Origin of the sequence: Humidesulfovibrio sp. (assembly GCF_030689645.1) — a bacterium.
GTDB lineage: Bacteria > Desulfobacterota > Desulfovibrionia > Desulfovibrionales > Desulfovibrionaceae > Humidesulfovibrio.
In genome coordinates, this window is sequence record NZ_JAUYFU010000034.1 from 1 (window position 1) to 51,545 (window position 51,545).

At 64.2% G+C, this 51,545-nt stretch carries 50 protein-coding genes and 1 pseudogene; 23 read left to right on the plus strand and 28 right to left on the minus strand.

Features of this window, described 5'->3' with window-relative positions:
• Nucleotides 1-173: 173 nt before the first annotated feature.
• Nucleotides 174-683, plus strand: a complete 510-nt coding sequence (locus Q8O35_RS05270) for an RHS repeat-associated core domain-containing protein (protein WP_305571381.1) — start codon at nucleotides 174-176, stop codon at nucleotides 681-683.
• A 509-nt stretch (nucleotides 684-1,192) separates the two neighbouring features.
• On the opposite strand, the gene Q8O35_RS05275 is transcribed toward Q8O35_RS05270, so the two are convergent.
• From Q8O35_RS05275 to Q8O35_RS05285, 3 genes are read right to left on the minus strand one after another with little or no spacing between them, the layout of a single operon-like run.
• Nucleotides 1,193-2,419 (minus strand): ABC transporter permease, encoded by a 1,227-nt coding sequence (locus Q8O35_RS05275; RefSeq protein WP_305571383.1) that lies wholly within the window; start codon nucleotides 2,417-2,419, stop codon nucleotides 1,193-1,195.
• 1 nt (nucleotide 2,420) lies between these two features.
• Nucleotides 2,421-3,149 (minus strand): ABC transporter ATP-binding protein, encoded by a 729-nt coding sequence (locus Q8O35_RS05280; protein WP_305571385.1) that lies wholly within the window; start codon nucleotides 3,147-3,149, stop codon nucleotides 2,421-2,423.
• Nucleotides 3,150-3,152: 3 nt separating this feature from the next.
• Nucleotides 3,153-4,379 carry an efflux RND transporter periplasmic adaptor subunit gene (locus Q8O35_RS05285; protein WP_305571387.1) on the minus strand — a complete coding sequence of 409 codons (1,227 nt, stop codon included), beginning with the start codon at nucleotides 4,377-4,379 and terminating at the stop codon, nucleotides 3,153-3,155.
• Between the two features lie 267 nt (nucleotides 4,380-4,646).
• Here Q8O35_RS05285 and Q8O35_RS05290 point away from each other — a divergent pair, with 267 nt between their 5' ends.
• From Q8O35_RS05290 to Q8O35_RS05325, 8 genes are all read left to right on the plus strand, one after another.
• Nucleotides 4,647-5,627, plus strand: a complete 981-nt coding sequence (locus Q8O35_RS05290) for a chromate resistance protein ChrB domain-containing protein (protein WP_305571389.1) — start codon at nucleotides 4,647-4,649, stop codon at nucleotides 5,625-5,627.
• Nucleotide 5,628: 1 nt separating this feature from the next.
• On the plus strand, nucleotides 5,629-6,189 hold the full coding sequence (locus Q8O35_RS05295) for a DUF2148 domain-containing protein (protein ID WP_305571391.1): 561 nt from the start codon (nucleotides 5,629-5,631) through the stop codon (nucleotides 6,187-6,189).
• A gap of 21 nt (nucleotides 6,190-6,210) precedes the next feature.
• A complete protein-coding gene (locus tag Q8O35_RS05300; protein ID WP_305571393.1) occupies nucleotides 6,211-7,440 on the plus strand; it encodes an MFS transporter in 1,230 nt (409 codons plus the stop codon).
• A 10-nt stretch (nucleotides 7,441-7,450) separates the two neighbouring features.
• Nucleotides 7,451-8,284, plus strand: a complete 834-nt coding sequence (locus tag Q8O35_RS05305) for an HDIG domain-containing metalloprotein (protein WP_305571395.1) — start codon at nucleotides 7,451-7,453, stop codon at nucleotides 8,282-8,284.
• Between the two features lie 41 nt (nucleotides 8,285-8,325).
• A complete protein-coding gene (chrA, locus tag Q8O35_RS05310; protein ID WP_305571397.1) occupies nucleotides 8,326-9,609 on the plus strand; it encodes a chromate efflux transporter in 1,284 nt (427 codons plus the stop codon).
• Between the two features lie 107 nt (nucleotides 9,610-9,716).
• The gene (locus Q8O35_RS05315) at nucleotides 9,717-10,253 is read left to right on the plus strand and encodes a rhodanese-like domain-containing protein (RefSeq protein ID WP_305571399.1); all 537 of its coding nucleotides are present in this window, start codon (nucleotides 9,717-9,719) and stop codon (nucleotides 10,251-10,253) included.
• Entirely contained in the window at nucleotides 10,229-10,699 is a 471-nt protein-coding gene (locus Q8O35_RS05320) for a MauE/DoxX family redox-associated membrane protein (RefSeq protein WP_305571401.1), read from the plus strand. Before Q8O35_RS05315 ends, Q8O35_RS05320 begins: the two co-directional genes overlap by 25 nt.
• Nucleotides 10,700-10,982: 283 nt before the next feature.
• Nucleotides 10,983-12,746: a methyl-accepting chemotaxis protein gene (locus Q8O35_RS05325; RefSeq protein WP_305571403.1), complete on the plus strand. Its 1,764-nt coding sequence runs from the start codon at nucleotides 10,983-10,985 to the stop codon at nucleotides 12,744-12,746.
• Between the two features lie 93 nt (nucleotides 12,747-12,839).
• Here the strand turns inward: Q8O35_RS05325 and Q8O35_RS05330 are convergent, their stop codons facing one another.
• The 7 genes from Q8O35_RS05330 to Q8O35_RS05360 all read right to left on the minus strand — a co-directional run bounded on the left by Q8O35_RS05330 (nucleotide 12,840) and on the right by Q8O35_RS05360 (nucleotide 18,687).
• On the minus strand, nucleotides 12,840-13,853 hold the full coding sequence (locus Q8O35_RS05330; protein ID WP_305571405.1) for a TerC family protein: 1,014 nt from the start codon (nucleotides 13,851-13,853) through the stop codon (nucleotides 12,840-12,842).
• A gap of 165 nt (nucleotides 13,854-14,018) precedes the next feature.
• A complete protein-coding gene (locus Q8O35_RS05335; RefSeq protein WP_305571407.1) occupies nucleotides 14,019-14,555 on the minus strand; it encodes an HPP family protein in 537 nt (178 codons plus the stop codon).
• Nucleotides 14,556-14,559: 4 nt separating this feature from the next.
• Nucleotides 14,560-15,156, minus strand: a complete 597-nt coding sequence (locus Q8O35_RS05340; RefSeq protein WP_305571409.1) for a CBS domain-containing protein — start codon at nucleotides 15,154-15,156, stop codon at nucleotides 14,560-14,562.
• Nucleotides 15,157-15,250: 94 nt separating this feature from the next.
• Complete coding sequence (locus Q8O35_RS05345; RefSeq protein ID WP_305571411.1) at nucleotides 15,251-16,324, minus strand: carboxysome shell carbonic anhydrase domain-containg protein; 1,074 nt, start codon at nucleotides 16,322-16,324, stop codon at nucleotides 15,251-15,253.
• Nucleotides 16,325-16,461: 137 nt separating this feature from the next.
• Complete coding sequence (locus tag Q8O35_RS05350) at nucleotides 16,462-17,694, minus strand: sodium:calcium antiporter (RefSeq protein ID WP_305571413.1); 1,233 nt, start codon at nucleotides 17,692-17,694, stop codon at nucleotides 16,462-16,464.
• Between the two features lie 12 nt (nucleotides 17,695-17,706).
• Nucleotides 17,707-17,964 carry a hypothetical protein gene (locus Q8O35_RS05355; protein WP_305571415.1) on the minus strand — a complete coding sequence of 86 codons (258 nt, stop codon included), beginning with the start codon at nucleotides 17,962-17,964 and terminating at the stop codon, nucleotides 17,707-17,709.
• Nucleotides 17,965-17,991: 27 nt separating this feature from the next.
• On the minus strand, nucleotides 17,992-18,687 hold the full coding sequence (locus tag Q8O35_RS05360) for a YkgJ family cysteine cluster protein (RefSeq protein WP_305571417.1): 696 nt from the start codon (nucleotides 18,685-18,687) through the stop codon (nucleotides 17,992-17,994).
• Between the two features lie 385 nt (nucleotides 18,688-19,072).
• On the opposite strand from Q8O35_RS05360, the gene dsrA reads away from it, so the two are divergent.
• The 4 genes from dsrA (at nucleotide 19,073) to Q8O35_RS05380 (ending at nucleotide 23,368) form a co-directional block, all read left to right on the plus strand.
• Nucleotides 19,073-20,386, plus strand: coding sequence for a dissimilatory-type sulfite reductase subunit alpha (gene dsrA / locus Q8O35_RS05365; RefSeq protein WP_305571419.1), 1,314 nt, complete (start codon nucleotides 19,073-19,075; stop codon nucleotides 20,384-20,386).
• Between the two features lie 20 nt (nucleotides 20,387-20,406).
• Nucleotides 20,407-21,552, plus strand: coding sequence for a dissimilatory-type sulfite reductase subunit beta (gene dsrB, locus Q8O35_RS05370; RefSeq protein ID WP_305571421.1), 1,146 nt, complete (start codon nucleotides 20,407-20,409; stop codon nucleotides 21,550-21,552).
• A gap of 66 nt (nucleotides 21,553-21,618) precedes the next feature.
• Nucleotides 21,619-21,861, plus strand: coding sequence for a dissimilatory sulfite reductase D family protein (locus tag Q8O35_RS05375; RefSeq protein WP_305571423.1), 243 nt, complete (start codon nucleotides 21,619-21,621; stop codon nucleotides 21,859-21,861).
• 103 nt (nucleotides 21,862-21,964) lie between these two features.
• Nucleotides 21,965-23,368, plus strand: a complete 1,404-nt coding sequence (locus Q8O35_RS05380) for a cobyrinate a,c-diamide synthase (RefSeq protein ID WP_305571478.1) — start codon at nucleotides 21,965-21,967, stop codon at nucleotides 23,366-23,368.
• Here Q8O35_RS05380 and Q8O35_RS05385 read toward each other — a convergent pair.
• Both Q8O35_RS05385 and Q8O35_RS05390 read right to left on the minus strand, forming a co-directional pair.
• The gene (locus Q8O35_RS05385; RefSeq protein WP_305571425.1) at nucleotides 23,365-25,329 is read right to left on the minus strand and encodes a CHASE2 domain-containing protein; all 1,965 of its coding nucleotides are present in this window, start codon (nucleotides 25,327-25,329) and stop codon (nucleotides 23,365-23,367) included. The genes Q8O35_RS05380 and Q8O35_RS05385 overlap by 4 nt on opposite strands.
• A 21-nt stretch (nucleotides 25,330-25,350) precedes the next feature.
• Complete coding sequence (locus tag Q8O35_RS05390; protein WP_305571427.1) at nucleotides 25,351-26,250, minus strand: hypothetical protein; 900 nt, start codon at nucleotides 26,248-26,250, stop codon at nucleotides 25,351-25,353.
• A gap of 197 nt (nucleotides 26,251-26,447) precedes the next feature.
• Here Q8O35_RS05390 and Q8O35_RS05395 point away from each other — a divergent pair, with 197 nt between their 5' ends.
• Nucleotides 26,448-27,053, plus strand: coding sequence for a peptidylprolyl isomerase (locus tag Q8O35_RS05395; protein ID WP_371133098.1), 606 nt, complete (start codon nucleotides 26,448-26,450; stop codon nucleotides 27,051-27,053).
• An 86-nt stretch (nucleotides 27,054-27,139) separates the two neighbouring features.
• Here Q8O35_RS05395 and Q8O35_RS05400 read toward each other — a convergent pair whose 3' ends face one another.
• On the minus strand, nucleotides 27,140-27,316 hold the full coding sequence (locus Q8O35_RS05400) for a hypothetical protein (protein ID WP_305571430.1): 177 nt from the start codon (nucleotides 27,314-27,316) through the stop codon (nucleotides 27,140-27,142).
• 266 nt (nucleotides 27,317-27,582) lie between these two features.
• On the opposite strand from Q8O35_RS05400, the gene Q8O35_RS05405 reads away from it, so the two are divergent.
• Nucleotides 27,583-29,241 carry an alkaline phosphatase gene (locus Q8O35_RS05405; protein ID WP_305571432.1) on the plus strand — a complete coding sequence of 553 codons (1,659 nt, stop codon included), beginning with the start codon at nucleotides 27,583-27,585 and terminating at the stop codon, nucleotides 29,239-29,241.
• Nucleotides 29,242-29,312: 71 nt separating this feature from the next.
• On the opposite strand, the gene Q8O35_RS05410 is transcribed toward Q8O35_RS05405, so the two are convergent.
• Complete coding sequence (locus Q8O35_RS05410) at nucleotides 29,313-31,040, minus strand: long-chain fatty acid--CoA ligase (RefSeq protein WP_305571434.1); 1,728 nt, start codon at nucleotides 31,038-31,040, stop codon at nucleotides 29,313-29,315.
• A gap of 422 nt (nucleotides 31,041-31,462) precedes the next feature.
• Between Q8O35_RS05410 and Q8O35_RS05415 the strand changes: the two genes are divergently transcribed.
• The 5 genes from Q8O35_RS05415 to ilvN all read left to right on the plus strand — a co-directional run bounded on the left by Q8O35_RS05415 (nucleotide 31,463) and on the right by ilvN (nucleotide 36,622).
• Complete coding sequence (locus Q8O35_RS05415; RefSeq protein ID WP_305571436.1) at nucleotides 31,463-32,083, plus strand: winged helix-turn-helix transcriptional regulator; 621 nt, start codon at nucleotides 31,463-31,465, stop codon at nucleotides 32,081-32,083.
• A 2-nt stretch (nucleotides 32,084-32,085) separates the two neighbouring features.
• A complete protein-coding gene (locus Q8O35_RS05420) occupies nucleotides 32,086-33,180 on the plus strand; it encodes an N-acetylneuraminate synthase family protein (RefSeq protein ID WP_305571438.1) in 1,095 nt (364 codons plus the stop codon).
• A 48-nt stretch (nucleotides 33,181-33,228) separates the two neighbouring features.
• The gene (locus Q8O35_RS05425) at nucleotides 33,229-34,182 is read left to right on the plus strand and encodes a chemotaxis protein (protein WP_305571440.1); all 954 of its coding nucleotides are present in this window, start codon (nucleotides 33,229-33,231) and stop codon (nucleotides 34,180-34,182) included.
• Between the two features lie 348 nt (nucleotides 34,183-34,530).
• Nucleotides 34,531-36,300, plus strand: a complete 1,770-nt coding sequence (gene ilvB / locus Q8O35_RS05430) for an acetolactate synthase large subunit (RefSeq protein ID WP_305571442.1) — start codon at nucleotides 34,531-34,533, stop codon at nucleotides 36,298-36,300.
• Nucleotides 36,293-36,622, plus strand: a complete 330-nt coding sequence (ilvN, locus tag Q8O35_RS05435; protein ID WP_305571444.1) for an acetolactate synthase small subunit — start codon at nucleotides 36,293-36,295, stop codon at nucleotides 36,620-36,622. Before ilvB ends, ilvN begins: the two co-directional genes overlap by 8 nt.
• A gap of 111 nt (nucleotides 36,623-36,733) precedes the next feature.
• Here the strand turns inward: ilvN and Q8O35_RS05440 are convergent, their stop codons facing one another.
• The 12 genes from Q8O35_RS05440 to Q8O35_RS05495 all read right to left on the minus strand — a co-directional run bounded on the left by Q8O35_RS05440 (nucleotide 36,734) and on the right by Q8O35_RS05495 (nucleotide 46,175).
• The gene (locus Q8O35_RS05440) at nucleotides 36,734-37,174 is read right to left on the minus strand and encodes a hypothetical protein (RefSeq protein ID WP_305571446.1); all 441 of its coding nucleotides are present in this window, start codon (nucleotides 37,172-37,174) and stop codon (nucleotides 36,734-36,736) included.
• Nucleotides 37,175-37,197: 23 nt separating this feature from the next.
• On the minus strand, nucleotides 37,198-37,860 hold the full coding sequence (locus Q8O35_RS05445) for a riboflavin synthase (RefSeq protein ID WP_305571448.1): 663 nt from the start codon (nucleotides 37,858-37,860) through the stop codon (nucleotides 37,198-37,200).
• 12 nt (nucleotides 37,861-37,872) lie between these two features.
• Nucleotides 37,873-39,042 carry a bifunctional diaminohydroxyphosphoribosylaminopyrimidine deaminase/5-amino-6-(5-phosphoribosylamino)uracil reductase RibD gene (gene ribD / locus Q8O35_RS05450; RefSeq protein ID WP_305571450.1) on the minus strand — a complete coding sequence of 390 codons (1,170 nt, stop codon included), beginning with the start codon at nucleotides 39,040-39,042 and terminating at the stop codon, nucleotides 37,873-37,875.
• On the minus strand, nucleotides 39,008-39,472 hold the full coding sequence (locus Q8O35_RS05455) for a cytidine/deoxycytidylate deaminase family protein (RefSeq protein WP_305571452.1): 465 nt from the start codon (nucleotides 39,470-39,472) through the stop codon (nucleotides 39,008-39,010). Before Q8O35_RS05455 ends, ribD begins: the two co-directional genes overlap by 35 nt.
• Nucleotides 39,473-39,550: 78 nt before the next feature.
• Entirely contained in the window at nucleotides 39,551-40,789 is a 1,239-nt protein-coding gene (glyA, locus tag Q8O35_RS05460; protein ID WP_305571454.1) for a serine hydroxymethyltransferase, read from the minus strand.
• Nucleotides 40,790-40,844: 55 nt separating this feature from the next.
• Nucleotides 40,845-42,083, minus strand: coding sequence for a beta-ketoacyl-ACP synthase II (gene fabF, locus Q8O35_RS05465; protein ID WP_305571456.1), 1,239 nt, complete (start codon nucleotides 42,081-42,083; stop codon nucleotides 40,845-40,847).
• A gap of 118 nt (nucleotides 42,084-42,201) precedes the next feature.
• On the minus strand, nucleotides 42,202-42,432 hold the full coding sequence (gene acpP / locus Q8O35_RS05470) for an acyl carrier protein (protein WP_305571458.1): 231 nt from the start codon (nucleotides 42,430-42,432) through the stop codon (nucleotides 42,202-42,204).
• Nucleotides 42,433-42,468: 36 nt separating this feature from the next.
• Nucleotides 42,469-43,212 carry a 3-oxoacyl-[acyl-carrier-protein] reductase gene (gene fabG, locus Q8O35_RS05475; RefSeq protein WP_305571460.1) on the minus strand — a complete coding sequence of 248 codons (744 nt, stop codon included), beginning with the start codon at nucleotides 43,210-43,212 and terminating at the stop codon, nucleotides 42,469-42,471.
• Nucleotides 43,213-43,304: 92 nt separating this feature from the next.
• Nucleotides 43,305-44,297, minus strand: coding sequence for a beta-ketoacyl-ACP synthase III (locus Q8O35_RS05480; RefSeq protein WP_305571462.1), 993 nt, complete (start codon nucleotides 44,295-44,297; stop codon nucleotides 43,305-43,307).
• An 87-nt stretch (nucleotides 44,298-44,384) separates the two neighbouring features.
• Nucleotides 44,385-45,422, minus strand: a complete 1,038-nt coding sequence (gene plsX, locus Q8O35_RS05485; RefSeq protein ID WP_305571464.1) for a phosphate acyltransferase PlsX — start codon at nucleotides 45,420-45,422, stop codon at nucleotides 44,385-44,387.
• Complete coding sequence (gene rpmF, locus Q8O35_RS05490; RefSeq protein WP_305571466.1) at nucleotides 45,415-45,594, minus strand: 50S ribosomal protein L32; 180 nt, start codon at nucleotides 45,592-45,594, stop codon at nucleotides 45,415-45,417. Before rpmF ends, plsX begins: the two co-directional genes overlap by 8 nt.
• Nucleotides 45,595-45,653: 59 nt before the next feature.
• Nucleotides 45,654-46,175, minus strand: a complete 522-nt coding sequence (locus tag Q8O35_RS05495) for a DUF177 domain-containing protein (protein ID WP_305571468.1) — start codon at nucleotides 46,173-46,175, stop codon at nucleotides 45,654-45,656.
• A 180-nt stretch (nucleotides 46,176-46,355) separates the two neighbouring features.
• On the opposite strand from Q8O35_RS05495, the gene rpmB reads away from it, so the two are divergent.
• From rpmB to pabB, 3 genes are all read left to right on the plus strand, one after another.
• Complete coding sequence (rpmB, locus tag Q8O35_RS05500; protein ID WP_305571470.1) at nucleotides 46,356-46,580, plus strand: 50S ribosomal protein L28; 225 nt, start codon at nucleotides 46,356-46,358, stop codon at nucleotides 46,578-46,580.
• A gap of 261 nt (nucleotides 46,581-46,841) precedes the next feature.
• Entirely contained in the window at nucleotides 46,842-47,966 is a 1,125-nt protein-coding gene (locus tag Q8O35_RS05505) for a C-GCAxxG-C-C family (seleno)protein (RefSeq protein ID WP_305571472.1), read from the plus strand.
• A 45-nt stretch (nucleotides 47,967-48,011) separates the two neighbouring features.
• Nucleotides 48,012-49,790, plus strand: a complete 1,779-nt coding sequence (pabB, locus tag Q8O35_RS05510; protein WP_305571474.1) for an aminodeoxychorismate synthase component I — start codon at nucleotides 48,012-48,014, stop codon at nucleotides 49,788-49,790.
• A gap of 6 nt (nucleotides 49,791-49,796) precedes the next feature.
• On the opposite strand, the gene Q8O35_RS05515 is transcribed toward pabB, so the two are convergent.
• Together Q8O35_RS05515 and Q8O35_RS05520 are read right to left on the minus strand one after the other, a co-directional pair.
• The gene (locus tag Q8O35_RS05515; RefSeq protein ID WP_305571476.1) at nucleotides 49,797-51,248 is read right to left on the minus strand and encodes a sensor domain-containing diguanylate cyclase; all 1,452 of its coding nucleotides are present in this window, start codon (nucleotides 51,246-51,248) and stop codon (nucleotides 49,797-49,799) included.
• Between the two features lie 65 nt (nucleotides 51,249-51,313).
• A pseudogene (locus tag Q8O35_RS05520) lies at nucleotides 51,314-51,545 on the minus strand (glutamine--fructose-6-phosphate aminotransferase); the annotation flags it as partial.

The window sequence follows — 51,545 nt, forward strand, 5'->3', positions numbered from 1 at the left end:
TTCCGGCTCCGGCGTGAAGCGCCGGAGCCGGAACCCCTCGCCACAGGGAGTCCAGAGGGCCGTGCGCCCTCTGGCGGGGGCCTGGGGGCAGCGCCCCCAGCGCTTTCGCGGCGAGCGGCTCTACAGCTACGCCGCTGGCCCTTGCAAACCCCGACGGCGGTGTTGTACAGGCAATGCAATACGACAGCTTCGGCAACCTGTTAGCGGTGGCCGGAGATGTGGTGCGCCTGCCGCTCGGCTTCGCGGGCGGGCTCTTTGACGCCGACACCGGCCTGACGCGCTTCGTCTGGCGCGACTACGACGCCGACACTGGCCGCTTCACGGCCCTTGATCCGCTGGGCGCGAAGGGTGGCGATAGCGACTGGTATGGCTATTGCGTCGATGATCCGGTGAATCGGGCGGACGCGTGGGGGTTGGAAAGTACATCGGAAGGGCAACGCGACGGCAGCTATGAGGACTGCATGAGCAGCACGAGGTGGTGGAATAGACAGTGCAAGCAGGCAGCAGAGCTTGCAGGTAATATTGTTGGCGAGAAATGGCCGTTGCGGGGCTGGGGTGTCGGCGAGGCGGGGGACTGGTTCTGCAAACAGGTATACGGTGGCAATAAAGAACGTTGTGAGGATGAGTATGGTGGCCAGCGAAAGGCTCCGGACACTGATTCACCGCCTTCTGCCTCGGACTGACGAGCGCGGAGAGCTACTCCGATGCGTGAAGGCCTGGGCCTGCTTGGGCGTGCTCTATGGGATCGGTGGAGTGGCATATATGCTGATGACAATCCGCTTATTGCCCGAGGCGGCTATTGGCTTGGCGTTTATCATCGTCGTGTATGCCGCTGCCAAAGGTCTTTCATCGGTGGCGTGGTGTGGTTCATTGCCTCAGCCTATAGGGCAGTCAGGGCGCGATTGGGGCGAGAGGACTAGCTTGACATCGGCCATGGTGGCGCGGTTTTCGAAACACTAATGGCCGCTTCACTAATCTTGATCCGCTTGGCGCAAAGGGCGGCGACAGCGACTGGTATGGGTATTGTGTCGATGACCCGGTGAATAGGGCGGACGCGTGGGGCTGGAGAGAAAGAAAACGGGGCGAGGAGTGTGCAACTCTTCGCCCCGTCATCGTTACTTGGAGTGTTCAGGGGGTGACACATTCTCCCTTTGACCGGGGGTCGGGGGCAGCGCCCCCGGATTTTGTGTTCCTATTCGTAGCGCAGGGCGTCGATTGGGTTCAGACCGGCTGCCTTGCGCGCGGGATAGAACCCGAAGAAGATGCCGATGCCGCTGGAGAACGCCACGGCCAGCAGGATGGCCTCGCCGGAAATGAGCGTTGGCCAGCCGAAGAACCCGGAAATGGCGAAGGCCCCGCCCACTCCCAGCGTGATGCCGATGAACCCGCCGAGCATGGTCAAGAGCACTGCCTCGGCCAGGAATTGCAGCAAAATGTCGCGCTCCTTGGCGCCGATGGCCATGCGGATGCCGATCTCCCGCGTGCGTTCCGTCACGCTCACCAGCATGATGTTCATGATGCCGATGCCGCCCACGATGAGCGAGATGGAGGCCACTGCGCCCAGCAGAAGGGACATTGTTTTGGCCGATTGCTGCGACACGGCCAGGATTTCCGAAAGGTTGCGCACGGTGTAGTCGCGCTCCTTGGTGGCGCTCATGTGGTGGCGCTGGTCCAGAAGCGAGGTGATCTCGCTCTCGGCCTGGGCCAGCTGCTCCTGGCTTGCGGCCTGCACAAGAACCGGTCCCACCATGCCGGGGAAGGCGTTGCCCAGGATCTTGCGCTGCGCCGTGGTGATGGGCACGTAGACCACGTCGTCCTGGTCCGTGCCCTGCGCGCTGCGTCCTTTACGCTCCAGCAGGCCGATGATCAGGAAGGGCACGCCCTTGATGCGCACCTGCTTGCCGATGGGGTCGTCGTCGCCAAAGAGGTTCTCGGCCACGGTCTTGCCCATGATGCAGACCTTCTGAGCCGTATCCACGTCGCTTGAGGTCATCTCGCGCCCGGCGGCTAGCCTCCAGTCGCGGATGCTCAAAAGCGCGGGCGTGGTGCCTGTCACCAGGCTGGACCAGTTCATGTTTCCGGCCACCATCTGGGCCGTGCCGCGCAGTTCCGGGGCTGCCAGGGCCACGGCGGGGCATTCCGACTGGATGGCCTTCACGTCTTCGAAGGTGAGGGTGGGGGCCGAGCCGCCGCCTGCGCGGATGCCGCCGCTTGTGGTGCTGCCCGGCAGGATGAGGATGAGGTTCGAGCCCATGGTGGCGATCTGGTCGGCTATCTGCTTGGTTGCGCCGGATCCCACGGCCACCATGACGATGACCGCGCCGATGCCGATCATGATGCCCAGCATGGTGAGGAATGAGCGCATGAGGTTCACGCGCAGGGCGCGCGCCGCGATCTTGACGGGCAGCAGGATGTCCACGCTAGGCTCCCGGTTTTGCGGCTGTTTGCGCCGGGCCTGTGTCGTCGATGATGACGCCGTCCTTGAAGGTGACGCGTCGGCCCGCGTGGGCGGCGATGTCCGGCTCGTGGGTGACCATGATGATGGTCTTGCCCTGCTCGTTCAGGCGCTTGAAAATGTCCATGATTTCCTCGCTCATGCGCGAGTCGAGGTTGCCCGTGGGCTCGTCGGCCAGGATGAGGGCCGGATCGCCCGCTAGGGCGCGGGCAATAGCCACGCGCTGCTGCTGGCCACCGGAAAGCTGGTTCGAAAGGTGCCCGGCGCGTTCGGCCAGCCCCACCATGTGCAAGGCCTCCAGGGCGCGTGCGCGCCGCGTGGCAGCATTCATGCCGCCGTAGACCAGCGGCAGCTCCACATTCTCCGCTGCGGTGGTGCGGGAAAGAAGATTGAAACCCTGGAACACGAAGCCCAGCTTCTTGTTGCGGATCTCGGCCAGCTCATTCTTGGACATGTTTTCCACAGACACCCCGTCCAGCGCGTACCGGCCGGAGCTGGGGCGGTCCAGGCAGCCCAGGATGTGCATGCAGGTGGACTTGCCCGAGCCGCTGGAGCCCATGATGGCCACGAACTCGCCCTGGTTGACGGTGAGCGACACGCCGCGCAGGGCATGCACAGTCTCCTCGCCCATCTGGTAGACCTTGGTGATGCCCTCGATGCGGACGACTTCCTTCATGGCGCTGCCCATCTTCATGGCTTAACGAGGAGGCCCCATGCCTGGGCTGCCGGAAGCGCCCATGGGGTTGGCCGCGGCCTTGGACTTGGCGCTGGTCAGAACCTCTAGCACGAGGTCCGCGCCTTCGGCCAGGTCGCCGCTGAGGACTTCCGTTTCCCTGTCGTTGCCGATGCCCACGGTGATGACCACGGGCTCTGGCATGCCGTTTTTCAGCGCGTACACGCGCTTCTGGCCGGGGCCCAGCTTGGCCGAGTCCGGCTTCTGGCCATTGGCAGGCTTGGGGCGGTAGCGCAGGGCTGCGGTGGGGATCTTGAGCGCGCCCGCATGGGTGGCCGCGATGAAGGTTACGTTGGCCGTCATGCCGGGCTTGAGCTTCAGGTCGGAGTTGTCCACGCCGACGACCACGGTGTAGGTCACCACGTTGGAAACGGTTGTGGCCGCGTTGCGCACCTGCGTCACCACGCCGGAAAAACGCGTCTCGGGGTAGGCGTCCACGCTGAAGGTGGCGTTGCCGCCCTCGTTGATTTTGCCGATGTCCGACTCGTCCACTGTGGCGTATATCTGCATCTTGGTCAGATCCTGGGCGATGGTGAACAGGGTGGGAGTGGACATGCTCGCGGTGACGGTCTGGCCCACCTCGACCACGCGGGAGATGACGATGCCGTCCACGGGGGAAATAATGGTGGTGTAGTCGAGGTTGGTCTTGGCCAGGTCAAAGGCGCCCTTGGACTGGGCCACGCTGCCCTCGGCTGCGCTTACCGCCGCGCGGGCCGAGGCCGCCGCCGTGGCGTAGGTGTCGTAGTCGCTCACGGCCACCGAGCCGTCCTTCACCAGGTTCTTGTATCGGTTCATGGTGCGTTCCGCGTCCACCAATGCCACCTTGGCCTTGTCCAGGTTTGCCTGGGCGTTCAGGTGGTTGCCGCGGCTCTGTTCCACCAGCGCGCGGTAGCTGGACGGGTCTATCTGGGCAATCACCTGGCCCTTTTTGACCTGGGAGTTGTAGTCGGCGAAGAGCGCCTTGATGATGCCGGAAACCGGCGTGCCAACGGTAACCGTGACCACGGGGTTGATGGTGCCGGAGGAGGTTACCGTGGCGGTTATTTCGCCACGCTCCGCCTTGCCCGTGCGATAGGTGGTTTCGACCTTGGACCCGCGCAGGAAATACCAGCCCCCGCCAACGGCAAGAAGCAGCACGGCGGCTGCAAAAGCCAAGCGCACTTTTCCAGTGAATACGGTCTTGAGGTTCAAGCGCTTCTCCTGCCTGGCCGCTCCGCCCACCGGGTATTCCCGGGCCGTAGCGCAGGGGCTGTGAATATTTTATCCCCAAGGATATGGAAGTGCTTCTGCACTTTGTTCCTGTCAAACAGTTGTTTGCCATATTCGTGCCAGGAGAAATTGCGGCCATACTCGCCATTTGGTTATAAAAATATTTGGCGAAGTGCATCACTCTGCACGTTTGTGAAGGCATGCGTAAGACTCTTGACACGTGTTGCATCTGCTACTATTTTATGTTTCATGAATAACACGTGGCTTGTTTTCTCCGCATCGTTGACGGCTCGCCAGCAGGCTTTGCGGGTCAAGGTCTGGCGCAGGCTCTCCGGCCTTGGGGCCATGCAGCTTAAGAACTCCTTATGGCTGCTGCCGGAGCGCGAAGAGTGCCGTGAGCAGTTCTTCTGGCTGGTGCAGGAGGTAGAGGCCGAGGGCGGCGAGGCTGTGGTGCTGGAATGCTCCGGCCTGGGCAATGTGACGGATGCCGAGGCCCAGAGCCTGTTCCGACGCGCCCGCGATGCCGACTACGCCGCCCTGGAGCAGGAGGCTTCGGACATTTCGGCTTCTCTTGCGGCTGGGCCGGAGGATGAAATCTTGCGGCGCGAAACGCGCGCCTTCCTGCGCAAGGCCCAGCGCAGGCTCGCGTCCATTCGCGCGGTTGATTTCTTTCCCTCTGGCCGCGCGGAGGTGGCCTCCCAGGCCCTGAATTTCCTGTCCTCCATGCTGGAGGGCCAGACCGAGGCGCAGCCCGCCGTGTGCAGTCTGCCGGATTTCGCCTGCCGCACCTGGGTCACGCGGGAGCGCCCCTATGTTGACCGCCTGGCCTCGTTCTGGCTGGTGCGCCGTCGCATCGACGCGGGAGCGCGGATACGTTTCCTGTCCCCGGACGAGGCCGTGCCGCGCGGAGCTGACTTTGTAAGCTTCGACATGCCGGGCGCTGACTTCACCCACCGGGGCGAGCTTGTGACCTTCGAGGTGCTGGCAAATGACTTTGGCATCCGCGATGCCGCCGTGCGGCGTCTTATGGCCGTGGTCAAGGCCATCGACCTTGCGGGCGACGCCGAGGAGGCCGGGGAGGACCGGGTGTCTGGCATGCCTGCGGAGGCCAGGGCCGTGAAGGACGTTCTCGATGGACTGGTCACAATTTCCACCAACGACGCGGAACTGCTCGAACGGGCCACGCTGCTCTTCGACGCGCTGGCCGCGACATACGACACAGGAGCATGACATGAAGGACGTAAGCATTCACGTGGCCGGACTCATGGCAGCGGCAGCGCGCACCGCGCCCAAGGCGGGCGGCAAGGACTTTCTGGAAATCGTTGTCGTCACCGAGCCCGAAGACCTGCGGGCCATTGCCGAACGCATGCGCAGCCACGCGCCGGACAGCACCAATGAGGCCTTCTGGCGGCGCGATGCGGACAACATTGAGATCGCCCACGCGGTGGTGCTTGTGGGCTTGGCCAAGACCGTGGCCGCCGGGTACGACTGCGGTGCCTGCGGCTTCGCCACCTGCAAGGAGTTCCTGGCCGGGCGCAAGCATGATGAAAAGCACCTGGGCTACACCGGCCCGCACTGCGCCATGCGCATGATGGACATCGGCGTGGCGCTTTCCTCCGCCGCCAAGGCCGCCAGCTTGCTTTCCGTCGATTGCCGCGTGCAGCAGCGCGTGGGCGCGGCGGCCCGGGCCCTGGGGTTCATCAACGCCGAGGTGGCCATGGGCATTCCCCTTGGCGTGTATGGCAAGAGCCCGTTCTTTGACCGCAAGGCCGCACCGGCGCCAGGGCACTAGTCCGGTTTTCAGGAGGACATCATGCAGGCTTTGCCAGCTCTGGCCGGCTTGAACGCCGTGGGTTTTTTGGCCCGGTTCTCCTACGCCCTGGCGCGCAACCCGGTGTTGCCGCTCTTCGCCCTGTTTCTGGGCGCAGGGCCGGAGGCCGTGGGGCTGGCCGTGGGCATCTCCACCGTCACCGGCATCTTTTTCAAGATGCCCGCAGGAGCCCTCTCCGACGTTATTGGTCGCAAGCGCACCATGCTGGCCGGGCTTTTCGTGTTCGGCCTGATGCCCTTTGCTTACCTGTTCATCGAAAACTACCAGGCGCTTGTCGTCGTGCGGTTTATCCATGGCCTAGCCACGGCCATCTACGGGCCGGTGGCTATGGCCGTGGTGGCTGAAATGGCTGGCGAGCGCCGGGGCGAGATGCTGTCCTGGTTCTCATCCGTGATGATAGTGGGCACGCTTTTGGGCGCGCCTTTGGGCGGGTGGATGCTGCATCATGCAGCCGGAGCGCCCGCGCCGGGCATTACCGACTTCCGGCTGGTGTTTCTTGTGAGCGCTGCGGCGGGCATGTCCGCGCTGTTGCTGGGCCTGTGGCTCCTGCGCGGGCCGGAGGCTCACGCGAACACCGGCCTGAGCCTCTCGGAGCGGCTGGCGAAGTTTCGCCAGGGCATTGGCGAGGTGGTGGCCGACCGCCGGGTGCTGTTGACCTCGGCCATGGAGGGCGTGCAGAACATGGGCATGGGCGCGCTGGAGGCCTTTTTGCCCATCTATGCCGTGACCCGCGCAGGCCTTAACGAGCTTGAGGCGGGCCTGCTTTGGGCCGTGCAGATAGTGGTCACAATGTTTTCCAAGCCGCTCCTGGGGCGGTTGGGAGATGTGCAGGGCCGCAAGGCGCCCATCGCCTGGGGACTCTTCTGCTGTGCCCTGGGTCTGGCTGCCGTGCCTTGGCTGACGACCTTCTGGACCTTGAGCATCGCCGCCCTGGTCTTTGGACTGGGGGAGGCGCTGGTGACCTCGTCCTCCGCCGCCCTGGTGGCGGATCTGTGCCGCAAGCGCAACTTCGGCGCGGCCATGGGCACCTTTGGCACCATCTTCGACGTGGGCCACGCAAGCGGTCCCATCCTGGGCGGGTTGCTGGTGGCGGCGTTCGACTTCCGGCTGGCCTTCGCCATGCTTGCAGTGGTATTGCTGGCCGCAATCCCGGTGTTTCTGGCCGGGGTGAATCTGGACAACAACACTGATAACAACGCGGCCTCCGCGTAGGGAGACGACCATGAGCACGACCCTGACACCCGACGAACTGCGGCGTGAGCTGGCCTCGGCCACGCCTCCCCTGGTAATCGACGTGCGCCGCGCTGATGACAGGAAACTGCGCCCCCAGGGCATTCCCGGCGCGGACTGGCGCGATCCGCTGCTCTTGGAGGACTGGGCCGGGGGCATACCCGCCAGCGCCGAGGTTGCGGTCTACTGCGTGCGCGGAGGCTCGGTGAGCAAAAACGTGCAGGACCAGCTGGCCCGGCGCGGGGTCAAGGCCCGGTATGTGGAGGGCGGCCTGGCGGCCTGGAGCGAGGGTGAGGCTTTGCGCGCAGATCCTGATGCCGCGCTTCTCTTGTCTCAGGGCGTGCCTGAAAAGGGGCTGGCCCATGCGGTGCTTGTGGCGCAGATTGCCCTTGCCGTGGCGCGGGACCAGTCGCCCCAGCCGGACCTGGACCTTGTGCGGCGCGGGGCGCTGTTGCACGACCTGGGCAAGGTGCGCGACATGGGCAACCTGCACGGCGTGGCCGGAGCGGAGCTAGGCCGCGAGCTGGGCCTGCCGGAGGAGGTGCTGGACTGCATCGAGAAGCACGTTCGCCACGGCGTGCCCCTTGAGCAGGCGGAAGGCTACGGCCTGCCCCGGCGCGACTTCTCCTTCACGCGCGTGGAGGAGCGCATCGTGTCCTACGCGGACAAGCTGGCCGACATCCTGGCTGCGGGGCTGGCAGCGGGCATGGCCGAGGCGCGCGAGCGATTCCCGGAGATCCTTGCGGCCAACGCCTCCCTGGCCAAGGACGAGGCCACGCTGGCGCGCTACTCCGACAGTTGGAAGCTGCTGGAGCAGCCGCGTTGAAGGTTGCGACGAGGTTCGCTTAAAGTGTCGCAAGGAGTCCCATGAGCATAACACCATCGTTTCATGAATTTTTCCGCTACTGGCTGCGCCTGGGCTTCATCAACTTCGGCGGCCCGGCTGGGCAGATCGCCATGATGCACAAGGATCTGGTGGCCGCGCGCGGCTGGGTGGAGGAGCGGCTGTTCCAGCGCGCTTTGGGCTTCTGCATGCTTTTGCCCGGACCGGAGGCGCACCAGCTGGCCGTGTATCTGGGCTGGCGCATGCACGGCTACCGTGGCGGTGCCGTGGCCGGGCTGTTTTTTCTCTTGCCTTCGGTGCTGCTGATGCTCTTTCTGTCTTGGCTGGCTGCGGCCCATGGCAGCGTGCCGCTGGTGGCCGGGATGTTTCGGGGCATCGCCGGGGCCGTGGTGGCCATCGTGGCCCAGGCCCTGTGGCGCATCGCCAAGAAGTCCCTCAAGCACCCGGTGTTCTATGGCTTCGCTGCAGCCAGCTTCCTGATGGGCTACGTCCTGAACCTCAAATTTCCGGGAATCGTGGTGGCGGCGGGTCTCATGGGCCTGTGGCTGGGCACGGTGCGGCCGGAGCTCTTTTGCCCAGGCGCCGTGTGCGAGGCCGAGGAAGAGGCTCCCCAGCGTCCGGCAGGGTCTCCCTGGCGGCACGTGGGCCGGGTGGCCCTGGTCTTCGCCGGCCTCTGGCTGGCCGTGGCCATGCCGGTGTACCTGCTCTCCGAACCCGGCTCGATTGTGCCGAAACTTCTGGCGTTTTATTCTCGCGCCAGCTTTGTGACCTTTGGCGGAGCCTATGCGGTGCTGTCCTATGTGTCGGACATGGCCTTGCGCCTGTCCTGGGTGACCCAGGACCAGTTGGTGCTGGGCCTGGGCCTGGCCGAGACCACGCCCGGGCCGCTGATCATGGTGACCCAGTTCGTGGGCTTCCTCACGGCCTGGAACCACCCTGGGACCCTGAGCCCGCTCCTGGCCGGGGTCCTGGGCGGTCTTGTCACCACCTATGGCATGTTCTTGCCGAGCTTTTTCCTTGTCTTCTGCGGCGCTCCCTACATCGAGGCGCTCACGGCCAACCCCAGGCTGCGCTCGGCCTTGACGGGCATCACCGCCGCTGTGGTGGGGGTCATTCTGAAGCTTGGCGTGGTCTTCGCCACGGCGGCCTTTTGGCCTTCCGGCCCCGCAGGGGGCGGCGGCTTCGACGCCTTCGCCCTGACCGTGGCCCTGGTCTCGGGCCTGGCCCTGTGGCGCTTCAACACCGGCGTGCATATTCTGGTGCTGGCGAGCGCTGCTGCGGGCGCTGCCTGGACATTTTTGGGGTAGAAGACTCGTTCAAATTGCAATCCCGCCGTCCTTGGAATAGGGTGCGCCCTGTTCGGGAATGGCCCCTGCGTTGCACGGGGGGGTGGATCAACCAGCGGAGAGACCCCATGCGCCTCATACCTAAAATCATCGGCCAGTCCCTGGGCATTCTCGCCCTTTCCGCAGCTCTGGCTGTGGGCGTCAACGCCCTGCGGCCAGACGGCCTGCCTTACGTCCAGGCCGCCCAGCAGAGTGCGGTCGCCCTCGACAAGACCGGCGGCGAGATCGCCATCAAGGACGCTGCGCTGTTGTTCATTTCCGGCCGCGCCGTGTTTCTCGACGCACGCTCGCAGTTCGAGTTCGAGCAGGGTCACATCCAGGGCGCCATCTCCCTCCCCCCGCGTGAATTCGCCGCGCAGTTTCAGGACATCAAGGCCCGGCTGATGGGCAAAGAAGCTGTCATCACCTATTGCGACGGCGAGCGCTGCCCCTTGAGCCACGCCCTGGCCCAGCACCTGCGGGGCGCTGGCGTGAAGAACGTCTACGTGCTCAAGAACGGCTGGAGCCTCTGGCTGGCCGAGAAGCTGCCTGTTTCCAAGGGTGCTGCAATGTCCAGCCAGCCAAAGGGACAGGAGGGTATATGCAGGGACTGCGACAACAAGTAGGCCCCGCGTCAAACGTCCCCTGGGAGGCCTTGGCCTGGCTGCTGCGCATGGCCGTGGCCTGCGTGCTCATCTACGCCAGCGCCGACAAGATCATCCGCCCCCATGACTTCGCCATCATCGTGAAGGACTACCGCCTGCTGCCGGATGCGCTGGTGAACCTAACGGCCATCTGGCTGCCGTGGTTCGAGCTGGTCCTTGGCGTGTGCCTGTTCACGGGCTTTTGGCGCCAGGGCGCGCTGTTTCTGGCTACAAGCCTCCTCGCTCTGTTCTGGGTGGCGCTCATCGTGAATTATTTCCGCGGCATCAATGTCGGCTGCGGGTGCTTCACCTCCACCCCTGGCGAGGCTGCGCCAATGCTCTGGTACATTGGCCGCGACGCATTGCTGCTGGCCCTGCCTCTGGCCGCCTGGGAAGCGGGCCGCCGGGCGGAGCATCCCGAAGTCTAAGCCGTTTTTTCGCTGCATGCACAAAGCCCCCGGTCGTCGCCATACGTCCGGGGGCTTTGCTGTTTCTGTGAATACGCATGCCTTTGCGCGTTGGCACCTGTATCCGGAAGTTTGCGTTTCCGGATGCACACTATTTTGCAGCATCCTTGAATTAAAGATGATTGCAGCGATGGGCATATGGAACGGATTGTGCTTTCCCCTCCAGTTCTTCGAAACACCATGGAACCGGCTGCGGCACAGCCGCAGCGTACACCATTTCTATAACGCACTTCTGGGAGGGGGCATGCATTCACTATCCTTGCGCGGAAAATTCATTCTTACGCTTTCTGTGGGCGGCTTGGCTCTGGCCTTGCTCTTCACCATGTCCATGCTGGGCATCAAGGACTTTGAGAGCGACTACAAGCGCATGCGCTCTGTCGATACGGTGGGCCGCCTTGCCGCGCTGGAAATAGCCAAGGATATAAATTATTTCAGCAGGCTCACCCGCAACATCATGCTTGGAAGCGACATCGACAAGGACCTGAAGCAGATTGAGCAGACCGTGGCGCGCATTGAGAAGAACTTCCAAGTGCTCGCGCAGCTTGATTTTTCCCAAGCCGAAAAGGAGCTCATCCAGAAGGCCCGCGACGCCTCCATCCCTTTCACCCGCGATGGCGTTGAGATCGTGGCCGGGCTCAAGTCCATGCACCAGGATGAGCGCCACAACGCCTATAAGGACTATGAGCGCAGGGCCACCCCCTTTGCCATGGCCTTCCGCGAGCACTATGGCAATTTCGAAAAGAGCATGAACGCCCGCTTCGACACCGGCATGGCCCGCATGCAGGACCGCCTGGCGGAGCACGAGCGGCTCATGTGGATCATCCTGGCTGGCGCTGTGGCGGCCATGTACGCCGTGGGCTATTTCATCTCCAACAAGGACCTTTCGGGCATGCGCCAGTGCATCGCCTTTGCTCAGGAATTGGGCCAGGAGAATCTCACCCGGCGTCTGGAGCCGGGCCGCATGTCCTCCATGCGCGACCTGGCCACGGCGCTGAACGAGACAGCCCAGAGCCTGAGCGACTTCCGGCTCCACGTGGCCCAGGCCACAGCCGAGGCCCGGCGCGAGGGCGACGAGGCCCGAAAGGCCCTGGCCGAGGCGGACGAGGCCAGGGGCCAGGCCGAGCGTGCGCGACGCGAGGGCATGCTCCAGGCGGCGGGAAAGCTACAGGACGTGGTGCGCGTTGTGGCTCAGGCTTCTGACGAACTGAGCACGCGGGTGGACCAGTCCACGCGCGGCACGGAGCACCAGTCGCGCCGGGTTGGCGAAACCGGGCTGGCCATGAGCCAGATGAACGATGCGGTGCTTGATGTGGCCAAGAACGCCTCCCAGGCTGCGGAGACCTCCGGCGGGGCCCGCAGAAAAGCCCAGGACGGCGCGGCAATCGTGGCCCAGGTCATGACGGGCATCGGGCAGGTGCAGCGGCAGTCCCTGGAGCTCAAAGGCGAAATGACGGCCCTGGGCCAGCAGGCCGAGGCCATTGGCAAGGTCATGAACGTCATCAACGACATTGCCGACCAGACCAACCTGCTGGCGCTCAATGCTGCCATTGAAGCAGCGCGCGCGGGCGATGCCGGGCGCGGTTTCGCCGTGGTGGCCGACGAGGTGCGCAAGTTGGCCGAAAAAACAATGGCCTCCACCAAGGAGGTGGGTGAGGCCATCAACGGCATTCAGCAAGGCACCCGCGTGAACATAGACAAGGTGGACCGCGCCGCCTCCACCATTGACCACACCACCGGGCTGGCGAGCAAGTCCAGCGAGGCTTTGGCCGAGATCGTGTCTCTGGTGGACCTGGCCACGGACCAGATACGCGCCATCGCCGCCGCAAGTGAGCAGCAGTCCACCTCCAGCGAGGAGATCAACGCGGCCATCGACGAGGTCAAGCGCATCTCGGCGGACACCGCCGAGGCCATGCGCCAGTCGTCTCGCGCCGTGGGCTCCCTGGCGAGCCAGGCCCAGGCCCTCAAGGGGCTCATCGAGGAGATGCAGGCCGAGGGCGTCCACGCATAAGGTTGAGGCAGGGCTAGGCCCCTTGAGCCACGAGAAAAGGCCCCAGACGTTGCGAGACGTCTGGGGCCTTGGTTGTGTTGTGCCCGCCGGAAACTAGTCCTTGGGCGGCTTTCCGCTTATCGGCGGATCCTCCTTGGTGGGGCTCAGGGGCACCCAGCCGCGCAGGGCGTCATCCGCAGCTTCCGCAGGCGGCAGGTCCTTGGTGCGGTAGATTGAAAGCCACATGGAGCCGCCGATGATGGCAGCGGTGGCCAAGAGCGCCCATTCCGTGGGGATCACCGACCCGAAGGCGGCGTTGATGACCATCTTTGCGCCGATGACCACAAGCACGATGGACAGGCCGTACTTGAGGTAGTGGAAACGGTGGATGATGCCGGCCAGGGCGAAAAACAGCGCCCGCAGGCCAAGAATGGCGAAGACGTTGGAGGTGTACACCAGGAACGGATCCTTGGTGATGGCGAAGATGGCTGGGATGGAGTCCAGGGCGAAGACCACGTCGGAAAGCTCCACCAGCACCAGCACGATGAACAGCGGGGTGATGTAGCGGGCGCCTTTTCTCATCACTGTGAAGCGCTCGCCCTCGTAGTCCTCGGTGACGCGGAAGTGCTTGCGCATGAATTGCGTCACCCGGTTGCCCGAGAGGTCCGGCACGTCGTTAATGGTCATGAGCATCTTGATGCCCGTGAGGATGAGGAACGCGCCGAACACATAAATGACCCAATGGAAGGCCGAGATCACCGCCGCGCCCGCCAGGATGAGGACCGCGCGCATGACGAGCGCCCCGAGCACGCCCCAGAACAGCACTGTGTGCTGCGCCTTTTTGGGTACCTGGAAGTGGGTGAAAATGAGCACGAAAACGAAGATGTTGTCGATGCTCAAACTTTTTTCAATGAGATAGCCGGTGAGAAATTCGAAGCCAGCTTGCCTGCCCTCGAAGTGGAAGATTACCCCGGAAAAGCCGAGGGCCAGAATGAAATAGCCGAGACTCAGCCAAAGTGACTCTTTGACGCCCACCTCGCGGTGGTTCTTGTGCAAAACGCCAAGGTCAAAGGCAAGCAGGAACAGGACCAGCAGGTTGAAGCCGACCCAGTGCCACAATGTCGTCATGAATCGCTCCTTAGCACCCCCTTAGGGGGTCGCAAACAGCATCATTAAGCGGTGCGGGTGCCGCTGGCAAGGGGCTTTCCGGGGGCTGGACGCCGCTGGTTGGGCTGAAAGCGAAAATTGTGGTTGCTGTGTGGTGTTGCCCTGAAGTTGGCCTTGGACAGGGCGCTACCACCAGTATTCGGGATAGCGTCGGCCGGTGGTCAGGGCGTTGGCAGCGAGGGCCACGCAGAGAAGGATTGCCGCGCCCGTGAGCGCCGGGCACAGCACGTAGAGGTAGCCCAGGGCGGCGATCTTGGGGCCGCCCGTGACGGCGATGTATGCCGTTGCGCCGCCGGGCGGGTGCAGGGTCTTGGTCATAAGCATCACCGCGATGGCCGTGGCCACGGCCAGGGCTGCGGCCAGCCAGGGCATCTCGGGCAGGGCCAGGCGGAAGCTGACGCCGATGATGGCCGAGAGCACATGCCCGCCCAGCAGGTTGCGCGGCTGGGCCAGGGGGCTTTTGGGCGCGGCGAAGAGCAGCACGGCTGAGGCCGCGAAGGAACCGATGATGAGCACCTGGTCCACAGGGTCGGCCACAGCGGCGTGCAGCCAGCCCAGGAGCGCAATGCCCGTCAGCGATCCCAGGAAGGAAGAGACGATCTCCGTGCGTCGGACGCGCGGCGGACTTTTGCCTGCTCCGCGCATCTTCGCGAAAAATTCCATCAAACTACTCCGCAATTATGAGGGATTGGGATGCGCGCACCACGTCGCCGCGCGTGATGATGCCCACCAGCCTCCCCGCCTCGGTGACGGGCAGGCGGTTGATGCCGCGCTCGTCCATGATTTTCGCCGCTTGGCCCACCGGGGTGGCGGGCGCGATGGTCAACGCCGGGGCGGTCATGAGTTCGCGCGCGGTTACGGCGGTGAAGTCGCTTGATCCGCACTGGTCGCCTGTGACCAGCAGGGCCACCAGGGCCATGGGCGTGGATTGCCTGGGCAGGCCGAGCCGGGGCAGGAAGTCCTTGATGCTCACCACGCCCGCCACCTCGCCGTTCTCCACCACCGGAGCGCCGGAGATGCCCGCATCGGCCAGCAGCCGGGCCACCTGGGCGGCGGTGGCGTCCGGGGCCACGCTGCGCACCTCGCGGGTCATGAGCTGGCCCGCGGTGAGGCTCAGGCGCACGCGCTCGGTGGCGTGGCGCAGGGCCAGCCGGTACAGGGCCAGGGCGTCCGCTGGGGTTATGTCCAGGTAGCCGTCGGCCTGACCCATGGCGGCCAGAATGTCGTCCACATCGACGCCAGCCAGGGACTGCTTGCTGCTCATGAGGTCCTCCCGCGCTTGGAAAATTCGCGCCCCGGCCTATGGCATGGTCGGGGCTGGGCTGGCAAGGGGCTTGGCCGCCGCCGTGCGCAGGGTGTCAGCTGGTCTCCGCAGCCGCGCCGCTGTCGTTCAGGAGCGTGAGCGTGCGCGTGTTCCAGTCCAGCACGGCGGCCTCTCGGAGCATCTTTGGGTGCAGGTCCGGCCATTCGCGCCGGATGACCTCGTCGGCGAATTCGGAAAGGAAGCGCGACTTGAGCTCGGCGCGCGCGCGGTCCATGCCCGCCTCGCGGTAGGGGGCCGAGGCGAGGAGCAGGAAGCCGTCATCCGGGATGCGCCCGCTTTCCATGTTGCTCTGGATGATGCCCGCAGCCCTGGCTATGGGGCCGGAAAGATCCGGGCTGTAGGGGCCGATGATGAGCGCCATGTTGGGCACGTGCAGGAAGTCGAAACCCCGGCCCACGCAGATGACCCACTCGCGGTGCTCCGTGGCGAGCTCCCGGCCCGAGGCGCGCACCTGGGCGATGTGCCGGATGTTGCCCTGCACCAGGGGCAGCAGGTCCGCCAGGATCCGGGCGGGCATGTCTGGATACAGGGCGCGCAGTTCGTAGGCCAGCCGCTGCTCGTCGGCATCCTCGGCCTGGGTCAGGTCGAGGACGCCTTCGGGCCCGTGCAGAATCAATGCGTCTTCGTCGGTTTCAAAGCCGAAGACCACGGGGTAAACGGTCTGGTGCGCCTGGCCGAAGGTGTATTCCATCTGGCGGCGTATCTCGTGCACGTGGCGCACGCTGGCGGCCTTGTCGTAGCCGAAGCCTGCGCAGCCGCGGTGTGGGTCGCCCTTGGAGAAGTGGTAGGTGATGATGACCAGCACGCGCCGTCCGGCGGCCACGGCTTCGGACACGGAGTTCGCCACCACCTCGCCCAGGAGCGGCCAGCCAAGGTGGAACATGCCGCCCAGGTTGCGCAGGGGCTCGATGATGCCGAGGGGCGTGCCGGTGACGAAGGGCAGATGGATGCGGCCGTCCATGCACTTGAGCACCATGACGTGGGTCGGATGCTGGGCCAGATAGTGCTTGCGGGCCAGTGCGGCCTCTGGCGTGCAGAACTCCCGCGCGTGCTCGCGACCCAGATTCCACAGCCAGTCTATGCGCTCGTGGATGCTCCGGTTGCTCATAGCCCCCCCCTATGCAAAGCGTATTTGTCTACGCATCACCTATGGCACGGACCGGGCCTGGCTGGCAACGGGCGGCGCATGGAGACGAGGGGGCCGAGCGCGGAGGCCAGGGCTTTGGAGCTGCGTGGACGATGGGGTTAGACTATCCGCTGCTCCACGCTGGCGCCGAGGCGCAGCTCCCACATTTCCTGGCGCTTCAGCCAGGCTATGACAAGGAAAAGGACCACATACACTGCGCTGAAGAGCTGGTGTAAACCGTCGGTGCCGTTGCCCCAGGGCAGTTCGGGCAGGTTCAGGCCCTCCACCACATAGGGGCTCAAAAGCTGGCCCGCGAAGAGGCCGAAGAGCAGCAGCGCCGCGCCGGGGCCAAGAGCCAGGGAGGCGAGCAGCGCCACAGCCATGAGCGATTGCGCAGCGGTGAGAAAGATCTCGTGCAGCTGGAACGGACCCAGTGGCAGCGGGTGCTCAAAGGTGCCGCTGGAGATGCCGTACACGGGGGGAATCATGCCCACGAGAAGGGTCCACTGGTTCAGCTTGCTCGAAAGCAGGCTGCCCATGGCCGTGGCCGCCTGGCCGCGCAGCACGAACATGATGGCCACGATGAACTCCGGGGCTTCGCTTGCGATGGGCGCGAGCCACTGCACCAGCAGGAATTCGTTGATGCCGAACACCTTGCCAGAGGCCACCAGGTTTTCGCTGAACAGCTCCGCGCTGGCGAGGATGACCCCGGCGGCGAAGAGGAACAGGGCCACGGTGGCTTGCCTGCGTCGGGTCTTGGGCAGCGCGCCGATGAGCTCCGCCGGTCCTTCCAACTCGCACTCCTGGCAGGGGCGCTGACTGGCCAGGCGGATGTACCAGGCGTACAGGGCCAGGAACACTATGCTGTCGTACCAGGCCAGGCTGCCCTTGATTGGGATGAGGAAGGCGTAAGCCGTGGCCAGGCCCAGGAACAGCACCTCGGTGCGCTGCTCCACGTCCAGGATCACGCGGCGGCGGGTCTTGAACCAGTGCAGGCCTGCGATGGCAGACCAGGCCACGCCGATGAGGAGTCGATTGGCGCCCGTCATGTTGGCGATGGCGTAGTGGGCGTAGTCCGATTCCGGGTGCTTGCCCGCCTGCCAGGTGAAGTACATGTCCACGGCGTACTCCGGCAGCACGGCGATGAGCGCCACCACGGCCAGGGCCAGGGTCTGCGGAATGTCCATCTGGGCCACGTCGCAGGCCCACAGGAGCAGGAACGAAGCGCCCAGGATGGCCAGACCGGAGATGAGCGCCGCCGGGGGAGGGGCCAGATGCGCGCCGGAGAGCTTGAGCCAGAGCCCTGGCAGAGTGATGAGGGCCGCCAGGATCAGCGGCACGATTTTTCGCATTACCCGCGTCGTCTACTCGTCGGCCAGCAGGCGTTCAGCAACGGCGAGGTCGTACAGTGTGGTGGGATCGCTCTCCTTGCCGGTGGCCTTGAACATGGCCGCAGCCTGCTCGATGACGGCGTAGGGCAGCCAGTTGTGCTTTTCCCAAACGTTTGCGTCATCGCGGTGCCACATGCGGAACTCAATGCGTCCGGCATAGCGGCGCACGTACATGCGGGCCTCCGGGTGCTGGGGGGCGGGGTAGTAGAAAACGCCAAGCTCGTCTTTCATCATAATCTCCAGAGTGTTGCGGATTGCTTAGTCCCGCCAGAGGGGATCGGGCTGAATGCGGCAGCCCAGGCGAGCGTCCGCGCGCAGGGCCAGCCCTGCGGCGGAGAACAGGGCTGTGGCCCCGCGCCCAAAAAAGAAATCGTGGTATTCCGAGCCGATGCCTGCGCGCTCTTCCAGGCTTTTGCGGAATGCGCGGTCGGCGCGGGCGATTTGCGAAAGTTCGGACTCAGCGTCAAGGGCCTCTTGCCCGCCGGCGCGCAGCAACTTGGCCAGGGGCGCGATGCGCGGCACAGGAACCAGCGCCTCGTGCTCGGCCAGCACCGCCAGCACGGCGTGTCCTTTGGGCAGCAGGTCGCGGCGGGTCAGGCGGTCCTGTTCGTACATGGCGGCCAAGGCGCTGGTGTCCTGGCAGGACAGGGTGCGGCATTCCTCCGGGCGGCGCTGGTACAGGCCGCAAGCGCGGGCCTCGGCGTCATAGAGGGCGCAGGTCCAGGAGCCGTCCCGGCCACGCAGCTTGAGCAACTCGGACTCGAGGGGCAGCACCTGGCCGCGCACCTGATCGAAGGCGGGCTCGCCCGCGCGGAGTGTGACCACAAGGGAAAGGTCCAGCGCATTGGGCCCGTCGAACAGCAAGGCATCGGCCCGGTGCAGGGCAGGGCCGCCCTTCAGGCAGCAGGCGCCGCAGCGGCGGCAGGCGGATTCGCTCGAAGGTGTTGTGTTCAAGATAGTGATTGCCTGGCAAGTCGAGTTTGGGATAGTCAGAACAAGCACGCAGGCCGAATTCGGCTTGCCAGCGTTCCGGGCAAGGCTGCTTACCCCGGAGCGGGCCGGAAAGCAACTATGCGCAACCACGCGCGGTGCTATGCAGTTATCGGCTGAGTAGTGTTGTTGAACCGGATTTATGTTGACAGAGACTGTGGAATTTCCGTAACAGATGAGGAATCATGCGCTGGAATTGGACGACTGGGCCGTGCCCGTGTTCGCCAATTCACAAGCGCCTCGCCAGATGGAGGAAAGACATCCGGCGACGGCCCGCGCGCCAGCGGGCGCATGCCGGATAGTTTAGGTGTGTGGCAACATTTTACTTCAAACAACGGAGGTTAAGGGAATGGCGAAACACAAAACCCCCTTGTTGGACCAGCTGGAAAGCGGCCCGTGGCCCAGCTTCGTGTCCGACATTAAGCAGGAGATTGAGCACAGATACGCGAATCCCAAGGGTATCGACTATCAGATTCCCGCTGAGTGCCCGGACGACCTGCTTGGCCTGCTCGAGCTTTCCTTCGTGGACGGCGAGACTCACTGGAAGCACGGCGGCATCGTGGGCGTGTTCGGTTACGGCGGCGGCGTCATTGGCCGCTACTGCGACCAGCCCGAAAAGTACCCCGGCGTGGCCCACTTCCACACCGTGCGCGTTGCCCAGCCCTCCGGCATGTTCTACAAGACCGAGTTCCTGCGTCAGCTTTGCGACCTTTGGGAACTGCGCGGCTCCGGTCTGACCAACATGCACGGCGCCACCGGCGACATCGTGCTTCTTGGCACCACCACCCCGCAGCTTGAGGAGATCTTCTTCGAGCTGACCCACAAGATGAACAACGACCTGGGCGGCTCGGGCTCCAACCTGCGCACCCCGGCTTGCTGCCTCGGCGAGAGCCGTTGCCAGTACGCCTGCTACGACAGCCAGGAGCTTTGCTACCAGCTGACCCAGGAGTACCAGGACGAGCTGCACCGCCCGGCCTTCCCGTACAAGTTCAAGTTCAAGTTCGACGGCTGCTCCCTGGGCTGCGTCGCTTCCATCGCCCGCTCCGACATGAGCTTCATCGGCACCTGGCGCGACGAGATCCGCGTTGACCAGAAGACCGTTGCCGCTTACGTGGGCGGCGAGATTGCTCCCAACGCCGGCGCTTACGCTGGTCGCGACTGGGGCAAGTTCGACATCCAGGCTGAAGTCGTTGATCGTTGCCCGAGCCAGTGCATCCGCTACGAGGGTGGCAAGCTTGAGATCAACAACAAAGAGTGCGTGCGCTGCATGCACTGCATCTGCGTCATGCCCCGCGCCCTGAAGATCGGCAACGATCGCGGCCTGTCCATCCTCGTCGGCGCCAAGGCCCCGATCCTTGATGGCCCGCAGATGGGCTCCTTGACCATTCCCTTCATCAAGGCTGAGGGCGACTTCTCCGAGATCAAGGAATTCGTCGAGTCCGTTTGGGATTGGTGGATGGAAGAGGGCAAGAACCGCGAGCGCATCGGTGAGACTCTGAAGCGTCTTGGCTTTGCCCGTCTGCTCGAGGTCACCGGTACCGCTCCGGATCCTCGCCACGTGAAGGAACCCCGCCACAATCCCTACATCTTCTGGAAGGAAGAGGAAGTGGAAGGCGGCTGGAATAAGTCCATCGCGGATTACCGCGCCAAGCACCAGCGCTAACCTGAAGGAGGACTAAAAAAATGGCCTTCATTTCTTCTGGGTACAATCCCGCTAAACCGATGGAGAACCGTATTACGGACATCGGTCCCCAGCACTTCTCCAAATTCCTGCCCCCGGTTCTTGCCAAGAACAAGGGCGCGTGGGACTACCATGAGATTCTTGAGCCCGGCATCCTGATGCACGTGGGCCTCTCCGGCGACAAGGTCTTCACCGTCCGCGCCGGCGCCGCCCGCCTTATGTCCGTGACCAACATCCGCGAGATCTGCGACATCGCCGACGAGTTCTGCGGCGGTCACCTGCGCTTCACCACCCGCAACAACGTGGAGTTCATGGTCACCACCCTTGAGGAAGCCAAAGCCCTCAGGGACAACCTGAACGCCCGCAAGTTCGCTGGTGGTTCCTTCAAGTTCCCCGTTGGCGGCACCGGCGCCGGCGTCACCAACATCGTGCACACCCAGGGCTGGGTCCACTGCCACACGCCCGCCACGGACGCCTCCGGCACCGTGAAGGCGACCATGGACGTGGTGTTCGAAGAGTTCACCAACATGCGTCTGCCCGCCCCCGTGCGCATCTCCATGGCTTGCTGCCTGAACATGTGCGGCGCGGTGCACTGCTCCGACATCGCCATCCTGGGCATTCACCGCAAGCCCCCGATCCTCGACCACGAGAATCTGGACAACGTGTGCGAAGTGCCCCTGGCCGTCGCCGCCTGTCCTACCGGCGCCATCCGCCCCACCAAGATCGAGTTCCAGGGCAAGCAGATCAACACCGTTGCCGTTAAGAACGAGCGCTGCATGTTCTGCGGCAACTGCTACACCATGTGCCCTGCCATGCCCCTTGCTGACAAGGAAGGCGACGGCATCGCCCTGATGGTTGGCGGCAAGATCAGCAACCGCATCACGACCCCCAAGTTCTCCAAGGTCGTTGTGCCCTTCATCCCCAACGAGCCGCCCCGCTGGCCGACCATGACCAAGGTCATCAAGCAGATCCTTGATGCCTACGCCAAGGACGCCCGCAAGTACGAGCGTCTGGGCGACTGGGCCAACCGCATTGGCTGGGAGCGTTTCTTCGAGAAGTGTGAGCTTGAGTTCTCCGCTCACCTTATCGACGACTTCCGTGATCCGGCGTACTACACCTGGCGCCAGACCACCCAGTTCAAGTTCTAAGCATTAGACCATCACGGGGCGCGGGGAAAATCTCCGCGCCCCTTTACCTCAAAAAGGGGCATCACTATGGCGCTCGTATACGAAGAAGCCAAAAAAACGATTGTTGACTTCATCAACTCCAAGGCCAAGAATAAGAGCAAGTTCTACTTCAACGACTTCACCGCCCTGTTCCCCGAAGAAAAGGGCCGCGACGTCAAGAAGATTCTGACCCAGATGATCAACGAGGAAGTCCTCGTGTTCTGGTCCAGCGGCAGCACCTCCATGTACGGCCTGCACGGCGCCGGCAAGCATGCCGACGGCGAGGACTAGACTCCTCTTGCCTCACGCTTAGTTCGAGAGGGCCTTGCCCAGGTGCTGGGCAAGGCTTTTCTTGTTCCGCACGCCGTACCCAGAACCGCCCAAGCGCAACACCATGACAGCGTTTCCCCGCATCATCCTGGCCGGCCTCTCCGGCGGCTCGGGCAAAACCTTCGTTTCCATCGGCCTGTGCCGGGCCTTGTCCCGCCGGGGCGTCATCGTGCGGCCTTTCAAAAAGGGTCCGGACTACATCGACGCCTCCTGGCTGACGCACGCCGCGCGCGCTACGGCCTGCAACCTCGACCCCTTCCTGCTCCCGCGTGAGACCATCGCCGCGCTGTTTCAGGAAAAGGCGGCCGAGGCGGATATTTCCCTCATTGAAGGCAACCGCGGCCTGTTCGACGGCAAGGACCGCGAGGGCACCTGCTCCACGGCGGAACTTGCACGCCAGCTCGACGCCCCGGTGATTCTGGTGCTCGACGCCACGAAGATGACGCGCACCGCCGCGGCCATCGTTGCCGGTTGCCGCTCCTTCGAGCCGGGGCTCAATCTGGCCGGGGTGATTCTGAACCGCACCGCAGGCGAGCGCCACCGCGCCATCCTCAAGCAGTGCATCGAGGAGTTGGCCGGAGTGCCTGTGCTGGGCTGCCTGCCGAAGATGCTCGACAATCCCATCCCGGAACGCCACATGGGCCTTGTTTCCGACCAGGAGCACATGAGCCGCGATGCGGCGCTCAACGCCATTGCCGACGTGGTGGAGCGCTGGGTGGATGTTGACCGGGTGGTTGACGCGGCCCGCCGGGCCGAAGCGCCCGCGCCAGCCCGGCCAGTGCCCTGGCCGGCGTCGGTGCTTGCTGATCCGAAGGCCGAAGGCCCGGTCATCGGTTACGTGCACGATGCCGCCCTGTGGTTTTACTACCCTGAGAATTTGGAGGCGCTGGAGCGCGCCGGGGCCACCTTGCGCAAGGTCAGCCTGCTTTCAAGTGAACCCTGGCCTGAGCTGCACGGCCTGTATCTGGGCGGCGGCTTTCCAGAGACCCAGGCCGCCGGGCTTGCGGCAAATATTGACGTGCGCGCGCGCGTGCGCTCCCTGGCTTTGGCGGGCCTGCCTATTTATGCGGAATGTGGCGGGTTCATGTATCTCTGCGAGGGGTTGCAGTTGGAAAGCGGCCTGCACGAACTGGCCGGGGTGTTCCCCTTGTCCACGCGGTTGTGCCCGCGGCCCCAGGGGCTTGGGTATGTGGAGGCGCTGGTGGAGACGGAGAATCCCTTCCACCCGCTCGGAGCGCACATCACGGGCCATGAATTTCACTACTCGGCCTGCACAGAGCCCAGCCGTCCGGCGGACATGCCCCCCCTGGCGCTTAAGATGCTGCGCGGCCATGGCATGCTGGCCGGGCGCGACGGCTTGCTCATGGGCCGCACCTTCGCCTCGTACACGCACATCCACGCCCTTGGCGCGCCTCATTGGGCGCCAAGCTTCGTGCGCGCAGCCCTGGCCTTTCAGCAAGGCCGCTAGCCCTTCACCGCTTCCGGCAGGTCCACGGTCAGGGCCTCCACCTCCTTGTCAAACCCCTTGAGCTTGAGCGCGCCCGCGCTGGTGAGCCGGAACTGGTCATGCACCAGGGCTGCCGTACGCGCGCTCAGCAGCACGCCGCCGTGCGGGGCTGCCCCTTCCAGGCGCTGGGCCAGATTCACGTTGCGCCCCAGCAGGGTGAAGTCCTTTCGGGTGCGCGAGCCCATGTCGCCCACAATGGCGTGGCCGGTGTTCAGCCCGATGCGTATAGTGATCATCTGCCGCCCCTGCGCCTGCCATGTGCGGTTCAGCCGGGATACGGCGGACTGCATCTCCACTGCTGCGCGCACGCCGCACAGTGCAGAGCGCCGGGCGTTCTCCACGGAGTCCACGCCTTCGACTTCCGGATAGCCGAAAAAAGCCATGAGCCCATGGCCCATGAACTTGTCCACTGCGCCCTGATTGCGGAAGATGCAGGCCGTCATCTCCTCAAGATACTCGCCGAGGAAGCGCTGCACCTCGGCGGGTTCCATGTGGTCGCTCATGGCAGTGAAACCAGCAATGTCCGCAAAGAGCACCGTGACGTCCACGCTGCGGCCAGCCATGATGTCCGAGCCGGACTCAAGTATCTGCCGGGCGATGCTGGGAGAAAAATAGGTTTCCAGCATGTGCCGCTGCCGGGCGGAGTCGCGGGCGACTCGAACCAGGCCGTGGGCCAGAAGCGTAAGCACGCAGAGCCCCACGGCGAGGCTGCTGGCCGTGAGGTTGAGCGCCAGCCCCGTGGTCAGGTAGAGTCCGATGTTCGATGCCGGGCAAAGGACCACGAGGCCCAGGCCCGATGGCAGAAAGGCGCGGATGGGCAGACGCAGGAACAGCAGCCCCGACAAGGCCAGGAACGCTGCGGCAAAGGCTGCTGAAGCCCAGGCTGGTGCCACAGGCAGGTGGGCGCCGGTGAGCAGTTGGCTTGTGAGGTTGGAGTGCAGGGTAATCAGCGGCTCCGCCGGGGAAAGGGCCGTGGCCTTGATGTCTGTTGTGCCCGAAGCCGTGAGGCCCACCAGGACGATCTTGCCTTTGAGACCCTGCCGCAAAAAAGCCAGGCGTGCCGGGTCGGCGGCGGCGTCCAGCACCTCGGCGTAGGACAGGTGCCAGAAACCGTGCCCCCAGGGTGCGGTGAGATTCACGGACAACATGCTCCGGGAGTCGGTGGGGACAAAGCTGCGTCCAGCCTGTCGGATGATGTCCACGCCTCCTTGTCGGATTACAGCCTTGGCGTCCAGGTGGTGTAGCGCCAGGGTCAGGGCCAGGGCTGGCAGGGGCTGTCCGTGGTACCCCACCAGCAGCGGCATGCGGCGGTATGCGCCATCCAGGTCCGGGGTGGCGGCGATGTGCCCCAGGCCCAGAGCGTTGCTGGAAAACAGGGCCGCAGGCAGCACAGTGCGTTGGGCCTGGAGCAGGTCTGGGACGTGCATGCCGCTGGCAGGCAGAAGCGATGCCAGGAGCGGCAGATCGTCGGTTTCGGGGGAAAGGCGGACCACATCGGACTCGTGCACCAAGCCCACGCCCACTGGGAACACGACGCGGCCACTGCGGGCAATGGCCGTTTCCAGGTCCGCGTCGTCGGTCTGGCCGTCTGCGCGTGCTGCGGAACCCCGAAACACAATGTCGAAACCCACAACAGACACGCCGCAATCCGTAAGCACGTTAAGCACGCGGGCGTGGATGGAGCGCGGCAGCGGCCAGGGGCCTAGGCGTCGAAGGGAGGCGTCGTCGATGTCCAGGAGCACGACGTCTGGGCTGGGCAGGGGGCGGGTGGCCAAGCGGAAGCGCAGGTCCGAGGCGGCGAGTTCAAGGCGCTCAAAGGGCGCAGGCAGCAAGAGCAGGGCGGGCAGGAAGCAGGCCAAAGCCAGGGCGGCCACCAACAGGCCGCGTGTTTCAGGCGAGAGGTTCCGCTTGGGCTCTGCCATGGCCCTACTCTCCTTGAGGTCTTAGGGCGCAGGCTTTGGGGGAACGGGCAGTCCGCCCTCGCGCCCGGCTGCGCCGGTCATGTTCACCGGGGGTTCGGAGCTTTTGAGGCGCATGGCACGCGCGCCGCCAATGGCAGGAGAAATGCGCTGTTCCACGCAGTCGGAAACCACGCCCTCCAGCTGCGAGGGCCGGGGCCGACCGGCGCGGGCCTTGGTGAAGGCCTCGTCCAGGCTGGCCGGGTTGGCTGGAATGGTGAGCCCGCCGGTGCAGGCCAGGACGGACAGGCTGGAAACTCCTGCGGGCAGCGTCTGCTTCACGCTCTTGCCGGGGGTGAGGCGAAAGACCTGCACCCCAGCTGGCAGGAACTCCGGATCAGCGCCCGTGGTTGGGGCATAGGCGGCAACTGCCTCGCAGGGGCGGTTGGCCTCCAGGGTCAGCACGCCGTCGAAGGCGCTGGCGCGAAGGGTCAGAAGCTTGGCGTCAGCAGGCAGGGAATCAGCATGGCCGCGAAGACGCAGCTCCATCAACACCACAGCTCGTGCAGCGCCAAAGCCCATGCCCGGAAAATGCTTGAGATTCACAACGCGCTGGCCTTCTGGAGCGGGCGCCAGGTCATGGGCTCCGCCAAGGCTGGCGAGGTGCTTGGCGGCCAGGCTTCGGGCGTTGTGCACCGCCTGGTCCTCTGCTTCATGCGTTGTGGCTCCCTGGCCCAGAGCCTTCACCAGCAGGTAGCGCACCGGGGCGGGCGACAGACCCCGTTCAGGCGCTGCAGATTCGGTGCTGCTTGCCGCGGACTCGGCCACAGCCTGAGAGGCGAGGGCCTGTGAAGGCAAAACGCATAAAAACAGGGCGACGAACAAAAACAGGGCCAAGGGTGCAAAGACAGCGGCGCGATGGGCGCGAGACGTGGGATTGAGCATGGTGTGCCTCCGGGTCTGAGGGGCTTCCTTTCATGTTAGCCCATCGTGGCGGGACTGACAACACGCAGTGCTGGGCGCAGGCTGTGGTGATTGCCCTGCGTGGGCTCGTCTGCTAAAGCCCTTGGCACCGTGCGGGCATGGTCCGCGTTCGGCCTGTGAACATCCGCTTCCAATCCGCGAAACAAGGAGACCTCACGATGCAGCGCTTTTTTCGTCTGATTCTGGCTCTGGGCCTCGTGCTGGCCCTGGCCGTGCCCGGTCTGGCCCAGAACGCGTCCTCCACTCCCGCGCAGGGCGGCAAAGTCCTGGTGAAGCTTGAGACCAGCAAGGGCGATATCGTCCTTCAGCTCAACAAAGACAAAGCGCCGCTTTCCGTGGCCAGCTTTTTGGCCCACGTGAAGAACGGCCATTACGACGGCACCATTTTTCATCGCGTCATCAATGGCTTCATGATCCAGGGCGGCGGCTTCGACGTTAACATGAAGGAAAAGCCCACTGGACGTCCCATCAAGAATGAGGCCGACAACGGGCTCAAGAATTCGCTGTACACCGTGGCCATGGCCCGCACATCGGACCCGAATTCCGCAGCCGCCCAGTTCTACATCAACGTGAAGGAAAACCGCTTCCTGGACCATCGCAACAAGAGCGACGAGGGCTGGGGTTACGCCGTGTTCGGCGAAGTGGTTGAAGGCAAGCGCGTGGTGGACGAGATCAAGGGCGTGCAGACCGGTCGCAAGGGCATGTTCGACGATGTGCCCACCCAGCCCGTAATCATCAAGAAGGCCACCATCATTTCGCAGTAGCCTGAATCGTTTCAGCCCGGTACGGGCGGCTTCCGCGCAGGCGGGGGCCGCCTTTTTTTGCGCCCGGCGGCGCACCAGGCTGAGCTTCAGGTCGTGCGGAAATAGCTTTTCAAGGCTTCGCGCAGGTGGCGGGTGGCCTCTTCATGGGACAGTCCATGCTTGTGCCGCAGTGCGGTGTACAGAAGCTTTGCCGGGGCGGCGTTCCCGGTCGCGGCGGGTTTCCGGCTGGGTGCGGGCGTGTTGGCGTGGGGTACACGAATCAAGGGCGTAACCTCCTGGGGCAGCGTCAGGCGCCGATGAGCTTTCTGCGGAAGCGCTGGCCTCGATGCGCACCCTGGCATATGGCGGTGACGCGGGCAGGGCGCTTGTGTGACAACTTGCGCACGGCTCAACAAATGGTAATGATGTTGAGCGCGAGCCAGACAGCCGCAGCAGAATTGTTGCGCGGCGTAATTATCCAATTTTTGCGGCAGGGGAAAGCGCCCCTTTTCTTCATGGGACCAAAAACAGCTCCAAAGCCGGAGGGCACATGCGTCTTTCAGCACACCGACCCCGCGCCAGCATTGGCGTCTTCAGCCTGCTTTTGCTCTTGTTCTTCTGCCAATCGGCCCTGGCTGCGGGCGCGGCGAAAAATGTCATTGTGCTCATCGCCGATGGCACTGGCGCGGAGCAGTATACCCTGGCGCGCTGGTTCAAGGGCGCGCCCCTGGCCCAGGACGCCATTCTGACCGGCATGGTGCGCACGCACATCAGCGATTCCGTCGTGGCTGACTCGGCCCCGTCCGGCTCGGCCTACGCCACGGGAACGCGCACCTCGGACAAGTTCATAAGCGTCGGCCCCAGGGCCAAGGTGTTGTCGAGCGAGCCTTCCCCTCCGGAGGAACTGCGCTACAGGCCGCTCGCCACCGTGCTTGAGGGCGCGCGCGTGCAGGGCCGGTCCACGGGCATCGTGGCCACTGCCGGGGTGTGGCACGCCACTCCGGCGGCGTTCTACGCCCACGTTCCCAGCCGCACCCTTGAATCCACCATAATGAAGCAGGGCGTGCATCAGGGCATCGACGTGGTTCTGGGCGGCGGGCGCGGATATCTCACCCCCAAGCACGCGGGCGGGCTGCGCGAGGACGGCCAGGACCTGGCCGCCGTGCTGCGGGAGCGGGGGTATGAATTGCCCACCACGGCCAAGGAGCTGGGCGCCGCCAAGGGACCAAAGATCTTCGGCCTGTTCGCGGGCGGGCACATGGCCCCGGATCTGGATCGCGCGGCCCTGGCCCCGCAGGAGCCAGCCCTGGCGGAGATGACCGCCAAGGCCATCGCCGTGCTGTCAAAGAATCCCAAGGGCTTTTTCCTGATGGTTGAGGGCAGCCAGGTGGACTGGGCCGATCACGCCAATGATCCGGCGCACCTGATTTCCGATCTTTTGGCCTTTGACCGTGCGGTGCAGACGGCCCTGGACTACGCCAAAAAGCGCAAGGACACCCTGGTGCTTGTGGTCTCTGACCACAACACCGGAGGCATGAGCATCGGCAACATGCGCACCAACAAGAGCTACACGCAGACTTCCGTGGAGGACCTGCTGGAGCCCCTGCGCAAGATGCGCGCCTCTGCCGCGGCATTGTGGGCGCGGCTGGGCAAGGACCAGACTCCGGAGCGGCTCCAGGCGGTTGTGCGCGAAGACTGGGGGCTCAGCATCACTGCCGAGGAAGCCAAGCTGGTTCTTGAAGCCGCCGCCGCGTATCCGGAGGAGCCTTACTACGCCCTGGGCCAGATACTCTGCCCCCGGTACACCGTGCTTGGCTGGACCACGCATGGCCACACCGGCGGCGATGTCCCCATGTTTGCCTACGGCCCAGGCGGCCCCAAGGGGCTCATCGCCGGATTTGAATTTGGGCAGGCCACGGCCAAGGCCCTGGGCATAGATCTGGCGGCGTTGAACCGCAGGCTCTTTGTGGATGCCGCTTTGGCATTCCCTCCGGGCAGCGTGCGGCTTGACGAGACGGACAAGAACGCGCCCGTGCTGCGTATCGAGCACCAGGGGCGCAGGGCCGAGCTCCCGGTGAACACGAACCTGCTGCGCATGGATGGTCGTGAGCTGCACCTGGAAGGGCTGGTGATCCACGCGCCGGACACGGGCAGGACATATGTTCCGGCTCAGGCCGTGCAGCGCATCCTGGGCAAGCGCGTCCCATAGGGGGGCGGCCCGGCAAAAAAGAAGGCCCCGTCTTGCGGCGGGGCCTTTTCTTTTGCATTGGGTTGGGCGGCTCAGGCGTCCGAGCTGGTGGTGTCCACCACGGGCGCGGCGCTGCAGGCCTTGGTGCGTTCGGCTTCTTCTGCGCGCAGGGCCCGGCGCAGCACCTTGCCGACCATGGTTTTGGGCAGGCTCTCGCGGAACTCCACATGGCGCGGCACTTTGTATGCAGCCAGCTTCTGGCGGCAGAAGGCGATGATCTCGGCCTTGGTGGGTTTTTCGCCGGGCTTTGCCACCACGAACACCTTGACCACCTCGCCGCGCGCGTCGCAGGGGATGCCAACGGCCACGGCCTCCTGCACCTTGGGGTGCGCGTGCAGAACCTCGTCGATTTCGCGCGGGTAGATGTTGTAACCAGCGCTGATGATGAGGTCTTTCTTGCGGTCTACGATGAAGAAGTAGCCGTCCTCGTCCATGTAGGCGATGTCGCCGGTGTAGAGCCAGCCGTTGCGCAGAACGTCGGCGGTTTCGTCAGGTTTGTTGAAGTACCCGGCCATGACCTGCGGGCCGCGAACGGCCAGTTCCCCCAGCTTGCCTGGAGGAAGCGGCGGGCCGCCCAGGTCCATGTCCACGATTTTGGCGTCGGTGCCAGGAACGGGCAGGCCGATGGACCCGTGCTTGGCCACGCCTTGCACAGGATTTATGTGCGTCACCGGGCTGGCCTCAGACAGGCCGTAGCCCTCGCAAATGCTCGCGCCTGTTGCGGTTTTGAACTGCTCGAACCACTCTACAGGCATGGGGGCCGAGCCCGACACGCAGAAGCGGATGGAGGACAGGTCGTAGCTGCCCACGTTTTTTTGCTGCAATAGCGAGATGTAGACTGAGGGCGCACCGGGGAACACCGTGGGGCGCTCCTTGTGGATGGTTTTGAGCACGTCTCCGGGCATATAGCGGGGGAAGGGGATCTGCGTGGCGCCCAGCGCCGTGCATAAATTCAGACACACGGTGAGGCCGTAAATGTGGAAGTAGGGCAGCACGCCCAGGAACAGTTCGCGGTTTTCGCCCATGCCCGGCAGCATCGCCGTGCATTGCAGGGCGTTTGCGCAGAGGCTGGCGTGGGTGATCATGCAGCCCTTGGCCAGGCCCGTGGTGCCGCCGGTGTACTGCAGGAGCGCCAGGTCCTTCCCGGGGATGATGCCCTCGACAGTATAGGTGGACATTCCGCCCAGAAGGGAACTCCAGGTGTGAACCGTCTCGGAGTCGAAGGGCACCTTGCTGTTTTGGCCCTCGCGCCAGGCGCGCAGCTTGTACAGCATGCTCAAGGGGAAACGCAGGGCGTCGGCAATGCTGGTGACAAAATACTTCTCTATGCCCAGCTGCGCGCGCAGCGGCTCGATCTTGTTCCACAGGATGTCTATGGTGATGAGGAAGCGCGCGCCGGAGTCCTTGAACTGGTGGACGATCTCCGTCTCCATGTAAAGCGGGTTGGTGAACACCACAGTGCCGCCCGCGCGCAGAACGCCCCAGTAGGCGATGACCGTCTGGGGGGTGTTGGGCAGCATGATGGCCACGCGGTCGCCGCGCTTGAGACCGTGCTTGCGCAGGTTTGCCGCCACTAACGAAGAGAGTTTTCGTAGTTTGGCATAGGTGATGCTGGTGTTTTGGAAAACAATGGCTGGACGGTCCGGCCAACGCGAAGCGGCCTCGTCGAGGAGCTCAAACACCGGCTTCACAGCAAGGTGCGGAGAACTCGGGACATTTTGATCGTAATGCGTGAGCCAGGGGCGGTCAATCTCGGGCATGGTCCAACCTCTTGGAGAGTCGTGGGGCTAAAAGCGCCGGTGGACTATAGTTGCGCGCCAACAAGGTGGCAAGGGAAATGAATAGGGGAGCCTGCTCGGCTTCCGCCGCCGTGGAGACGTTCTTTTGACGCAGATGGTTTGTTGTGTCTACGAATGATTCGGCCATTGGCGAGGCTCTTTCTCGTGGTTGTCGAATATTCCTTGAATATGGCTGGACCTTGACAGCTATTGGGCTGTTGAGCTATTCAGCGAATAATCAGGGCACAGCTTTTCAGAAAATATTATTGATCGAGTGAATGATTCGCAGGTTTTTTGCCCGAAATTTGCATTCCTCTAGGCGAGGCCACGGTGCGGAAGACCCTTCCGCCCGATATCGGCCCCGCAGGCCAGCAAATATTCAGGACGCATCAACCACCGAGTGAATGAACATGCTGCTTTCAGACGGAAAATACATCAAGCCCAGCAAAGAGACCAGGGTGCTGGCCATTCTGGACTCGCTGTCCCAGGACTCGGCGCTGTCCCAGTTTGAACTGGGCAGACGGCTCAAGCTCAGCGGAGCCATGGTCAACCAGTACCTGAAGCTCCTGCAGGAACAGAACCTCATAGAGTACCGGCCGGTGAACGGCAAAAGCTACCGCTACGTGCTTACCAGCGGCGGCGAGAAAAGCCGCAGGCAGATGTTCAGCGACTATTCGAGCGAAACCATCCGCCTTTACACCAACATCAAGGACTTCATCATCTCCAAGTTGAAGAGCCTGGAGGTTCGGGGGCGCAAGAAGATCGCCTTGTTCGGGGCCTCCGAAACCTGCGAAGTTGTGCTTTCCGCACTGCGCGACACCGGCTTCCATGTGGTGGCCGTGGTGGACAACGATGTGGAAAAGCACGGCGCGCTGTTCCACGGCTACGTTATTTCTTCGCCTCTGGTGCTTGAGCATGTGGATTGCCAAGCCGTGGTCATCACCTCTTTTGGCCGCCAGGACGAAATTCATCAGCAACTGCAGCCTGTCTCCGCCAAGAGAGGGCTCGAGACCGTGAGGTTGTGAGCATGGCGCACGTCACCTCCATTACGCTTTCCTCCGGCCAGAAGATTGGCCAAGGACAGCCCTGCTTCATTGTGGCCGAGGTGGGCAACAACCACCAGGGCGACATGGCGCAGGCCCGGCTCATGGTCCAAGAGGCCGCCAAGGCCGGGGTCCAGGCCGTGAAGTTTCAGAAACGGCACATGGAATCCCTGCTGACCCGCGCCGGGCGCGAGGCCCCGTACACCGGGGCCAACAGCTTCGGCCCCACCTACGGCGCGCATCGCATGGCGCTGGAGCTTTCCGCCGAGGAAATGGCCGAGCTCAAGACCCTGGCCGAATCCCTGGGCCTGGTGTTCTTTGCTTCGGCCTGGGATGAAGTGAGCCTTGAGGAGATGCTGGCCCTGGACATGCAGGTCATCAAGATCTGCTCCGCCGACGTGGTCAACGTGCCTCTGGTGCGCAAGGTGGCCGACAGCGGCCTGCCGGTGATCCTCTCCACGGGAATGAGCAGCCTGGAGGAAGTGGACACCGCAGTGAACATCATCCGCGCCCGCCACGACAATCTGGTGCTCCTGCATTGCAACAGCTCCTATCCCTGCGTGGAGGACCAGATCGGCCTGCCGGTGATGGATTCCCTGCGCGAGCGTTACAATCTTCCGGTGGGCTACTCCGGGCACGAGCGCGGCCTGGCCCCCAGCGTAGCCTCTGTGGCCCTGGGCGCCTGCGTTGTGGAACGCCACTTCACCTTGGATAAGAGCCAGGTTGGGACCGACCACAAGGCGTCTCTTGAGCCTGCGGAGCTGGCCCTGCTGGTGCGCATGATCCGCGAGGTGGAAGCCTGCATGATCCTGAAGGGCAAGAAGGTCTTCCCGGAAGAGCAGGCCGCGGCCAAGAAGCTGCGCAAGTGCATGGTCTTCTCGCGCGATCTGCCCGCCGGGCACGTTTTGACCCCGGCGGACCTGACCACCCGGAGTCCCCTGGACGGCATCTCCCCGGTGCACTGGGATGAAGTGCTGGGCGCGGCGCTTGTGCGCAGCGTGAAGCATGAAGAGCCCCTGCAATGGGAATACCTGGCCCTGCCAGGAAGCCAGAACAGTGCTGCCTCGCTTTCCACCTAGCGAACCGGGCGGACGCTGCGGCAACGGCCACACCTGGGACGGTGAAGCATGAATCAGACCAACATTCTGCTGGAAACCGGCACCAACGAGCTTGAGATCATCGAGCTCTTCATTACCGAGAGGGGCGCGGACGGAGCAAACGTCAACGCCTTTTTTGGCGTCAACGTGGCCAAGGTGCTGGAGATCATCGAAGCTCCAGAGTACCTGGAGCCCGCCACCTCGGCGGAGCATCCCAGCTATCTCGGCGTCATTCCCCTGCGCGACATGGTCCTGCCCGTGGTTGATCTTGCCGTGTGGCTGGGCGTGGATCGCGTTGAGAATCATCACGAGCCCATCCTGGTGACGGAGTTCAACGGCGTGCGCACCGGCTTCCTTGTGTCCGGCGTGACCATGATCCACCGCGTGAGCTGGAGCGACGTGGAGCCGCCCAGCCGCTACCTTTCCGATCTGCCCGGCAACTGCATCACCGGCACCGTGCGCCTGGGCGAGCACTTTGCGCTTCTGCTCGACCTGGAGCGCGCCCTGGTGGAGCTGAACGCCCTGGACACCACCGAGCCCGAGCACGCGCCAGTTCCCGCCACCGATTCGCCCCTGCGCGTGCTGCTGGTGGACGACTCCACTTCGGTGCGTTTTCTTTTGCGCCGCAACTTCGAGGGCGCCGGGTTCACCGTTGACGTGAAGAACAACGGCGAGGACGCCTGGAACCATCTGCTGGCCCTGAAGGCCGAGGCTGCCAAAACCAACACCCCCCTGACGCAGCTTCTGGACGCCGTTGTCTCCGATGTGGAGATGCCGCGCATGGACGGCTACACTCTGACCAAGAACATCAAGACCGACAAAGATTTGAGCGCGCTGCCTGTGATCCTCTTCTCCTCGCTCATCTCCCAGGGACTGCTGCACAAGGGCCAGAGCGTTGGGGCCGACGCCCAGATAACCAAGCCGGAATTCGGCGGCCTCACCAACCAGGTGCGCGAAATGATTCTGGAGCGCCGGGCGCGATAGTTTTTAAAGCCCTTGGGAGGGGCTTGACCTCCTGCGCGATTTGGGCGTAAGCAACAAAACAGTCAATAACCCCGCAACCTGCGAGCCCATACGAAATGAACCGAATCGCCGCCGCATCCGCCCTGGCCCTAGCCGCCCTGGCCTCCTGCGCCGACGTTCGCGTCGTCGTAGTAGTAGGCGTAGTAGGCGACAGCGCGTCGTAGCGGGCAGGATTCTTCTTACAGGAAACCCAAACCCCCGCCGGCGCGAGTCGGCGGGGGTTTTTCGTTCTCCCGGTCCACACGGGCCGCCCCAAGGGGAGAACCAAGCCAGCCGACCGCGCTCAGGGGCACCTTCAGGAGGTGTCTCATGCAGACCAAACCACAGGCGAAACCGATCACCATGTCGGGCGCGGAACTCACCATCCGCCTGCTTGAGCGGCAGGGCATCGACATCATCCCCGGCATCCCGGGCGGGGCCAACCTGCCCCTGTACGACGCGCTTTCCAAAAGCACGATCATCCGCCACGTGCTGGCCCGCCACGAGCAGGGCGCAGGTTTCATGGCCCAGGGCATGGCTCGCACCACGGGCAGTCCGGCAGTATTTTTCGCCACTTCCGGTCCGGGCGCCACCAACACCCTCACGGCCATCGCCGACGCCAAGCTCGATTCCGTGCCCATAATCTGCATCACCGGGCAGGTGCCCAGCAGCATGATCGGCACCGACGCCTTCCAGGAGGTGGACATCTACGGCATGTCCATCCCGGTGACCAAACACAATTTCCTGGTGCGCAGCGTGGAAGATCTGCTGCGCGTCATTCCGGAGGCCTTCCGCATCGCGTCCTCTGGTCGGCCCGGCCCGGTGCTGGTGGACATTCCCAAGGATGTGCAGACCGCGCGCATCGAGATCACCGAGCTCCCGGAGCCTGGCGGCCCGGACCCGGTAGAGGCCCCGGACCAGGAGTCCCTTGGCCTGGCCGCGCGAATGCTGGCCGAGAGCCGTCGGCCCATATTGATGCTGGGCGGCGGAGTGGCGGCATCGGGAGCGGCAAACGTGGCCCGCGCCTTTGCTGAGGCCGCCAGCCTGCCTGTGACCATGTCGCTGCTCGGCCTTGGCATATTGCCCGATGCCCACCCCCTGAATCTGGGCATGCTGGGCATGCACGGCACGCGGGCGGCCAATATCCTGATGCACGAGTGCGATCTGCTCATGGTTGCGGGCGCGCGACTGGACGACCGCGCCACGGGCCGCCTGGAGCAGTTCTGCCCGGGCGCCAAGCTGCTGCACCTGGACATCGACCAGAGCGAGCTGGACAAGCTCAAGGCCACGCATCTGGCCATCCGGGCGGATGTGGGCGCGGCGCTTGCGGCTCTCATGCCCTTGGTTGGCGTGCAGAAGAGCTGTGCAGACAGGGCGGGTTGGCTTGAGCGCGTGGCCTTTTGCAAGGTCGAGAATCCGCAGGAGCTGCCCGGCGCAGGAAATCCGCTGACGCCCTATGGGCTGGTGCGCTGCACTGGCGAGATTCTGGGCGACGGGGCCATTGTCGCCACGGACGTGGGCCAGCATCAGATGCGCGCGGCCCAGGCGTACCCGGACCTGAAGCCCCGGGCCTGGCTGACCTCCGGCGGGCTGGGCACCATGGGCTTCGGCCTGCCCACGGCCATCGGCGCGGCCCTGGCCAATCCGGGCAGGCGCGTGGTCTGCTTCACAGGCGACGGCTCCCTGCAGATGAACATTCAGGAACTGGCCACGGCGGCGGAAACCGGGGCCAATGTCACCATCGTGCTGGCGGACAACGGAGGCCTGGGACTGGTGCAGCAGCAGCAGGACCTGTTTTACGGGCGGCGCATCTTTGCCTCAACCTATCGGAACCACATAGACTTCATCAAGATTGCCGAGGGATTCGGCGTTCGCGCCGTGGAACTCTCCGAGAGCCGCGACCCGATGGCCGCCCTTGAGCGCGCCCTGAAGTGCGAGGGGCCGTGCCTGGTGCGCGTGCCTGTGCAGGCGGCGGAAAACGTGTATCCCATGGTGCCCCCGGGCGGCGCCAACACCGACATGATCTGCCAGGACGCCCCGGCGGCCTGCGAAGCCAGCAAAGGCGGCAATGCCAAAGATGGAGGACGGACACATGCCTAAGAATGAACAGAACCTCATGGCCCTGCGGCTCACCGTGAACAACCACCCTGGCGTCATGACCCACGTGTGCGGGCTGTTTGCGCGCCGGGCCTTCAACGTCGAGGGCATTCTGTGTACTCCACAGGAGGACGGCACCACCAGCCGCATCTGGCTGGTGGTCAAGCGCGACGAGCGGCTGGAGCAGATGATCCGCCAGGTGCGCAAGCTGTACGATGTGCTTGAGGTGCTGGCCTTCGAGGCCGATGCCACGGCCCTTGCGCGCATGGACGCCTGCATGGAGGGCTGGGAGGCCGCCGGTCCGTGCGCGGAGTCAGCGGCGTAGGGCGTTCACAGGCGCATGGGCGGCTGTGGCTGATGGCAGGGCTGGCTTGGCTTTGGCGGCGGGTCTGGCGTTGAGCCGGACGGGGATTCGCTCCTCGTCTGGCTCGGTCAGCTAGTAGCGCGGCAGCGCCGGCTGTCCTGCCTGATTGGGCTGGCCCAGGCGGCCCAGTGTGGCGCCCAGCTGCATGTGCACGGGCATGGTGAAGTCCTTGGCCCCGATGTTGGTGGCAGTCTTGCGGCGTGAGAGCACGGTGACGCTGGTGCCGGTTCCGGAAGGCGCAAGGTATACGCCCACGTTCTCGCCGTTGCTCATGGCGTTGACCCCGCGCTCGGCCAGGAGGTACTTGCCGCCAGCGTCGACCTCCACCACGTGCAGCCCGATTTGCGGCAGGCTTCGGATAGCCGCTTCAAGCACGGCTTCGGGTTTCTGGGGGTAGAGCATGGTCATGCCGCCTGAAGGGGGAGCGCCATCGGCTCCGGGCCGCAGTCCCTGGGCGCTGGCGCAGGCGGCCAGCAGAAGCAGCAGTGCGAGGGCGGTGAGGCGTCGCGGCATGCGGTCCTCCAGGCTGTTGTTGTCTAGAACCCGTGATCTTTGAGGAAATCCATGCTGAGCTTGGAGGAGGGTTTGCCCACGCCATTGCCCGAACCCATCCATGCGCCAAGCATGTTGCGCACGTATTTGCCGATGAGGTCCGTCTCCATGTTCACGCTTGTGCCAGGTGTCCAGCCGGAAATGGTGGTGTCGCGCTGGGTGCTGGGGATGATGTTCACCGAGAGGAAGTCCGGGCCGCAGTCGTTTACGGTCAGGCTGATGCCGTCGAGGGTCACCGAGCCTTTCTGGATGACGAACGCGCCGTGCTCCGCCGGAAAGTTCAGGGTGTACACGCGGCTTTCGCCCGCGGGCTTCACCTCGGCAACGGTGGCCAGGCAGTCCACGTGGCCGCTCACCAAGTGGCCTCCCAGGCGGTCGCCCAGGGCCAGGGCGCGCTCCAGGTTGACCACGCTGCCGCTTTTGAGTCCGCCCAGGTTGGTGTGGCGCAGGGTCTCTGCGCTGGCGTAGGCCGTGTACCAGCCGTCTCCTGCGGTCTCCACAGTCAGGCAGGTTCCGTTGACGGCGATGGATTCGCCGAGCACGATATTCTTCAAGTCGAACAGGGCGCGTATGCGCAGGCGCGTCTCCGCGCCGCGGGCCTCTACGGCTTCCACGCGGCCCATGCCCTGCACCAATCCAGTGAACATCAGCTTCCCCTCCTATTTGCGACGGGGCTTGTAGGTAAGTTTCAGGTCTTCCCCGCAGGAGACCGTGTGCGCCAAGCGGAAGGGCAGGGCCTGCTCCATGGTCTGCACCGCCTCGCCCGCGAACAGGCTCTTGCCTTCGGCGTCGCCCAGCACGCGCGGGGCCAGGTAAAGCACGAACTCGTCCACCAGCCCTTGCCTGCACAGGCTCAAGGCCAGGTGGCCGCCGCCTTCGCACAGGGTGATGTGGGCCGAAAGCTCTTGGCGCAGGCGCTCAAAGGCCGGGGCGAAGTTCAGCCCGTGGCCTGTGGAGCCGGAAAGCTCGGGAAGCCCCCAGATGTGCGTGCCGCGTTCACGCAGTTCATCGGCAAGGGGCGTCTTGGCCGAGTATTCGCTGGTCCAGAACACGGCCTGTTGTGGTCTCTGTCGTAAAATTGTGTAGTTAGAATAGGCCTTTGGCAGCTTGCTGGTGACGATGACCGCCAGGGGCTGGCAGACGCCTTGGGGCAGGCCGGGCGTCTCAGTCTCCAGGCGGCAGGTGAGCTGCGGGTTGTCGCCGTAGAAGGTGTTGCCGCCCACGATGACGGCCTGCACCTGGGAGCGCAGCCGGTGCACGTCCTGCTGCGACTGCGGCCCGCTGACGGACTGGGGCCTGCCGCCGCGCGCGGCGATCTTCCCGTCGATGGTGCTGGCCATCTTGAGAATGTTGTATGTGCGGCTGGTGGTCTTCCAGGTGATGAACTCGTCGATGAGGTCGCGGCAGAGCGCTTCCTCAACGCCCACCGTGACGTCCACTCCGGCGGCGCGCAGGGCTTCCACTCCGCCTCCGGTCACATCCTGGTTGGGGTCGCCGCAGCCGATCACAACGCGCTTCACCCCGGCCTTCAACACGGCCTGGGTGCAGGGCGGGGTCTTCCCCTGATGGTTGCAGGGCTCCAGGGTCACGAAAAGCGTGCAGGCGGCGGCGTCGATGCCCTTGGACGCCGCATCGGCCAGGCATTCGACTTCCGCGTGGGGGCCGCCGTGGGTCTTGTGCCAGCCCTCGGCCACCACGGCGCCGTCCTTGACCAGCACCGCGCCCACGCAGGGGTTGGGGGCCGTTGCTCCGCGCCCGCGCAGGGCCAGTTCAGCCGCGCGGCGCATGAACAAATCAAGTGGACTTGTAGTCTCCAGGCATGTGGGCATGTTCCACCCCCGCTTCCTTAAGCATGGCGTTGGCCAAGTCGTCGGGATACGACTCGGCGAAATAGATGGCCTTGACCTGGCAGTTGATGAGCATCTTGGTGCAGATGAGGCAGGGCTCGGTGGTGCAGTAGATCTCTGCACCGGCGAGGGAGAGCCCGTGCAGCGCGCACTGGATGATGACGTTCTGCTCCGCGTGCAGGCCCCGGCAAAGCTCGTGGCGCTGGCCCGAGGGGATGCCCAGGCGCTCGCGGATGCAGCCCACCTCGCGGCAGTGGGGCACGTTTGTGGGGGTGCCGTTGTAGCCTGTGGCGATCATGCGTTTGTCGCGCACGGCCACGGCGCCAACCATGCGGCGCAGGCAGGTGGAGCGTTCCGCCACAAGGTGGGCGATGCGCATGAAATAAATGGGCCAGGGGACGCGTTCGCTCATGTGGGCCTCCCGAAGCCTAGGGATACGCCGCCCGGACCTCGGCTTCAAGCTTGAGATCCGGGCGGCCTTAAGGGCGTTTTACCAGGCGTAGAGCGGGAACTCGCGGGCGAAGTCCTCCACCTCGAGGCGGATTTCCTCCAGCACGGAGTCGTTGTCCATGTTCTCCAGCGCGGCGGTGATGGCCTCGGCCACGGCCAGCATGTCTTCTTCGACCATGCCGCGTGTGGTGAGGGCCGGCGTGCCGATACGGATGCCCGAGGTGATGGTGGGCGGCGTGGTGTCGAACGGAATGCCGTTCTTGTTCACGGTGATGCCAGCCTTCTCCAGCGCGGCCTGGGCGTCCTTTCCGGTGATCTTCTTGCTGCGCAGGTCCACCAGCATGAGGTGGTTGTCCGTGCCGCCGGAGACCAGGTCGAATCCGGCGTCTTTCAGGAACCCGGCCAGGGCGCCGGCGTTCTGGACGACCTGCTCCTGGTACTGCTTGAATCCTGGCTGCAGCGCTTCGCCGAAGGCCACGGCCTTGGCGGCGATGATGTGCATCAGCGGTCCGCCCTGGATGCCGGGGAAGATGTTGGAATTGAGCGACTTGCCCATTTCCTCGCCAGCCAGGATCATGCCGCCGCGGGGGCCGCGCATGGTCTTGTGCGTGGTGGTGGTGGTGTAGTGCGCGTGTTCGATGCAGGAGGGGTGCAGCTCTGCGGCGATGAGGCCCGCGATGTGGGCCATGTCGACCATGAGCACCGCGCCCACTTCATCGGCGATTTTGCGGAAGCGCGCAAAGTCGATGATGCGGGGGTAGGCGCTGGCGCCGGCCACGATCATCTTGGGCTTGCACTCCTTGGCGGTCTTTTCCAGAGCCTCGTAGTCGATGGTCTGGGTGTCCTGGGACACGCCGTAGGAGACGATATTGTAGAGCTTGCCGGAGAAGTTCACCGGGCTGCCGTGGGTCAGGTGTCCGCCGTGGGCCAGGTTCATGCCCAGCACGGTGTCGCCGGGCTTGCAGGCGGCGAAGTACACGGCCATGTTGGCCTGGGAGCCGGAGTGCGGCTGCACGTTGGCGTAGCCCGCTCCGAAGATCTGCTTGGCGCGCTCGATGGCGAGCTCTTCAGCCTGGTCCACGAATTCGCAGCCGCCGTAATAACGCTTGCCGGGGTAGCCTTCGGCGTACTTGTTGGTCATCACGCTGCCTGCGGCCTGGCGCACGGCGGTGGAGACGAAGTTCTCCGAGGCGATGAGCTCAAGCCCGCCCACCTGGCGGTCAATTTCTCCGGCGATGGCGGCGGCGATTTCCGGGTCTTGGATGAAGAGTTCTTCCATGGTGCGTCCTCGTGTGGCTGATTATGCCTGATGGTTGCGTTGGCGTGAAAGTCCGCTAGTCTGTGAAGCGTTTGAAGAGCATGCAGCCGTTGGTGCAGCCGAAACCGAAGGAGTTGGACAGGGCGTATTCGGCCTGCTTCTTCCTTGGTCCGTCCGCGCAGTAGTCCAGGTCGCACTCGGGGTCCGGGCTGGTCTGGTTCACCGTGCCGGGGATGATGCCGGTTGCGAGCGTCATGACGCTGAACACTGCCTCGACCCCGCCGGCTGCGCCGAGCAGGTGGCCGATCTGACCCTTGTTGCCGCAGATGACTATGTTCTTGGCATGGGCGCCGAACACGCTCTTGATGGCCCGCGTTTCGCACAGGTCGTTCAAGTAGGTGGAGGTGCCGTGGGCGTTGATGTGGTCCACAGCGCTTGGGGCGATGCCCGCTTCCTCGATGGCCTTTTGCATGGCTATGGCCGCGCCGGAACCGTCTTCGGGCGGAGCGGTCATGTGGTAGGCGTCGCCGGAAGCGCCGCAGCCCACAACTTCCGCCAGGATCTTGGCGCCGCGCGCTCTCGCGTGGTCCAGGCTCTCCAGCAGCAGCAGGCCGCAGCCCTCGCCCATGACGAAGCCGTCGCGCTCCTTGTCAAAGGGGCGGGAGGCGTGCTCCGGGTCGTCGTTGCGGGTGGAAAGCGCCTTCATGGCGTTGAAACCGGCAAAGGCCAGGGGCGTGATGGTGGATTCCGAGCCGCCGCAGATCATGACGTCGTTGCGGCCCAGCTTGATTTCAGAGAAAGCGCTGCCGATGGCGTGGGTGCCGGAGGCGCAGGCCGTGGTGGTGCAGATGTTCGCGCCGCGAGCCCCGTGCTCAATGGACACCATTCCAGCCGCCATGTTGGCGATGATGGTGGGGATGAAGAACGGGGTGATGCGGCCTGGACCGGCATCGATGAGCTTTTGGTGCTGGTGCTCGATGCCGTCGAGTCCGCCCAGGCCGACGCCGATGATGACGCCAGCGCGGTGCGCTTCTTCTGCAGGGATCTTCCAGCCAGCCTGGTCCATGAGCATCTTGGAGGCGCTCACCGCATACTGGGTAAACTTCTCCATGCGTCGCGCGGCCTTGGCATTAATGTACTTGGTCGGATCAAAGCCCTTGACCTCGCCGGCGATGCTTGTGTCATGGCCGGTGGTGTCGAAGCTGGTGAGTTTGGCTATGCCGGATTTCCCGGCCAGCAGGTTCTCCCAGCTCGACTCGATATCGTTGCCAAGGGGGGTGATGGCGGCCACAGCCGTGACGACAACCCTGTTCATGCAGACATATCCGTTTTCGGGGGCAGCCCGTGCGAGGAAAATGACGGAGCGCCCCGCAGCCCAACGCAGGCAGGGCGCTCCGAGAAAGTCTTATGCAAGAAGAGCCGTGTGGCTCGTCTTAGGTGTGCTTCTCAATGTATTCGATGGCGTCCTTGACCTTGAGGATCTTCTGAGCCTCTTCGTCGTCGATCTCGATGTCAAAGGACTCTTCCATGGCCATGATCAGCTCGGTGAGGTCCAGGGAGTCGGCGCCCAGATCTTCAACAAAGGAGGCCTCGGGCTTCACTTCATCGGCGGACACGCCCAGCTGCTCAACGACAATGGCTTTGACTTTTTCGGCTACGGACATATTTCCTCCAAAAGGTGGTTTAACGTGACAATTTAGTTACATATACATTCCGCCGTTGACGGCAAGAACCTGTCCGGTGACATAGCCTGCGCCCGGACCAGCGAGGTACGAGACGGCGGCGGCAATGTCCTCGGGCACGCCCAGGCGGCCAAGGGGAATGCTTTCCAGCATCTTAGCGACAATGGCTTCAGACAAAACCGAGGTCATGTCGGTCTGGATGAAGCCCGGGGTGATGGCGTTGACGGTGACGCCGCGGCCCGAAAGTTCGCGCGCTGCGCTTTTGGTGAGCCCGATCAAGCCCGCCTTGGCGGCGACGTAGTTGGCCTGTCCGGCGTTGCCCATCTGCGCCACAACGGAAGAAATGTTGATTATGCGGCCCACGCGCTGCTTGGCCATGATTTTTGCGGCCTCGCGAAGGCAGGCGAAGGCTCCGGTAAGGTTCACCTGGATGACGCGGTCCCAGTCCTCATCCTTCATGCGGATGAGCAGGGCGTCTTTGGTGATGCCGGCGTTGTTGACCAGCACCTCAAGGCTCACCTTGTCTTTGATCTCCTCGGCGAAAAAGGCGCAAACAGCCTGCCGGTTCGAGGCGTCGAGGCAGAAGGCCTTGGCCTCTCCCCCAGCGTCAGTGATGGCAGAGACTGTCTTTTCGGCTTCTTCGGGCCGACTCACGTAGGTCAGGTAGACCTCGAAACCGTCTTTGGCGAGACGTTCTGCACAGGCGCGGCCAATGCCGCGCGATCCGCCTGTCACCAGTGCAACCCTGGACATGTCGCTCATTTGGTTTCCTCTCTTCCGGTCTGGTTTACAACCAGCATGGTTTCCGTGCAGTACCCGAATTTCCGCCAGACTGCAAACCCGCTCTTACCGTTCTAGAACCTGAGAAGGCTGGAGCCCCAGGTGAAGCCGCCGCCGAAAGTGCCCAGGAGCACGAGGTGGCCGGGCTTGACAACCCCGGCCGCCACGGCCTCGGAAAGAGCCAGCGGCACCGAAGCGGCAGAGGTGTTGCCGTACTTCTGAAGATTGGTGAACACCTTGGATTCGGGGATATCCAGCCGCTTGCCCACGGCCTCGACAATGCGCAGGTTGGCCTGGTGCGGGATGAACACGTCCACGTCGTCCTTGGTGTACCCGTGCTTCTCGAGAATCTCGCCGCAGACGGAGCTCATGGAGCGCACGGCGTGTTTGTAGACCTCGCGGCCATTCATCTCCACGAAGAAGTCCCGGCGGATGGCGTCGCCCAACTTGTATGGCGTGCCTGAACCGCCGCCCTTGACGGTCAAGAGGTCGCCCATGGCGCCATCGGAGGACACCAGCACGTCCAGTACCTGCGCGTCTGAGGCGCCCGGCGTTCCGCTCGACAGAACAACCGCGCCCGCGCCGTCTCCGAAAAGGATGCAGGTGCCGCGGTCGGTGTAGTCCACGCGGGAGGAGACGATGTCGCAGGCGGCCACGAGAACCTTGGCCTCTGGGTGCAGGGCCAGGATGCTCCGCGCGGTTTCCAGCGCGTAGAGAAAGCCGGAGCAGGCGGCGGAAACGTCCATGGCCATGCGGCCGCTTATGCCCAGGCGGTGCGAGAGCGTGCAGGCGGAGGAGGGGATGAAGGCATCGGGCGTGAAGGTGGCCACAATGATGTGGGTCAGTTCCTCGGCCTGCATTCCGGCCTTTTCCAGGGCGGCCTTGGCGGCGCTGAAACAGAGGTCGACGCAGGTTTCGCCATTCAGGGCTACGCGCCGCTCGCGGATTCCGGTGCGGCTGACGATCCATTCGTCGTTGGTCTCGACCATGCGTTCGAGATCGGCGTTGGTTATCACGCTGTCCGGCGCACAGTGACCCAGTCCGCGGATGATGCAGGATGTGTTCATGGGTATGCTCTGTTGAAGCTAGTGCCAGCGGTTGCCAGCGTGGTTTGCGTATTGGCCTGGCCGGGAGCGAGACGCTCCGGGCTCATGTCAAGCCCTATTCCTGCCGAACTGGGCCAGCTCGGCGTGGGCGGAAAGTTCGGCGGCCAAGTGCTCATGAGATTTCTTTTCCACAAAGGTCGCGGCCATGCGCGTGGCGTTGGCCACGGCTTTCACGTTGCTCGATCCGTGGCAGACGATGAGAATGCTCTTGAGGCCCAGAAGCGGCGCTCCGCCATACTCGGCGTAGTCCATCATCTTGGCAAAGTTCTTGAGGGAGCGCATGGACAGGGCGGCCCCCATGCGGGAAAGCATGTGGCGCTTGAGCTCGCGTTTGAGCACGCGGCCAAAGCTGCGGGCCAGCCCTTCGGAGAGCTTGAGGCAGATGTTGCCGACAAAGCCGTCGCACACGGCCACGTCAAGGTCGCCGGTGAAGATGTCGCGGCCTTCCACGTTGCCCACGAAGTTCAGCGAGGTCATTTTCAGGAGGTCGTAGGCCTCCTTGACCATGATGTTGCCCTTGCCCTCTTCTTCGCCAATGGACAGAAGCCCCACGCGCGGATGGTCCACGCCCAGCACGTCGCGGGCGAGGACATCGCCCATGATGCCGAACTGGGCCAGGTGGAAGGGCTTGGAGTCGACGTTGGCGCCGACGTCGAGAAGGACCACCGGCTCTTTCTCCGTGGGCATGATGGTGGCCAGGGCCGGGCGTTCGACGCCCTTGATGCGGCCAAGCACGAACATGCCGCAGGCCACGGAGGCCCCGGAGTTGCCCGCACTGACCACGCCGTCGGCAAGGCCATTCTTGACCAGCTGGCACGCCACCTGGATCGAGGAGTCCTTCTTGCGGCGCAGTACGTCAGCGGGCTTCTCCTTCATGTCCACCACCTGTGAGGCGTGGTGGATGGTGATGGGAAGCTCGGAGACGTCTTCAAGGCGCGCAAGCTCGCCGCGAAGGACTTCCTCATCGCCCACAAGGGTGATGTGGATGCCTTCGCGGGCGGCCTGCACGGCAGCAGGGACGTTGACCCTGGGGCCTATGTCGCCCCCCATCGCGTCAACGGCTATGCGGGGCGCCTTATCAAGCATTCGCGGGCGTCAGGGCCTGGCGGTCTTTGTAGTTCCCGCACGCATTGCACGCGCAATGGGAAAGCACGGGCTCGCCGCACTTGCACAGCACGACATTGGGAACAGCCACGTGGTCGTGGGAACGGCGCATGTTTCTGCGGGATCTGGAGGTCTTTTTCTTCGGTAAGGCCATGATGGCTCTCCTTTGTTCTTATGGAACGCGCCGGAGGGGGCTCCGGGGTGCGCTGGTGTTTATGATAACTTCAAGTTGCGCAGGACCGCAAGCCTTGGATCGCCCTCTTCGCGGGCGCAGGCGCAAGAGCCCTGATTCCTGTTGATGCCGCAATTGGGGCACAGGCCCTTGCAGTCCTCGGAGCACACGGGGTTCTCCGGCAGGGCCAGCAGGTACTGCTCCCAAAGAAAGCCAGCCGCGTCGAACTCGGGCTGTCCCGCAGTCATGCGCAGTCGGCATTCATCCTCCAGAACCTCGCCAGCCTTTGCGTGCTCCTCGAAGCTGTCGAACTCGCCTTCGACGGGCAGTTCGAATTCTTCGATGCAGCGGCCGCAGGGAAGCAGGATGGAGCCCTGGAAGCTTCCGCTCACCAAGTACCCGTCATCCTGGGGGATGATGAGCATGCTGGCCTCGAATTCGCGCCCCACCTTGGCGGGCACGCTGAATTCGTTCATCGGCCCGGTCCATAAGGACTGGTCCGTGAAATGAAATTCCCGGCCCTCGGCCGGGATGTCCTGTAGTGCAATCCATAGTTCGCTCATGCTGCCTCGCAGGCCGCATCTCTATACGGGCGGCTTTTTGTTTGTCAAGAAAAAAGCACTTGCGTTTTTTCTGGTCCGAGGCTAAAAGTCCTCTTCCTTGAGGCCGGGAGCCCGGTTTCAGCCATGATGCGGACTTTGCCGCATCCACCAGCACAGAGAATGTTTCAGGAGGATTCCAATATGTCCAAGACCTGCGATATCTGCGGCAAGCACCCCAGCTCCGGCAACAACGTGAGCCATGCCAACAACCGTACCCGGCGTCGTTTCCTGCCTAACCTGCAGCGCACCAAGGCCGTTCTTCCCTCTGGCGAAGTCAAGTACGTCCGCGCCTGCACCCGCTGCATCCGCAGCGGCTCGGTGGTGAAGCCAGCCGTTCGCCGCGTGCCCACCGAGGCCGCAGCCTAAAGCCCGCTCAACCAACGCCTTGCGAAACGAGAGAGCCCCGGCATGCCGGGGCTTTTTTCGTGCCATTTTTCCGGCCCGGCAGTCAAGGGAGGACATCCCTTGCGCCCTTGCCCTTCTTGGCTGCCCCCTGTTCTTCACGCCATAAGCAAAACGGAACATCGGCTTCAGACATTCCCATTAGACACTTTACCTTGGCATCTGGCACCTTGTGGTTTCGGGCCGGGACTCCTCCGGCTAAAGTCCGCAGACAGGAGGCCGCTTATGTCCAGTACGGATTATTTCGCCAAGGTGGCTGTGCAGTGGGACCAGCTGCGCTCTGGATTTTTCCCTGAGGCAGTACGTGTGAAGGCCCTGGCCCTGGCCGGGATACGCGGCAGGCAGGGCGCTGGCAAGACAGCCGCCGACCTTGGCGCAGGCACGGGCTTTGTGAGCCAGGCCCTGCTCGACGCGGGACTTGCGGTTTTCGCCGTGGACCAATCTGCCGCCATGCTGGCCGAACTGCGGGCCAAATTCGACCCGGAATGGCAGGCGGGCCGTTTGACGGCGCTGGAGGGCGGGGCCGAAAGGCTGCCGGTTCCCGACGCCTCCGTGGATTTTGTGTTCGCCAATATGTTCCTGCACCACGTGGACGATCCGTCCCGGGCCATCGCCGAAATGGCGCGTATTCTTCGTCCTGGCGGGCGGCTGGTGATCACCGACCTGGACGCGCATGCACACCAATTTCTTCTGGTTGAGCACCACGACCGCTGGCCCGGCTTCCAGCGCGAGGCAGTCATCGCCTGGCTTGAGGCCGCTGGCCTTGTCTCCGTCAGTGCGGACTGCTGCGGCGAGAGCTGCTGTGCGGATTCCTGCGACGCAAGGGACCACGCGGAGATCTCCATCTTTGCGGCCAGCGCCAAGCGGCCTGTGCTTTCCATTCGTCCGGCTGTCGCCGACCCGCTTGCCGTGGGCAGGCGCGCGCGCCAGCTTTTCAGCGAGGCTCCCAACCTGCTGTGCGCCGAGTCCGTGTTTCAGGCCGCAGCAGAGGGGCTGGGCGTGGATTCGCCCCTGGTGCCGCGCGTGGCCACAGGGTTTTGCAGCGGGCTTTCGCGCACCGACGGTCCCTGCGGGGCCTGGACCGGCGGGGTCATGGCCCTTGGGCTGGCCCTGGGCCGCGAGAACGGTTCGGACGACCTTGACGACACCTACGCGCCGGTTCAGGAATTCCGCGAGTTCTTTCTGGCGCGCTTCGGCGACCTTTCGTGCACGCGCATCTGCGGCTGCCATCTGGGCACGGACGAGGGCCGCAAGAACTTCGGCCTGAGCGGTGCCAAGGGGCATTGCCTGGATGTTGTCGAGCAGGCTGCGGCGCAGGCCATCCGCATTCTTCAAGTGAGCGAACGTTAGCGCCGGGACTTGCCCTGAGCCTCTCAGGGCGGTAGAGCGGGGCGCATGGAAGCAACGGATCTGACAGGCGTGACCGCCGAGTTTCTGGACGCATCTGCGGATGGCGGCGGCTGGGGCCGCAGGCTTTTCTTCGGCGCGCCCCTGGACAGCCGGCAGGCCTGGGGCTTGTCAGAGGTGGCGCAGGTTGTGGCCTGGGCCGAGGCGCAGGCCCGTGCGGGCCGCTGGGTTGTGCTCGCCCTGGCCTTTGAGGCTGCACCCGCCTTTGACGCCGCCCTTTGCGTCCACCCGCCCCAGGAGGGCCTGCCCCTGGCCTGGGCCTCCAGCCATGTCGAACCCCTGGCGACCGCGCCAGCCGCTCCGGCTTCCTCATGCCACCACGGGCCCTGGCGGGCTTTGGTTCCGCCCCGACAGTACGCCGAAGGCTTCGCCCGCCTCCAAGACTGGATCAGCGACGGCGAAACCTATCAGGCCAACTACACCGTTCCTTTCGAATGCGCCTGGGCCGGCGACGCGCGCGCCTGGTTCGCGGACCTTGCCAGCGCCCAGACTGCGGGCTTCTGCGCCTGGCTGGACCTGGGGCGGCACCAGGTTCTGTCCGTATCGCCGGAGCTGTTCTTTCGGTTGCAAGGGGACGGCGGGGTGCTGGCCCGGCCCATGAAGGGCACGGCCCCGCGCGGCGGCGATGCCTCGCAGGACCTGGAGCTGCGCGAGGAGCTTGCCCGCTGTCCCAAGAACCGCGCCGAGAACGTCATGATCGTGGACCTCCTGCGCAGCGACCTGGGCCGCGTGGCCCTGGCGGGCAGCGTGCGCGTGCCCCGGCTTTTCCACATCGAGGATTATCCCACGGTGTTCCAGATGACCTCGGATGTGCGCGCGCGCCTTCGGCCTGGAGTCACGCTCTTTGAGGTTCTGGCCGCGCTCTTTCCCTGCGGTTCCGTCACCGGAGCGCCCAAGGTGCGCACCATGCAGCTTATCCGCGAGCTTGAGCCCCACCCGCGCGGACTTTACTGCGGGGCCGTCGGGCTCCTTGAACCCAGCCAGGAGGGAGGCTTGCGCGGCGTCTTCAGCGTACCCATCCGCACACTGGCGCTGGATAGCGACACAGGACTGGCGCGCTTCGGCGTCGGCGGGGGCGTGACCCATGACTCCACCGCTGAGTCGGAGTACGCGGAAATTCAGACCAAGATGCGCTTCCTCGTGCCGCCGGAGCAGGACTTCGAGCTGCTGGAGTCGCTTTTGTTGTTGCGCGGGCGCTTTCCCCTGCTGGAAGGGCACCTGGACCGGCTCCGGCGTTCCGCCGCGCACTTCGGTTTTCCCTTGGATGAGGTCGAGGTTCGTCGTGTGCTGGAGGTGTTGGCCCAGACGCATGTTTCGGGGCGTCGCAAGGCCCGGCTGCTGCTGGCGCGCGACGGTTCGCTCAAGGCCGAGGCCGCGCCCATAGCTGGCGGCAGGGTCAAGGTGCGCGCCTGCTTCGCGACCGGGCGGGTGCAGTCCGCCAATGAACTGCTGGCGCACAAGACCACGCGCCGGGCCGTGTACGAAGACGCCTTGTCCGCGTGTCCAGGGTATGACGACGTGCTGCTGCTGAACGAGCGCGGCGAGGCGACGGAATCCACGCGGGCTTCGCTGGTGGTATTGCTGGATGGGGCGCTGGTGACGCCGCCGCTTTCGTGCGGGCTCCTGCCTGGAGTGTTTCGTGAGCGTTTGCTGGAGCGCGGAATCGTGCGCGAACGGGTGCTGCTCCCGGCGGATGTGCTCCGGGCCGAGCGCGCGTGGCTGGTGAATTCCGTGCGCTGGTGGATGGATTGCCAGGTTGCGGGGTAGGCTGGCCTAGGCCGTTTTCACGCAGTTCCGGCCCGCCTGCTTGGCCGCGTAAAGCGCAGTGTCGGCTCGGCCAACAAGGGTTTCCACACATTCGCCTGGAATGAGCTGCGTCACGCCGAAGCTGGCCGAGATGCCTCCGGGCACCAGGGCGGAAAGTTCCGGGTCGTCCACCAGGGCGGCGCGCAACTTTTCGGAAAGGGCCGCACCCGCGTCGGCATCGCAGTTTTTCAAGATCATCAGGAACTCCTCGCCGCCCCAGCGGCACACCGTGTCCGAGGAGCGGAGCTGCTGCCGCAGGCTGGCTGCCGTGAGTTTAAGCACCTGATCGCCCACCATGTGGCCGTACTTGTCGTTGACGGCCTTAAAGTGGTCCAGATCGGCCAGGATCACCACCAGGGGTTCGTTGGCGCGCAACGCCAGGCTGATGGCTTGCTGGAACAGCACGTCCAGGGTCTGCCGATTCAGAAGTCCCGTGAGCTTGTCCCTGGTGGCCATTTCCTCCATGCGCCTCTGATAGCGCGTAAGGGCCAGGCCGGTGATGCACACCACGAGGATTGTGACGGCGAAGCACACGGCGAGGTTCACGTACAGCGTGCGCCGAATGCCGACCAGAGCGCTGTCCTCCGTCTTCTCCACGAAGAGGAACCATTTCAGTTCCTGAATGTAGCGCACGTTCAGCAACCGCGTCTTGCCGTACAGCTCGTACTCGTAGGAGCCGGTCTTCTGGCTCAGGATGGTGGGCGCCAGTTCGCGCAGGCCCTCTATGAAATGGATGTTGTTTTCCTTCTGACCCGCGTCGTCGGCTGAGAGCAGGATGCGTCCTTGCAGGTCCACGAAGGAGATGCGGCGCCCGAAGCGCTCCTGGTGATGGCTGATTGCGGTTCGAACCGCGTCGACCGTGAGCCCGACGCCTGTTGCGCCGATGAAGTTTCCGTCAAAGTCGTTCACTCGGTAGTTGATGAAGATGGTCAGGAGGTCGCGGTTGGCCAGATCCGGGTCCACGTTGATCTCGTAGGGGTCGCGCATGGCGCGCACGCGGTAGTACCAGGCGTCGCGGTTCTCCAGCTGGTTGACCTGTTTGACCACGCCTGAGGGGTGGTAATAATTGCGTGATTTGTCAGATACGAAGAAGCTGGTGAAGGCACCGTATCTGACCATGACCTCGCTGAGGTAGCGCATGAGCTGGCTTTTGTCGCGCTCGCCTTCCAGAACCCAGTCGCGCAGGAAGGTGTTGCTGGCCATCATGGAGCCCACAAACAGCGGACGCACAAGATCCTTCAGAATCTCGGAGTAGACGTTGTCCGAGGTGAGGGGCAGTTCCTGGGTGAGGATGGACTCGCGGATGGCCTTGCGCGACACTTGGTAGCTCACCAGGGTGGTGCCCAAAAAGCCCAGCACCAGAAACAGCGTCACCAGCAGCAGTACCGGGCGTTTGCGGGGCAGGGCTCTTTTGGACATGGGGAACTCAGCTTTTCCGCCTGTCCCGGAGCGGTCGCAGGTGCGCGGCCGCTCCGGCGGCGGGGTTATTCAACGGTGACGCTTTTGGCGAGGTTGCGCGGTTGGTCCACGTCCTTGCCCAGATAATCGGCCATTTCATAGGCGAAAAGCTGCAACGCGGGCAGAATGACAAAGGCCGCCAGCGGTCCGGCTGCCCTGGGCAGGGTCCAGGGGTGCTCCACGGCCAGGTCCAGCCCCTCGTTGGTGAGGGCGATGATCTCGCCAGCGCGCGCCTGCACCTCCACCAGATTGGACTTC

Bases quoted from the DNA above. Each gene is read 5' to 3' on its own strand.
- Q8O35_RS05270 (WP_305571381.1), top strand. From the start codon at position 174: ATGCAATACGACAGCTTCGGCAACCTGTTAGCGGTGGCCGGAGATGTG.
- Q8O35_RS05280 (WP_305571385.1), bottom strand. From the start codon at position 3,149: ATGAAGATGGGCAGCGCCATGAAGGAAGTCGTCCGCATCGAGGGCATC.
- Q8O35_RS05290 (WP_305571389.1), top strand. From the start codon at position 4,647: ATGAATAACACGTGGCTTGTTTTCTCCGCATCGTTGACGGCTCGCCAG.
- Q8O35_RS05295 (WP_305571391.1), top strand. From the start codon at position 5,629: ATGAAGGACGTAAGCATTCACGTGGCCGGACTCATGGCAGCGGCAGCG.
- Q8O35_RS05300 (WP_305571393.1), top strand. From the start codon at position 6,211: ATGCAGGCTTTGCCAGCTCTGGCCGGCTTGAACGCCGTGGGTTTTTTG.
- Q8O35_RS05305 (WP_305571395.1), top strand. From the start codon at position 7,451: ATGAGCACGACCCTGACACCCGACGAACTGCGGCGTGAGCTGGCCTCG.
- chrA (WP_305571397.1), top strand. From the start codon at position 8,326: ATGAGCATAACACCATCGTTTCATGAATTTTTCCGCTACTGGCTGCGC.
- Q8O35_RS05315 (WP_305571399.1), top strand. From the start codon at position 9,717: ATGCGCCTCATACCTAAAATCATCGGCCAGTCCCTGGGCATTCTCGCC.
- Q8O35_RS05320 (WP_305571401.1), top strand. From the start codon at position 10,229: ATGCAGGGACTGCGACAACAAGTAGGCCCCGCGTCAAACGTCCCCTGG.
- Q8O35_RS05325 (WP_305571403.1), top strand. From the start codon at position 10,983: ATGCATTCACTATCCTTGCGCGGAAAATTCATTCTTACGCTTTCTGTG.
- Q8O35_RS05330 (WP_305571405.1), bottom strand. From the start codon at position 13,853: ATGACGACATTGTGGCACTGGGTCGGCTTCAACCTGCTGGTCCTGTTC.
- Q8O35_RS05335 (WP_305571407.1), bottom strand. From the start codon at position 14,555: ATGGAATTTTTCGCGAAGATGCGCGGAGCAGGCAAAAGTCCGCCGCGC.
- Q8O35_RS05340 (WP_305571409.1), bottom strand. From the start codon at position 15,156: ATGAGCAGCAAGCAGTCCCTGGCTGGCGTCGATGTGGACGACATTCTG.
- Q8O35_RS05345 (WP_305571411.1), bottom strand. From the start codon at position 16,324: ATGAGCAACCGGAGCATCCACGAGCGCATAGACTGGCTGTGGAATCTG.
- Q8O35_RS05350 (WP_305571413.1), bottom strand. From the start codon at position 17,694: ATGCGAAAAATCGTGCCGCTGATCCTGGCGGCCCTCATCACTCTGCCA.
- Q8O35_RS05355 (WP_305571415.1), bottom strand. From the start codon at position 17,964: ATGAAAGACGAGCTTGGCGTTTTCTACTACCCCGCCCCCCAGCACCCG.
- dsrA (WP_305571419.1), top strand. From the start codon at position 19,073: ATGGCGAAACACAAAACCCCCTTGTTGGACCAGCTGGAAAGCGGCCCG.
- dsrB (WP_305571421.1), top strand. From the start codon at position 20,407: ATGGCCTTCATTTCTTCTGGGTACAATCCCGCTAAACCGATGGAGAAC.
- Q8O35_RS05375 (WP_305571423.1), top strand. From the start codon at position 21,619: ATGGCGCTCGTATACGAAGAAGCCAAAAAAACGATTGTTGACTTCATC.
- Q8O35_RS05380 (WP_305571478.1), top strand. From the start codon at position 21,965: ATGACAGCGTTTCCCCGCATCATCCTGGCCGGCCTCTCCGGCGGCTCG.
- Q8O35_RS05385 (WP_305571425.1), bottom strand. From the start codon at position 25,329: ATGGCAGAGCCCAAGCGGAACCTCTCGCCTGAAACACGCGGCCTGTTG.
- Q8O35_RS05390 (WP_305571427.1), bottom strand. From the start codon at position 26,250: ATGCTCAATCCCACGTCTCGCGCCCATCGCGCCGCTGTCTTTGCACCC.
- Q8O35_RS05395 (WP_371133098.1), top strand. From the start codon at position 26,448: ATGCAGCGCTTTTTTCGTCTGATTCTGGCTCTGGGCCTCGTGCTGGCC.
- Q8O35_RS05405 (WP_305571432.1), top strand. From the start codon at position 27,583: ATGCGTCTTTCAGCACACCGACCCCGCGCCAGCATTGGCGTCTTCAGC.
- Q8O35_RS05410 (WP_305571434.1), bottom strand. From the start codon at position 31,040: ATGCCCGAGATTGACCGCCCCTGGCTCACGCATTACGATCAAAATGTC.
- Q8O35_RS05415 (WP_305571436.1), top strand. From the start codon at position 31,463: ATGAACATGCTGCTTTCAGACGGAAAATACATCAAGCCCAGCAAAGAG.
- Q8O35_RS05420 (WP_305571438.1), top strand. From the start codon at position 32,086: ATGGCGCACGTCACCTCCATTACGCTTTCCTCCGGCCAGAAGATTGGC.
- Q8O35_RS05425 (WP_305571440.1), top strand. From the start codon at position 33,229: ATGAATCAGACCAACATTCTGCTGGAAACCGGCACCAACGAGCTTGAG.
- ilvB (WP_305571442.1), top strand. From the start codon at position 34,531: ATGCAGACCAAACCACAGGCGAAACCGATCACCATGTCGGGCGCGGAA.
- ilvN (WP_305571444.1), top strand. From the start codon at position 36,293: ATGCCTAAGAATGAACAGAACCTCATGGCCCTGCGGCTCACCGTGAAC.
- Q8O35_RS05440 (WP_305571446.1), bottom strand. From the start codon at position 37,174: ATGCCGCGACGCCTCACCGCCCTCGCACTGCTGCTTCTGCTGGCCGCC.
- Q8O35_RS05445 (WP_305571448.1), bottom strand. From the start codon at position 37,860: ATGTTCACTGGATTGGTGCAGGGCATGGGCCGCGTGGAAGCCGTAGAG.
- ribD (WP_305571450.1), bottom strand. From the start codon at position 39,042: ATGCCCACATGCCTGGAGACTACAAGTCCACTTGATTTGTTCATGCGC.
- Q8O35_RS05455 (WP_305571452.1), bottom strand. From the start codon at position 39,472: ATGAGCGAACGCGTCCCCTGGCCCATTTATTTCATGCGCATCGCCCAC.
- glyA (WP_305571454.1), bottom strand. From the start codon at position 40,789: ATGGAAGAACTCTTCATCCAAGACCCGGAAATCGCCGCCGCCATCGCC.
- fabF (WP_305571456.1), bottom strand. From the start codon at position 42,083: ATGAACAGGGTTGTCGTCACGGCTGTGGCCGCCATCACCCCCCTTGGC.
- acpP (WP_305571458.1), bottom strand. From the start codon at position 42,432: ATGTCCGTAGCCGAAAAAGTCAAAGCCATTGTCGTTGAGCAGCTGGGC.
- fabG (WP_305571460.1), bottom strand. From the start codon at position 43,212: ATGAGCGACATGTCCAGGGTTGCACTGGTGACAGGCGGATCGCGCGGC.
- Q8O35_RS05480 (WP_305571462.1), bottom strand. From the start codon at position 44,297: ATGAACACATCCTGCATCATCCGCGGACTGGGTCACTGTGCGCCGGAC.
- plsX (WP_305571464.1), bottom strand. From the start codon at position 45,422: ATGCTTGATAAGGCGCCCCGCATAGCCGTTGACGCGATGGGGGGCGAC.
- rpmF (WP_305571466.1), bottom strand. From the start codon at position 45,594: ATGGCCTTACCGAAGAAAAAGACCTCCAGATCCCGCAGAAACATGCGC.
- Q8O35_RS05495 (WP_305571468.1), bottom strand. From the start codon at position 46,175: ATGAGCGAACTATGGATTGCACTACAGGACATCCCGGCCGAGGGCCGG.
- rpmB (WP_305571470.1), top strand. From the start codon at position 46,356: ATGTCCAAGACCTGCGATATCTGCGGCAAGCACCCCAGCTCCGGCAAC.
- Q8O35_RS05505 (WP_305571472.1), top strand. From the start codon at position 46,842: ATGTCCAGTACGGATTATTTCGCCAAGGTGGCTGTGCAGTGGGACCAG.
- pabB (WP_305571474.1), top strand. From the start codon at position 48,012: ATGGAAGCAACGGATCTGACAGGCGTGACCGCCGAGTTTCTGGACGCA.
- Q8O35_RS05515 (WP_305571476.1), bottom strand. From the start codon at position 51,248: ATGTCCAAAAGAGCCCTGCCCCGCAAACGCCCGGTACTGCTGCTGGTG.